We start from the raw sequence: 57,671 nt of genomic DNA, 5'->3' as shown, positions 1-57,671 counted from the left end.
CAAAGCAGCATCTGGTCACTGGTATTTTTCGTTGAAGGACGACAACGCACAAATTCGTTGTGCCATGTTCCGGTTTAAAACTCAGAATATGAAGTTTTCTCCCAATGAAGGCGACAAAGTGGTCGTCAAAGGTAAAGTCAGTCTTTACGAGCCACGGGGTGACTATCAGCTTATAGCAGACTACATGGAACCTGCCGGGTTGGGAGACTTACAGCAACAACTGAATGAACTCATGCAGAAACTGAAGGCACAAGGTCTATTTGCAGAGGAAAGGAAACGCCGCCTGCCCTTTTTACCCACTCGAATTGGCGTAATTACCTCTCCAACCGGTGCCGCGATTCACGACGTTCTCAACGTGCTCGAAAGGCGTTGTCCAATGGTTCCGGTCATTATCTACCCGACTCAGGTGCAAGGCGCGTCAGCCGTAAACGATATTATTGCCGCGCTGGAATTAGCGGAAAAACGCCACGAATGCGACGTGCTACTGCTTACTCGCGGTGGTGGTTCACTTGAAGATCTCTGGTGTTTTAATAGCGAAAAACTGGCGCATAAAATCGCTGCGACGAAAATTCCAATTGTCGCGGCCATCGGCCATGAAGTTGATACTACCATATCGGAGCTGGTAGCGGATCTAAGGGCGCCGACCCCTTCTGCAGCTGCGGAACAACTTGTACCAGAGCAAAGTGCATTACAACAAAAGCTGGATTTTGCAAACATGTCGATGATTGACATACTTTCAAGTTCACTGCAGGAGCTTCAAGTCAGGCTTAACATCGCACGACTAAAACTTGCCGACCCAGCCAACGCGATTGCCAGCAATCAACACGCTTTAGACTCTTTAAAACACAGGCTAAATTTTCAAGCTGCTCAACTGCAACATAAGTTCCAACAGCCGCTAGACAAAATTTCGCTAAAACTAAACCGGCTCAACCCTTCGGCTCAGCTTCAAAACAATCAACAAAAATTAAGTGAATTAAAAATAAGGTTAGCTTCGGGCTGGCAAAAAAATGTCGATCAAAAAATCAATCAATTACAAGTTAAAGCAAACGCGTTAGAAACTTTAAGTCCGCTGTCGACGCTTAATCGCGGTTATTCAATTACTCGAGACCAGGAAACGTCGAATGTGATTTCTTCAGTCAAGCAACTGGTGAAAAAACAGAAAGTCACTTTGTTGATGGCTGACGGGAAAGCGGACGCAATTATTCAAGGAATTGAGCCTGACTAGGGCGTGCTACTTTTCCGTTCTTTGAGATTGTTGCGGCTAAAAGTTTGCTAATCAAGGCGTGCGGAGCGCAGTTTAGTCATTCTAAATAAGCGACAAACAACGTAGAGTGGCGAAGTTTTAGCCGCAACCCGAAGGGCCGAGCCATTTTTTCGCCCAGCCGCGTTAAAAGCTGAACCTGTAGAATGACTACATAGTTCATCTTTCGCCTTGCTGGACAAAAAAATGACTTCGGCAATCTCAAAGAACGGAAGAGTAGCACGCCCTAAAGTCAGGCCTTAATTTTCCCAATCACCTCAGTCAATTTGGCACCGATATTCATAACTGAAGTACGCTTTTTCTCATCAACCAAATTGCCATCGTCGCCGAACGCGTTAAACGCCTGGCCTAATGCGTGCTGCTCAGGAATGACTGTTATGCCCAGATTATTTAAAAGCATTCTCACAAACACCAAACCACGTAATCCACCTAATCCACCAGGCGATGCAGCCATGATGCCCGCATATTTACCGCGGTAAGCTAATAAGCCTGGTTCGTCGTCTGATTCTACTCTCGAAGCCCAATCAATCGAGTTTTTCAAGAGCGGACTAAAAGCACTATTGTACTCAGGTGACGCGATCAAAAAACCATCATGCTCAATCAACAACTTTTTGAACTCACGTGCTTTTTCAGGCAGGCCCTCTGCCGCTTCCAAATCCTGATTAAATAATGGCATAGGAAAATCAACCAGATCGATAACAGTTACTTCAGCACCTTTTTCAGAAGCGCCTTGTGCAGCAACTTTAACCAGTTTTTTGTTAAACGAATCTTTTCTTGCGCTGCCGGCAAAAGCTAAAATTTTAACCATGGATATCTATCCCCTTCTCAAATTCTTTATTTTAAACAATGTTGATTTTAAAATCGTATGAGATTCAAAAATGCCAGTATGATTGTGGAAAAAATCCATTTGAAAGACTGGAGAATTTTCTGCTATCCCTGTAACAAGAATCTCACCGAAGATAAGAACAAATATTATTACACGAAATATAAATGATTATGAAAGCCAGACAAAATTTAATGGGCGTTTTCGGTCGACTCTTCCGCTTCCTCTGATTCGGTCAGGTTTTCACTGACTTTTTCAAACTCAAAGCTAAATTCATTCGCCTTACAACGGGCGTGATAGACATTAATAAAAGGTCCAAGCCTGGCCAGGTGATTTTTTAATTGCTCAACCGTTTTGTCAGGCACCAGTGCGCCGATATAGACACTTTGAATTAAATTAATTGGAAACTCCAACCATTGCTCATCGTGCTCATCTGCATCCACTAAAAGTCGCCATTCTTTAAACTGGCGGTGCGCGTAATTTTGGGTTAGCAAAGTTTTTTCGGGGTTGAATTCGATTTCAGGAATAGAGCCGACCATATGTTCAACATAGTCTTGCTGATTAACCGTCACCGCAGGCCACCTTTGATAATTAACCGGGTGACAATATTTAAATATTGAATCTTCGCTACATTTAAATTTAATCGCCGCGCCACGATATCCGGCACCGGCTAACTCCCATAGGGCAAGATCCTGAAATTTTTCACAGAAGCGGATAACTCTCTTGGAACTCACATAATCCACCCATGCCTGATGGCATTCTTTGGCTTCATTAAATGCTTTTTCTACCATTGCAGGTAACAATCCTTGCAACGCCTCCTTGATTTCAGACTCATCATTAAAGCGATTCTCCATTCGCCAACGCATAATTGCTTTTTGTAACGGGTGATTTGGCTGCCCTTTTGGCGGGCTTTTGCCGAGAATTGCGTGTGCAATGAACTTTACCGAAGCATCAAACATATCCTGACTGGTAAAAGCTAAAGACGTGTACCTGTCGGGCAAAAAAGGATCCCTTAGTTGATGCGCCTCTTGAACAGGCAGTGCCAGTTTATTAATCACCTGGCCAATATTCTGTAAGTTGCCAAAATAAGTTAGTGTGGCAGGTAAGTCGCTCATTGAGTTCCTTTTAATTCGATTTTGATGGGTAACATAAGTCTATGATAATACCAGCGATTGTGATACGAGACTTAATATTATCTAGTTTAGTCGGAAATATAGAATACCGCAGAGTGAAAGCACAACTTTTACTAAAAAATTTATTCAAATCAACAGTCCCTGATTGATCAGCCTAAAAAAAAGACACCTTTCGGTGTCTTTTAAGGGTTTACAGGTTAATAAACCAATACTTCTATTTTTATTAATCAGTTATACCGGCTTTTGCAGATCTTCAATAATCGCAGCCAGGAATCTCGCTGCTTCACCACCGGTGGCAGCACGATGATCAAAAGTCAACGACAGCGGCAACATCTTGTGCTTAGCTATCCCTTTATCCGTTAACTTCAACTCATCTCTAAACCTTCCCGTGCCAAGAATGGCAACTTGCGGCGGAGAAACAACCGGCGTTCCGTAACGTCCTGCAATGGAACCAAAGTTAGACAGAGTAACGGTCGCCCCTTGTTGATCGTCTTGCTTGAGTGATTTAGTTTCGATTTTTTGCCTCAATTCCTGAACTCTGGCACGAATTTGACCGGCATCTTTCTTATCAGCATCGTGAACAACGGGCACATAGAGTCCGTCAGGCGAATCAATCGCGATACCCACATGAACATTCGGATGAACCAGCCGCTCATATTTTTCTCCATCAAACCAACAATTTAATGCCGGCTCAATTTTCGATGCATAAACTAACGCTCGCACATAACGCGCCAGAAAATCTTGTTTTGGCCAAGCTGTAATGTCCGCATCTTCCACCAAAGTTGTGGGTACAACTGTCGCGTGTGATTTCGCCATGCCCATTGCCATTGCGCGGCGAACACCACGAACGCTTTGTGGCTCGACACTCACTTGAACCGTTGGTAAACCACCGCCAGCAGGTTTAGCAACCGGTGCGGTCGCGGTTGCAGAAGCGGCACCAACCGCAGCTTCAACATCTGCTTTTGTTATCGAACCTTTTTTACCGCTGGTTTTACAACTTGATAACGCAACTCCTAATCGACGCGCGTGTGCACGTACCGCTGGAGAAGCTTTAAAATCGAGGGGATTTTCATTATCTGCCGTACTACCAGTATTCGAAGGCGCGGCGACTGGTGCTGGAGCCGCAGCTTTACTACCAATCAGCTTCCCATCTTTTTTGGCTTGTTTAACGTCAGCTTGTGTTATTTTTCCACCTGCCCCTGAACCGGTAACGAGTGACAAATCGACTTTTAATTTTTTCGCAAGCGCTTTAACGACCGCATCCGCAGATTCAGCAACAACTTTATTACCAACTTGCACGGCACCAACAACGGTACCAGCATCATCAGAATCAGCGTCGGCACTGTCGTCGGCTTCTGCCTGAACTGAACCACTAGAATCACCGTCTCCGAATGAAACAAGCGGCGCACCGACTTCAATCACATCACCGGCCTGACCGTGTAGTTTGGCAACTTTCGCGGCAAATGGAGAAGGTACTTCAACGACGGCTTTAGCAGTTTCCATTTCAACCATTGGTTGATCAACACTCAACTCATCGCCTTCGTTGACTAACCATCTGACAATTTCTGCGTCAGGTAGACCTTCGCCCAGATCAGGCAAGTTAAAGACCGGTCCACTTGCGGCACTCGGCGCGTTATTACTGGCAGGTTTGGCCTGAGCCTGCTCAGGCTTTGCTACCGGAGCTGATTCAGTCTTTGCGCTACTTGAACCGTCGCCGTCAAACTCTACCAATACTGCGCCCACTTCAATGACATCGCCGGCCTGGCCAAGAAGCTTGGTGACAGTTCCGTCAAAAGGCGATGGTACTTCAACCACCGCTTTGGCAGTTTCCATTTCAACCATTGGTTGATCAAGAGAAACCGTATCGCCTTCTTTAACTAACCAACGGACAATTTCTGCGTCCGGTAAGCCCTCTCCCAAATCGGGTAAGTTAAATATTTTCATCGGTACTCCACTAGTCTTTTTGCTTCTTCGACAATATGCTCAACCTTCGGCATATATTGTTTTTCCAGTCGATAATAAGGCATCATTGTATCGTAACCAGAAACACGGCCAATCGGCGCCAACAAATGCATCACACCTTTTTCAGCAATTTCCGCCGCAATGTCAGAACCAACAGCGCCCGCTTTCGGTGCTTCTTGAACAATACAGGCACGACCGGTTTTTGCCACAGACTCTAAAATGGTATCAATGTCTAAAGGATTAACGGTTGCCACATCAATCACTTCGGCGCTAATTCCCTCTGCTGCGAGTTTTTCAGCCGCTTGTTTGGTTTCATGAAGCATAGCACCCCAGCTAATTAATGTGATATCAGTTCCTTCTCGGTCAACAAAACAAACGCCCAGTGGGTACTCTTCGCCGTTATCTTCAATTTCGTGCTTTTCAATTCGGTAAACCCGTTTAGGCTCCAGGAAAATAACCGGATCAGGGTCACGAATAGCGGCCAGCATCAAACCATAAGCACGAGAAGGGTTAGATGGTATGACAACTTTTAAACCTGGAATGTGGGCAAATACTGCTTCCGTACTTTCTGAATGATTTTCCGGTGCGTGGATACCGCCACCATAGGGTGCGCGAATTACCAGTGGCAGAGTCAAACGGCCGCGAGTTCTATTTCGCATACGGGCACAGTGAGAAATAATATGGTCCGCTGCCGGGAAAATGAATCCCATAAATTGAATTTCGGCGACCGGTTTCATGCCTTGTGCGGCCATACCAATCGCAATACCGGCGATCATGGCTTCAGCTAACGGCGTGTCGATGACTCGCTCCTCGCCGAAACGCTGTTGCAACCCGTCTGTAGCACGGAATACACCACCGTTCAGACCAACGTCTTCACCAAATACAACGACTTCATTATCCGCTTCCATTTCATGCGCCATTGCCATGTTTACTGCTTCAATCAAGGTAATTGCGGCCATTATTTCGCTCCTCTTGCAATCGCTAATTCACGCTGTGCAAGCGTTCTTTCCGGAAGTTCATCGTAAAGGTAATCAAACATTGCTTCAGGCTTGTCTGTTGGTGTATTGAGGTAGGTGTCAACGCTCTGCTGAACCGTCGCAACCACTTCTTCTTGCAGTGCAGATTCTTCAGCTTCAGACCATTGCCCGTTAGCTTCGAGATATTTTCTGAGACGGATGAGCGGCTCTTTTTTCCAACCCTCATCGAGTTCACCATCTGGTCGATAACGACTAGCATCATCAGCAGTTGTGTGATCACAAAGTCTTAAACTGATACACTCAATAACCGTTGATCCGCCACCCTCTCGAGCCTTTTCTGCGGCTTTTTGTGACTCGTCAAAAACAGCAATAATATCATTACCGTCAACCTGAACACTGTCGATGCCGGCGGCAATCGCTTTTTGTGCGTAGGTCTCACAGGCCGTTTGAATTTCACTAGGAACCGAAATCGCCCACTGGTTGTTGTTGATCACAAAAACCACGCCAAGACTCCAGATACCGGCAACATTCAGCGCTTCGTAAAAATCCCCCTGGGAAGTTCCGCCTTCACCAATTTCAGTGAATACACAGCGCTTCTCGCCACGTATCTGCATCGCTTTTGCTACGCCAGTTGCGTGTAAGGACTGAGTTGCGATCGGCACCGCAATTGGGAAGTCTTGTCTGGCGGTTTCATTCTGAAAATCGGAGCCTCTTTCATCGCCTCCCCAATAAAGCAGGATTTCTTCCATACGAACGCCGTGTTGTACCATGGCCGCCTGACCGCGGTAATAAGGAACAAGAACATCTTCAGGGTTCATAGCCGCACCAAAGCCGACACCAATAGCCTCCTGGCCGGTTGCCGCTGCATAGGTTCCCATTTTACCGGTTCTTTGCAAAGCGTAGGCTTTAGAATCCATTTGACGAATTAACGCCATGTCACGGTAGAGTTTTTTAAGGGCAGTGAAATCTTTCGCGATGGCAGGAACGTCATCGGTAGTTAGTTGACCATGCTCATCGAGATATTGAACATATTTGACTTCAAATTTCGCAATTGTTGTCAAAGTGGCTTCTCCTTATAGATGGATCGCTTGCAGGAGTTTCGTGCCGAGCAAATCAAAGACTCGGTACGCCCTGTGCAGACTCAAGCGTTTCGACTGGAACGAACAACTCATTTTTGCTTAATCAGCAAATTACTCAACAAAACTAGCATAAAATCAATCAACTCTATCGAATTAATTAACCGTTCAAAACGAACGAATCCTGCTGAGCAAAATGAGTCTATTTCGGTTACTTTTTGCTGGGGGTGGATAATACGGGTTCAACGCCGTCTTGTATAGCAAAATTAACGCAATTACCCATAAATTCAGGTTAATTAGATGCAGTTGAATGCATTTCGTGCATTTTCAATAAAATTCTGGTCGTACCACTAGATTAAATGCGTCGTTGTACTCTTTACTATTCGTTTATCGCGCTGCTAAACTCCCCCCAACACGTATATTTGCAGCTTTCAGCCAAATAATCAGTTTAATTCGCTTGTTCAAGTGATGCTATCAAGGTACCCGCTATAATGAAGAATTCTTCAAAAAATCCGACAGTAAAATACCGCAAAGATTACCGACCCAGCCAATACTTAATTAAACATACCGACTTAAAATTTCAGCTTTTTGACTCTCATACATTAGTTAATAGCGAACTAAAAATTGAGAAAAACCCACTTGATAAAAGTGATGTGCTGGAACCGCTGGTATTAGACGGATTAGAGTTAGAACTACAGCAAGTTTCTGTAGATGGAAATGAACTCAGCAAGGATGAATACGAAGCGACTGACAATCATCTGACAATTAACAACGTCAGTGAAAAATTTACCCTCAATCTTCAGGTAAAAATTTATCCTCAGAAAAATAAATCACTGGAAGGTCTTTATACTTCTGGTGGAAAGTTCTGCACACAATGTGAAGCAGAAGGCTTCAGAAAAATTACCTACTACCTTGATCGTCCGGAAATTATGTCTGAGTTTAAGGTACGAATAGAAGGCGATAAAGCAGCCTATCCTCTCTTATTATCAAACGGGAATCCACTAACACGTGGCGATATGAGTGACGGACGCCATTTTGTTGAATGGCATGACCCCTTCCCCAAACCCAGTTACTTGTTTGCCCTGGTTGCCGGTGATCTGGATTGCCTAACTGACAGTTTTACCACAATGAGCGGACGAGAAGTTAAACTGGAGCTCTATGTCGACAAGGGAAAACTCGATCAATGTCGATTTGCGATGGACAGTTTAATCGAATCAATGCGCTGGGATGAAGAAAAGTTTGGTCGCGAATATGACCTGGATCTCTACATGATAGTCGCGGTGAGCGATTTCAATATGGGCGCAATGGAAAATAAAGGCTTAAATGTTTTTAACACTAAGTACGTTTTAGCTAATAAGAAAACCGCAACCGACGCTGATTTCGAAGGTGTTGAAAGAGTCATTGCTCACGAATATTTTCATAACTGGACAGGTAACCGAGTCACCTGTCGCGACTGGTTCCAGTTGAGCCTCAAAGAAGGTCTTACTGTTTTTAGAGATCAAAAATTCAGTGAAGATATGCAATCAAAAGCGGTGCAGCGAATAGACCAGGTAAAGATCATTCGCTCATCGCAATTTGCCGAAGACTCCGGCCCAATGGCTCACTCTATTCGCCCGGACTCTTATATTGAAATGAATAATTTTTACACGGTAACCGTTTATAACAAAGGCGCCGAAGTGATCCGAATGATGCACACGCTTTTGGGCGAACAAGGTTTCCGTGCAGGTATGGATCTTTATTTCGAACGACACGATGGTCAAGCTGTTACTTGTGAAGACTTTATTTGTGCCATGGAAGATGCCAATCAAAAAGATTGGGCGCTTTTCCGCAACTGGTATCGTCAAGCCGGTACACCGGAAGTGAAGGTTCAACTTGAGTCTCTGGGTAACGGAAAGTTTGAGCTTCAATTCGCACAATCTTGTCCGGCGACACCAGGTCAGGAAACAAAAAAACCTTTCATGATCCCGGTCAAAATAGGTTTTATTAATGCGCAAGGTGATGTGGCGAAGTTCCGCTTATCAGACTCAGACGATGTCTGCGGCGAAACACTTTTTGTTATGACTGAAGAAAATCAAACTTTAACCATTCACTCTGACAATGAGGTTTTAATCCCTTCTCTACTAAGAGACTTTTCAGCGCCGGTAAAACTGAAATTTGAATATGACCAGAGTCAATTAGCCACCCTCTTTGCTTCTGATCCTAACTCGTTTAATCGTTGGGACGCAGGTCAAAGTTTGATGACAAAAATTCTCTTGAATAACGAAGATGAAATTAGTGAACCAGATCTAGAGATCCTTAAAAATTCCTTTGCACAACTACTTGGCGATGAGCAATTGGATAACTCACTTAAAGCGCTTGCCGTTATATTACCCGAAATAAGTAGTCTTATTGGACGCTCTGAAAAAATTAATGTTGATCGTTTGTTTAACAAACATCGCCAATTGAAAAAGCACATTGGGCAATCACTTGAACACACCTGGTTTTCGATTTACAACACAACCAGCGGTGACCAACCGAGTGACCGTAAACTGCGCAATGTCGCTCTCGATTACATGATGGTTGCCAATGACGAGCAACACTTTGAGCTGGCTGCCACACAGCAAACGCGCGCTGACAACATGACCGACGAACTGTCTGCTTTGCAAACAATTGCCAATTCTACAGAAGGATATAAATCGGATTACATTAATCAGTTTTATCAAAAGTGGAAAGATGAAGAGCTCGTGATGGATAAATGGTTTAGTGCCCAGGTTATCAATGACGATGAAAGTATCATAGAACATGTTAACGCGTTGCTTAACCATGAAAAGTTTTCCATCGAAAACCCTAACAAAGTTCGAGCGGTAATCACCGCATTTATTTCCGGCAATTTACCTCAATTTCACAATGCCACCGGTGCCGGTTATGAACTACTCGCTGATACGATTATTCGCCTCAACGCGATCAATCCACAAATTGCCGCGGGTTTATCCAAACAATTTAACCAGTGGAAAAAACTGGATGGCAAGCGACAAGCTTTAATCAAAGAACAACTTGAGAGAATTAAAGCTGTTGATAATCTTTCTAATGATGTTTATGAAGTGGTTGAGAAATCTTTGAACATGTAGTTTAAAGTTCGGGATATCTAGTGTTAATTAATGCAACTTTGTTCAATGCTATTTTAGCGCTGTCATTCAAATAAAAACCCCCTCAATAGAGGGGGTTTTTTACGGCTTAGTATAAAACCATTTGGCTGAACTTACTGCCAGGTTCCATTCAAGTTAACACCTGAATAAGTGCTGTATGCTCGAATACCAATATACCAGGTGCCTGCTGCTGGATTATTGAAACTACAACTTTCAGTATTGCCCCAACGATAAGGACGGCAATCATAGTTAGATGTTGTAGTTTGTGATCCATGCTTCACATACAAATCAGCATCACCACTACCACCCGAAATATTCAGTTCTAGAGAAGCTGTACCTGGGTCAACTTCAATAGTGAAGTAATTCCAGTTACCTCGGCTGGCAGAAAGATTACTTTCATTGATGCTACCACCACTGCCAGGCTCACTATAGGAAGCCGTTAAGCTGGTGCCAGAGAACGCGGAATAACCACGGATCATCACATAGTAACGACCTGTGCTTGGAGAAGCAAAATCACAGTTCTCATTGTTACCTGCAGTGTACGGACGGCAATCATAAGTGCCAGTTGTTGGTGCACTACCAAATCGGACATAAAGATCGGCGTCACCAGAGCCACCGCTCATCGCAAACGATAAGTTAGTTGCACCGGCTGGAACATCGATGTAGTACTCAAGCTCATCGCCCTGAGATCCGCTCAGATTTGACACAGTCTGACCATTGGTCAATTCGCCCGGGCCACCGGTTCCATCAGAAACGGTCACTGATTTAGACGTTGTATTCGACGCACCATCGTTATCAGTTACTGTGAGTTGAACTGTGTAGGTTCCGGCAGAAGCATAGGTATGATTTGCGGATGCGCTCGTACCAGTTGCTCCGTCACCGAAGTCCCACGCATAGGAAGCGATGGTACCATCTGGGTCAGAACTAGCTGAACCATCAAACGAGCATGCTAACGCAGTACAAGAATCGGTAAAGGACGCAGTTGGAGATTGATTACCGCCACCACAACTATTTGCTGCCAGGTAATCGTAAGCAGCTTTCGCTCTTACTAATCCATACCCATACGCCTGATCGCGACCGGATGAACCGAGATCCTCTGCTGAATTGTTCAGAGCAGAACGAATTTGAGTCGCACTACAGTTGGTATAGTGACTCCAGACTAAAGCAGCGACACCAGATACGTGAGGTGTTGCCATTGAAGTTCCATTCCAGGAAGCGTATTGATTGTTCGGCAAAGTGGACAGTACGCTCACTCCAGGCGCAGCAAGTTCAACCTGGCTGTTTTTCTGCGAGAAGTTAGCAATTTGCTTACTACTGTCTAATGCACCAACTGACATTACCGCATCATAAGACGCTGGGTAAGAGAAGGCATCATTGCCACTTGCGCTACCGCTATTACCTGAAGCAGCAATAGATAGTACGCCATTGTTCAATGCATTCTGGAAAGCATTAGCTTCGGCATTACTAGAGCCGCTGCCACCTAAACTCATGCTAATAACTTGAGCACCGGCATTAACACACTGATTAACCGCTGCCACTAAATCAGAACCATAAGCCCAGTTACCAGAATCGTTAAAAACCTTAACGATATGCAGGCCAACTAAATCACTCGGGTTAACACCGACAACACCAACGCCATTGCCCCCAATTCCTGCAACGGTTCCGGCGACATGTGTACCATGCCCGTGTCCGTCATTGTGCCAATCTCCGGTATCGTTGCCATTACCATCATTGTCGTCACCGCTAATGTTACTCGCAGTGTATGGACGTAAGTCCTCATGGTTTGGCGCGAAACCTGTGTCAGTAATACAAACTTTGCGATTGGCAGTATTTGCGTCACTCACCTGCCCAGCTTGAACCATGGTAATTCCATAGGGGGTTTGTTCTGCCAAAGGTACAATATCGTCAGCAGCCATAGGCGCAATCAGCCGACGAATCGGATCTATCTCGTAATACTCGATAACCCCACTCGCTTCCAGCTGAGCCAACTGACTTTCACTCATTTCTGCTGCAATAATATTGTCACTGACCAACCTGCGTTTAACAATCCCTCCCAGTTGTTGAATACGCTGGCTGTTTCGTTGTGCTCTTGTCGTTTGTGCAGAAAGCGTCGTAGGATTACCGTCTAAGCTATCTTTGAATTTAATCATGTATCGTTGTTCGGCTGTTACTGCCCCAGCAGCGCACGCGCTGATCACCAAAGATGCAGCTACCGATTTTTTGAAAAATGATTGTGTGTTGTTTATTTTCAAAGGTCTTCTCCTTATTTGTTATTGTAAGGTGCTTTGAGAATTCAAGAGAAGCGAACCACTTATCAACTTAACCAGTCTTTAAGTAGAAAAAAATCCCAATTAAAGTTAATAGTGATTTCTTGTGTATATTTTGTTCAAAGCAGATTGAGCTTAGAGACAGAATGAAAGTCATTCCATAAACTATTGCGATATTTGACACATTTTTTAAGGTAATATTCACACTTATCTCAGAACAATTAATTAGTCTGGTGTTAGAAAATCTAGATTTGGAAAACACTTAATAAATGGCGTTTTTTGCTGCTTTCTGGTTAAGAAAAAACTACGGATTAATCAAACAGACTAAAATAATTATTCATAGATTTTCTCGATTTAACCAACCTCGTTAGATTATTCAATTAAGCCAAGCCGGTGTTTTAGTCATCAAACATTGAGCGACGAGATAGAGTGTTTTATAATCGAAAAAACTCATAAACTATTGCTAATTCAACTATGTCGATAATCAGCTGTCCATCTTGCAAAAAAAGAATTTCCAGCAAAGCCAAAGTTTGCAGCCATTGCAACTATAGCCTGGTAGAAGGCGCTACTGAGGATGGGGTTACAGAAGAACAATTAGCATCGCGAGCAAAACTCGCTCGAATGAAACAGCGCTACTCCCTGCAAATGCAAGCCATGGGCGGCATTATTTTATTCTTGACGGGTATATTATTGTGGTATTTTCTGGGTAATCGAGGCCTAAGCCAGGTATCTCACTTCATTGAGCTTGGCATTGCTGTTATTGGTGGCGCCTGGTATCTGGTTACCAGAATCCGCCTGCTTATGTTCAAAAAGACAGATTTATCTTAGCATAGTTACGCCACAAGCCAAACAGGATTAGCCAGGTGAAATTTAATTTGGTATCAAATATCGCCTGGTAACCATTTGTTTAAACTCTTGCTGGCTGATTTTTTCGCGGCTGTGACAATCGATATCGGGAAAACAATCAAATGTCTGGCACTGCTCCCAATACTTATCCATGTTTTCAGGGTCCCAGCTCATAATCTTTTCATCTTTTGGTAAATAAGTTTTCATTGCGCCTCTCCGTTAAGTTACCTGTTACTTCACAGTTTTTCGACCTGGTCCTTATAAACTACCGTCCAATTAGAATTTTCATCGGTTCAATGAATGGCGCAAATATGCTCAATTGTGTCCTAATTATGTCAATTGGTAGAAAACCCCACCTGTGAGTTATAATGAAGCATCTGGCTGCCAACAAAGATGCTTACTTAACGATGAAATCACTCAAAATTGCCACGGCTTTCTTAGGTTTAGTTTTACTAATTGGCTTCAACCAATTGCATGCAAAGGTTTACAAGTGGGTTGATGAAAACGGGAAAGTTCACTACTCCGATAAGCCCTTTAACAAAGGCGAAAAGCAGCTGGAAATTAAAGATAACCTGACCCCCGAACAACAACAAGCTGCAAAGAGAAAAGCGAAGCAATTTGTCAATATGCAAAAAAGACGAGTCCACGATCAGCTCGATACAGAATATAAATCCAAAAAACAAAAATCCGAAAAAGAGAAAGCAGAAAAAGATTTAAAGAAAAACTGTGACTATGCAAGAAGTCAACTTGAAACGCTCAAGATGCCAACTAGAATTTACCGCGAAAATGAAAAGGGACAGCAAGAATACCTGACAGACGAAACACGACAACAGGAAATAAAAAAGCTGGAAAAAGATATCGCTCAACATTGTAGCGGAGTGTGAATTAATTTTCGAAATTGCCAGTTTGGATATGAACCATTACATCTGAGCAGCACAATTCAGGTTATTACAGATTTATTCAACTAAAAGCCCGGCAAGCCGGGCTTTTAGTTTTACTAGAACCAATTGGCTACGACTTCTTAATCGTTCCCAAATCTTCCTCACGAGCAATGGCAGCCGCTCTTACACTACTTTGAACTAAAATGAGTAGCTCGCGTAACGCGACAGAGAACTTCGCAAACTCATGGCGCTTACTGGCACGAAAATCTGCAAGCATTTGTTGCCAACGTGAAAGCAAGCTTGAATTTTCAATTATCCAGCTGATAATCCTTTCTTCTGCGCTCGTTTCCTTATGAGACATATGTAATACAGCAACGGTCAAACTTCTCTGTTGCCAATCGAGATCTTCGCGAAATGAAGCTCGCGCGAAAGCTTGCCAGTGATTATCCACAGCTTGCAAATTAATTTGCTCCAGAAACCAGTGGAGTTCTAATTTAGCGCCAAGCTTGAAGTAGACTTCCGCAACCATTGAAATATTCAGGCCGGTTAATTTTGACATTTCAACAATATCAAGGGCTGAAAACATTGTGCTTAAATAGCAAATTCTCTCAGCTAACTTCTTCGGAACCCCGTGATCCACCCAGCTATTAATATCCTCTTTGATGCCATCGTTTTCAACTTTATCTAATGCTTTATGGATCGTCTTTTGCAACTCCACCACGCCATCTTTAAAATACTCAATGCCTTCCTGGATCGCCAAATTTTTACGTCGGTGACGCAGGAACCAACGAGTACACCGTCTAACCATGCGTTGAGTCTGGTAAATCATATTATGCTTTATGGACGCAGGAATAGAGTGATCAAGCGCTTCTATCTGCTTCCACATCGCCGGCATGTCATAGATTTCTTTGGCCAAAGTAAAACAGGTTGCCACATCTGCCGGGGTCGCGCCGGTTTCATCCATTGCGCGGAAAGCAAAGTTACTCCCGAGGTAATCAACCATTTCATTCGCCAGACACATAGCGATGATTTCATCTTTCAATGGATGCTCTTGAGTTTCGCCAGCATACTTACGACGAATCGGTTTTGGAAAATAGTTAACCAGAACATCTTTGTAAAAAGGTTCATTCGCCACTTCAGGTGAACACAATTCTTCCTTTAACACCATCTTACCGTATGCTGTTAACACCGCAATTTCGGCTCGGGTTAAACCTTCACCTTGCGCCAATCGTTCGATTAGCTCTTCATCGCTGGGCAAAAATTCAAGTTCTCGATCTAGTCGCTCTTCTCTCTCAAGCCAATGGATAAAACGCATTAACTCCTTAACCATTTTTTCTGAGCGTTCTTCACTAACGCTAATCGATTGAGCCTGTAAGAAATTTTCTCTAAGAACAATCTCTCCAACTTCATCAGTCATGCTCAACAATAATTTATTGCGCTGTTTTTCAGTCATGTCGCCGGTAGCAACAATTTGATTCAGTAAAATTTTGATATTCACTTCGTTGTCAGAACAATTAACACCGCCAGCATTATCAATAAAATCGGAATTGCCACGGCCGCCTCTACGCATATATTCGATACGCGCTAACTGGGTGACACCAAGATTTCCGCCCTCCCCAATAATGCCACAACGCAGCTCAGATGCATTAATCCGCAAACCATCATTAGCTCTGTCACCTACATCAGAGTGAGTTTCTGATCCCGCTTTAATGTAGGTACCAATACCACCATTCCACAATAGATCGACTTCTGCTTTTAAGATCGCGCTTATCAACTGATTAGGAGTCAGGCTTTGTTCTTCAATCCCTAATAGTTTCTGGATTTCTTCACTGAGTGGAATCGCTTTAGAAGAGCGAGAGAAAATGCCACCACCAGCAGAAATTAATTTGGTGTTATAGTCTTCCCAGCTAGAACGAGGCAACTTAAAGAGTCGTTCTCGCTCCACATAACTTTTTTCGCTGTCTGGATTAGGATCGATAAAAATGTGCATATGGTTAAATGCTGCCACTAATTTAATATGGCGCGAGCACAACATCCCATTTCCAAAAACATCGCCGGACATATCACCGATACCAACCGCGGTGAAATCTTCGTTTTGACTGTCAATACCCATTTCCATGAAATGACGTTTCACTGACTCCCATGCGCCTTTCGCGGTAATGCCCATTTTCTTATGGTCATAACCGATGCTGCCACCGGAAGCAAACGCATCGCCCAACCAGAAACCATATTTTTCAGAAATACCGTTAGCAATATCGGAAAAAGTCGCAGTGCCTTTGTCTGCCGCAACAACCAGATAAGGGTCGTCCTCATCATGCCGGACAACACGATCAGGTGGAACCAATTTGCCATCAATCAGGTTATCGGTGATATCGAGTAGTGCACTAATGAAAGTTTCGTAGCAAGCGATACCTTCAGCCATAAACTCTTCTCTGGATAATCCCGCTAAACTCCGTTTACAAACAAAGCCACCTTTGGCACCGACCGGAACGATAACCGAGTTTTTAACCTGTTGTGCTTTCACCAGGCCGAGTATTTCAGTTCTGAAATCTTCACGTCGGTCAGACCAGCGAAGCCCACCTCTGGCAACTTTTCCACCACGAAGATGTACACCTTCTACTCTGGGTGAGTACACGAATATTTCAAACATTGGTGCAGGCTTGGGAATGTCACTGATTTGAGAAGGCTTTAATTTCAGTGAGATATAATTTTTGGATTCCCCGTTTTCATCCAATTGGAAAAAGTTAGTGCGAATTGTTGCATCAATCATTTCTAGATAACGGTGTAAAATTCTATCCTGATCGAGATTGGCAACCTCATCTAACTCGCCGATAATTCTGTCTCGTAATTCTTTTTCTACTCTTTCACTTTGTTTACTAACCGGATCAAATTTCTGGAAAAAGTAAACCACCAGTAATTTTGCAATTTCGGGATATGCTGCGAGCGTTTCTTCAACGTAACTTTGAGAAAAAGACGAACCAATTTGCCACATGTACTTCGCATACGCTCTTAACATGGCAGTCTCTCGCCAATTGAGCGAGGCTGAAAGCACCAGCCGATTGAACCCATCATTCTCGGCATCATCAAACCAGATCCGTGAGAAGGCTTCCTGGAATTTATCTTTTACCAATTCAAGATCAAGATCAATTCCCGCTGGGTGCTGCATTTCAAAATCACTGATCCATCGAACTGAACCCGCCGCGGGTTTCACGCGATAAGGCGTTTCTCCAATGATATTTAACCCCATATTTTCAAGCATCGGCATAACATCAGACAATGGCTTAGGTTGATCGCGATAAAATAGCTTAAAACGGATATTTCCATGGCCATCTTCTTGCGAGCGATACAACAACATACTCAGCGCTTTCTCGTCAGTCAGCGCTTCCATGTGTTTAATATCAAGCACCGCCGTTTGAATGATTGACTCATCTTGATAGCCAGCAGGAAAACGGTCGCTGTATCTCTGAAACAATCTTTTTCCTTCAGCTTCTCCAAACTCGCTTAACAACACTTCATTCAAGTTATCTTCCCAGCTGCGAGTTGCCTGGTAGAGATCCTTCTCGATTTCTTTGACGTCATACTTAATTGCTTCCGCATTTTCCACTGGGATAATAAAGTGCAACCTTGCCAGTATTGACTCAGAAAATGTGGTTGTGAATTGTGGTTCAGAAATTGCCCCAAATGCGGATTTGAGAATCTCGGTAATCTTTATTCTAATTCGAGTGGTATAAATTTCCCGAGGAACATAAACCAGACAAGCGAAAAAACGACCATAAGGATCTCTTCTGGCGAACAGGCGGATTATTGGTCTCTCTTGAATTTGTAAAATACCAATTGTCGTTTCATAAAGTTTATCAACGTTAGTCTGAAACAGCTCATCTCTCGGGTAGGTCTCAAGAATATTTTTAAGAACCTTCAAGTCATGTTCTTGTTTGGTAAAACCAGAGCGCTCCTGTACCGCATGAATTTTTTGGCGTAGTACCGGAATACTCATTGGGTTGAGATTGTACGCCGCTGAAGTGTATAAACCGATAAAGCGATCTTCACCAATGATCTCACCCTTTTCGTTCACTCTTTTCACACCAATGTAGTCAATATGCGCAGGTCTGTGGACACGACTTATGGCACTGAGCTTAGTGAGAACCAGTAGATTTTCGGTGTTTAAAATAAGGTTTCTCGCTCCCGCCGGCAAATCACTTAGCTTATACGCTTTTGGGCTCCAATGTTGTTTGGTTTTTAATCCTAAGCTAGCTCTCTTTTGCGGCACTAATCTTAAATCGTTCTTGTCGTTATTGAGTTCATAATAGGTATAACCCAGCAAGGTGAAATGATTACCGCTAATCCACTCCAGAAAATCACGACATTCTTTGTTTTTAGCGTTTTGCAATTTTTTCGGTAACTTGTCTAATCTTCCAATCACCTGGTTCAGTTTCTTCTTCATTTTTTCCCAATCAGAAACAGTCACCCTCACATCTGACAAAATTTCTTCCAGATTACTTTTAATCAGTTCTAATTCGGATTTGTCGAGTTGTCGATCAATCTCCAGGTACATCGGCGTCACATCATCATCGTCTTTTTCCGGATCAGGCCTTGCAATGGCAGAAATGTTAGAATCCTTATCGCGAGTAATCGTCATTGGCATATGGATGTGAAGATGGATATTAATTCCCAGGCGGTTAAGCTCCATTCTCACCGAATCGACTAAAAATGGCATATCTTTATGCACAAGCTCAATAATGGTATGGCGAGACTGCCAGCCGTGAGTTTCCAACTCTGGCGTATAAACTCTGACATCACATTCTTCGGAGCATGCCTGCATGTAATTCCATAAACTGACAATGGGCGCATAAAGTTCATTAGCGTTCTTATATTCAAAGTCAATACTTGAAATACCAGCACAAAAATAATGAGCAAATTGTGAAACGAGTTCAGCCTGTTTTTTCGAAAATTTCGACTGAATTAATTTGACGACATTCTTAAACAAAATCGTGTCATGCGTTTTTTGTTCAATAGACATAAGAATTCCTTGCCTGGGTAAAAGAGTAAAGTTAATTAGTTATCTGCCAGAACACTCTGAGTTGTTCCGAAATGACTTTATGTGGAGATCGCCATATGGATTTTTCAGTTCTGGATTTATCTGTTATGAGTAGGTCAATTCCGAAATTTAGAGAATTAATTGAAGCAAATAAAATGCTGTGCCGCGCAATTGGCAGGCATTGAGAAAATCGCTCTTTTTTTGTTTCCGTCTGCGTCATTGGAAAAACGATTAAGCAGCGACTAAAGCAGCACTGTTCTATATTTATAAGTTGGTGTAATTGTAGGATAAAGACGGCGCTTTAGCACGAAATAAATCAGATTTTTTACAGAATAGCACAGTAAGCCTCAACGCTTTTATCGCATTGAGACTTAATCGTGGGATTGTTAGTTATCGTCGGTAAAATACAGTCGCCAGAGCAGGCAACAAAATAACCGCACCAAGCATGTTAAACAGGAACATAAATGTCAGCAAAATACCCATTTCTGCCTGAAATTGAAGGACAGACATCAACCAGGTACTGACACCAATAGCCAGTGTTAATCCGGTAAAGAACACCGCATTTCCAGTTAAATTAAGGGTTTTCAGAAATGCTTCGGAAATACTCTCGCCAGCCCTGATAAAGACGATCATTCGTGAAAAGATATAAATACCATAATCCACTCCAATCCCAACGCCGAGTGCAACCACCGGTAAAGTCGCTACCGTCAAACCGATATCTAGAATACTCATTAATGCCTGCGCCATCAGCGAGACGATTGCCAGCGGAATAACAATACATAAAGTCGAGCGAATTGATCGAAAACTAATCAAGCAAAGCAAAATGACAGCCAGATAAACCCATATCAACATTGGGATCTGAGCATTACTTACCGCCTCATTCGTCGCAGCCATTACGCCGACCGGACCGGTAGCCAATCGATAGGTAACATTTTCAGTTTTGTGCTCGGCAGCGTAAGCCTTGGCGGCATCGACAACTTGCTGGATAGTTTCTGCTTTATGATCTTTGGTAAATACTAAAACAGGAATAACGCTACAATCAGAATTAAACAGCCCACTGCTGGTTTCCAGGTAACGAATCGACTGAACCAGGGTTGCCTGTTCACGCGGTAAAATCCGCCACTGTAACGCCCCTTCGTAAAACCCTGCATTCAGAATTTTAGACACTGTCGGTAAACTGATTGCTGATTGAACGCCGGACAAATTTTCCAGATTCCACTGAAACTTATCGATAGCGTTCATGATTTCAAAGCTGGTACACCCGTCTGGAATGGTTTCAACAATTATTGATATCATGTCTGTGCCAATCGAAAAATTTTCGGTGACAAACTTGGTATCCAGGTTGTAGACAGAGTCCTGGCGAAGCGCCGGCGCACCAGCATGAAGATCGCCGACTTTCATATCACGTGCAAAGAAAATAGAGACAATAACGATTAAAACGGCAACGACGATTGTTTTAGTGGCCGTTCTACCCTGGGCAAACCCAGAGAAAAATTTCCACAGTACCGCTTGTTTTTTACTCGACTGTTCAACTTTCTCAGCAAAGTTGGCAGGAAATTTTGCATAACTAAGTAATACGGGTAGCAAGATCAAATTGGTCAGGATTATGACTGCGACCCCAAGACTTGCGGTAATCGCGAGTTCTTTGATGATATCAATTTTAATAAACAATAACGTCAGAAAACCGATAGTGTCGCTCATAAGCGCAATCATACCGGGGACAAACAATCTGCAACATGCGCCATAAGCAGCTTCCGATGAATTGGTGCCTGCTGCGACATTTTTACCAACCGCATTGATCATTTGCACGCCATGGCTGACTCCGATAGCAAAAACCAGGAACGGCACCAGAATCGACATAGGGTCCAGACCAAAGCCTAACGCGGTCAATAATCCAAGCTGCCAAATAACTGCCACCACTGAGCACAATAATGGCAATACAGTCAGACTTACCGAATGAGAATAAAGAAAAACCAGGATCGCGGTAATCACAAAAGCGATAGCAAAAAACATCACCACTTGTTTTGCACCGTTACTGACATCGCCAATCATCTTAGAAAAACCGATAATATGAACTTCAATATTGTCGTATTTGTTTTCCATGTCGGTGCGGATTTGTTCGAGATGGTCGGCCACCCCTACCAAATCTGTTTTTTGTTTAGTTTTAGGATCAATTGAAAGCAGTTGGGCACTCACCATCGCTGAACCAAAATTATTGGCTACCAGACGGCCCACTAAACCCGCTTTTAGTGCATTACTTCTAACCAACTGTAATTGTTGTGGTGAGCCATCAAAACTAGCAGGGATAACCGGTCCACCGACCATGCCATCTTCAACTGCCTCAACAAATCGAGTATTGGGTGTGAAAAGAGAATTCATCAATGGCTCTGAAACACTGCTGATAGCGGCTACGCGATGAGTCGCATCTTGTAATGCTTCAAAAAATTGCTGATTAAAAATATCGCCTGATTTATCTTCTAAAACCACTAAAACCCTGTTAGCCCCACCAAAGTGTTCCTGATGTTTGATATAGGTTTTCATGTATTCGTGCTCGAGCGGAATATTCTTCTCGAAGCTAGCATCGACTTTGAGTTGCGACGCAAAATACAACATGGCAGCGGTAATCAGGCCAAAAATCCATAGAATGGTTTTACATCGACGAAAAATCCACTTTTTTATCAGGTCATCTAAATTTATACGACTCATATTTTTGTTTTTTCCAACGAATTACTTTTTAAAAAGGCTATTTAATAAACAGTAAAAATAAGTTATTAAGTCATGCTCACTAAGCAAGTTCACCTTTGATCTCAACAGAACAACACCTTCAATCAGCTCAAACTAGTTAAGCTGTGCTTTTAAAACACCCTTGATACCAACAATTAATATTTCGTGATTAGGAAGCGCTACCGCTCCCGCTAAATGTGCACGATCATCCCTTTGAAACAGCTTGACTGATTTTCCAAAATCATTACTTATCAATTGCGTTCCGTCTGAACCGACGATCAGCACTTTATTCGTAGGTAATACTAATGCTTTCTGTAGCCCAGAAACCGTTCCAGTAGTAATTTCCTCCCACGACTCACCTAAATCCTTCGAACGAAATAGATGTCCTCTCAACCCAAGTGTTAATAAATAACCATTAGGTAACTCGATAATGTCGAAAAATGACCCCTCGTAAGGGCTATCCATCTTTTTCCAGGATTGACCAAGGTCATCAGATACCGCTAAAAAGCCAAGCTCGCCGGCCATAAATAGTTTTTTCGAATCTGGTTCATACGCAACAGCATAAAAATGGGAAAATCCGATTTCTTCGTCTTCGAGATTTTCCAGGTAGACATCTTCCCAGGTTTTACCGCCATCATTGGTAGTTAAATAAAGTCCGTAAGAACCTATCGCAATTCCATTGTTAGCATTCTTGAACCAGATATCAAACAACGCAGGTTGATCCAGGCTATCGTTAGAGTATTGAACGACCCACGACTCTCCTGCATCTTCTGTCTTCAGAATGACTTGTTGATGCCCAACAGCCCAACCAACTTTGCCATCGATAAAAAATAACCTTGTTAGTAAAGCTTCAGTAGGAATTAATACTTGTCTCCAGGACTCTCCTTGATCGTCGGACAATAAAATATGGCCTCTTTCTCCCACTGCTACCAAACGATTATTTTCAATTGATTGAACATCCATCAACAATCTTTGTGAAGCCTTGATCGCCGGCGTATTCAACTTAAGCGCTTCACCACTTTCTTGCGCTCCCACTGTACCTGTTGAAATCAACAGTGATATTAATACGAGAGTTCGCATAAATTTCTTTATCGTCAACATCGAATTATCCAGATTAATATTTTTCTAAGCGATCACAAATTACACATGCCAAAATAGCATAACACTTATTCGGGCACAAAAAAGGCCGGCAGAAACCGGCCTCTTAACTGACTTTACACGTTAAATTAATTTTAAACGCAAAGCCCGATAATAATCGAACGGCTTCGTCTAACGTCTGCCGGCTCTGCGAAGGGCTGCAGGCGTAAAATCTTTTTTGGTTCGCTTTGCATTGAAGTCATACATCGCATCTTCATTATCAAGGCCAATCGCGAGGTAGCGGCCAGACTTGAGATCATGAAAAACTTCCAGGGTAGACCATAGAGTCGGCACATCGTAGTAGTTAATCGCATGGGCAAAACCGACACGCCATAACTCATCTTGTGTGTCATAAATATCGGTTACAGCAATTTGCCAACTATCTTCATCAATGTAGAAAACGCGTTTTTTGTACTGGTGTCTGGTGTCAGATTTAAGATTTGCTTCCACCACCCACACACGATGTAATTCATAACGCACCAAATCCTGATTGATGTGGCCGGCCTGAATAATCTCATCGTAAGTCACCGAGTTAGAATGCAGTTTATAAGTGTTGTAAGGGATATACATTTCTTTTTTCCCTATCAACTTCCAGTCATACCGGTTAGGTGCACCATTGTACATATCGAAATCATCAGTCGTTCTCAAACCATCAGCAGCGGTTCCCGGCGCGTCATATGCCACATTAGGTGCACGACGAACACGACGTTGACCAGTATTGTAAGTCCATGCTTGGCGTGGCTTTTTAATCTGATCAAGTGTTTCATGAACCAGAAGTGCGGTTCCAGCTAAGCGCGCTGGCGAGATAACCCACTGCTTGAAGTAAAACAACATATTGTTTTTCTCAAGATCTTCTGGCTTAGTACCTTTTTTGTTGTAGAGCTGGTCTAATTCATCACGGAACTTAACCATTGTGTAGCTACCGTCACGTTGCGGCGCAGCCTGTCCTGTGTCTCGGGTAACCGTTTCACCACGATAACGCACAATATGGTTCCAAATTACTTCAAGACCATTCTGTGGAATTGGAAATGGAAACCCTACCGCAGCCTGCTTTAATCCATTACCACCTTCAACCAGTTCCGAGCGAGCAGCATTTGCTCTTGTCGCTTCATAGACATGCTCAGGATAAGAAGCGCTACGGTGAGTTGGATAAATGTTCATCTTAAAAGTTTGCGGGTAAGCAGCGAATAACGCTAGCTGGCCCGGCGTTAGCTTATCTTTATACTCCTGTGCATTAGAAGCAGTAATGGTGAAAAGTGGTTTTTCATCAGCATAGGGATCCGGATGAAAATCTCCAGATTTAAAACCAGATGGTAGTTCTTTAATTCCACCATCCCACGCTGGAATACTACCATCAGCATTAGCTGACATTTCTGAGCCCATCGGCGTTAAAGAGGTCCCTAGTTTCGCGACATCTTCTGCTGGAACTTTTGCCATTGTGGCGCTTGATGCAAACCCGAAGCAAACCACACTGGCGATTAATGTTTTTGTTAGTTTCATACCCATGTTTGCTTGCCCTTATTAAAATGAATAACTGATATTAGCAGCGACAAAATCTTTATCACCCATTACATTTGCAGTACCAGCGCCAGTGAACATGGAATAACCAATATCAGCTTTCCATTGCGAGCGATAGTCTAATCCTAAACCGAGTGTTACTGCTTTTCTATCTTCTACGAAATTTGAAATAGGTCCAGGGGTTGTCCCCTCAACATCGTGTTGAAAAACAATTCGCGGAGACATATTCCATCCACCAACAACATCGGTGTAATCCCACTTACTAACCAATCGATAGCCCCATGAAAAATCATCGGCAAATGGATTAGTTTCAACGCCTTCAGCTGTCACACGAGCAGGGTTACCACTTCGATTGGTTCCTGGTGCATTAAACCGAAGCTCATCTTGATCCAGGAAATCGAGAATTTTATTCGCACCAAACTCGACTAACATAGTCCACTGATCAGCGCCCCAGGTCGGTCCCCAGAATTTAGTAATTGTTGCTTGATATTGAACCGTATCGAATAATCGATAGCCTGATATTTCACCACCGGGCGGCGTACCGCCTGGAATTTGAGAGGTTCCGCTTGGAACACTTCCGACAGGTTCCAAAGTTGCAAATAATAATTCAACATCATCAATTTGTAGTGGCTCGTCCTGACGGTAGGTTAATTCACCCGCAATCGAGTAGCCGCTATCGGTGGAAGTATTAAAGCTGAAACCGTACATTTGAATATCTTCAAGATACTCGAAAAATCCGGTAACTTCCGTTCCATTGTGAGCGAACGCGGAAATGATCGGTCGTTTGTTGTGGTAGTTAACATAGTAAAAACCAAACTCAGTATAGTTCCAGTCTTCCGCTAACCACGCTAATTTTACCCCGAATTGCCCATCGTCTTTGGCGTCTCTATCGTTTAACCTTCTTGCAACTGTGCCTGGCGTATTTTCAGGAATAACGGCAAACCCAAGATGGATACTGGTACCAGTTTCACCAGTAAAATCTTGTGAAGCGAAGTATGTGCCGGGTTCATCCGTTCTAAAATGCTCCCATTCGAACTGCGCATAAGCTTCTAAACTGAGTGTTTCAGTCAAATCTAATGAGGCCCAAAGGGTATTCACAGGAATCAGACCTTCTTTAATTTCCGAACCAGGGACTCTCAATTTGGTAACGTCAACGGCGTTAATTTCAGAAAGACCATGTTGAATAAATGTACTTTCCCCCCAGCTGATTACCTGTCGACCAAGCCGCGCTTGCATACTGGTCTCTTCGAAGTCCCATGTTTTATATATATAGGCATCTAATAATCGGTAATCTTCACCCTGCTCATCTAGCGCAGCATCTGTAATCGGCTTTCTGCGGGTTTCAGGACTATCGTTAAGTTCAAAATCATAAAAGCCGGTGCCGCGCACAAAAAAACCAAAACCGCTAGTATGCTCCAAACCTAATTCAGTCGTGAATTTAATCACGGTTGAAAAAGGATCATTTTTATCAAAATTCAAGTTGCCGTCGTCACCATTGTGAGACCATGAGCCTTGGGTCAAATCAATGGCTGGCAAATTTAAAAGTTCAGCCAGGTTGCCATGACCGATTCTATCATTATCGCGTTCTTCAACTCGGATACTGGTACCTAATGATACGGTAGTGTCCCAACTGCCGTTCCAGTTTTCCGAATTAATCTCGACGGCTTGTGCCGTTTGTCCAACAGAGAGTGCTAATGCGACAGCCGCTGCAACTACTGCAACTTTTGGTTTATGCATTTGGTATAGCCCTTTTTTTATCATTTTATTACCTTCCCCGTGTGAGAGCGGATTGTATAATTAGTCGAAAATCGTTTTTTTGACTGGAGTTACAAAAAAGACCTTTCTGGCAGCTCTTTACAAACTCCGGGTGTAAGATGTCCTAACTATAGGCTTAAGCCTAGTCCAAATCTATTATGGAAAATCATCCGACCAGTTTAAAGTTTTTTTTAAAGTTTTTTTATTCTATATATATCAACATGTTATGTTGCGCCACTGATGACGCAGCGCATCAAATCTAGCGAATTTTACGTAAAGATACCGCTTTTCCTCCCGCTAGATATTCCAATACAAATCTTCCATTAATACCGTTATGTGACACATGGGGATAAAGCAGGTTGGCAGGAAATCTTACTTTCAGTCCGTTAATAGCACGAACTTGCACCCACTTTATCTCACCACGGTAATAACGGATGTATTCATCAGCTGGTATCGTCAGGTTAAATTCAACCTTTAATACTTGGGTTTGATTTTGGGTCTGATTATTGGTTGAGCCGCTCATATTGGTCTTCTAGTTCAAATAACCTTCTTTCAAGCTGCGGAAGCTCGTGCTCAATATCATCCTGCTCATGACGAAGTTCCTCAATTTCATTGAGAAGCCTGCGCCGGCTTTCAACCGAGGTATTCCCAGCAATAATAGTATCTTCATGGCGTTGAATTTTAGTGGATATGTGATGCAGCCGATCGTGGTGTGACGCTATTGATGACTTGAGTTGTCCTATTTCTGAGCGAAGCCCATAGAACTGGTATCCTCGGTCAAACCCACGTCGGAACTCACCGGCCAGCTCTTGCGGACAAACATTGCTAAAACTGCGTCCCTGATTACCCAGATTAAAGCCATTTTGGTAGGTGCAAAATTGACGCAACCCTTTTTTGTGACCCAAAAGATACTTGTCGAGATCTGGAACAATGCCATATTCGGCACAAGCGCTGCGGTGTTGGCCGACATAGGAGCTTGGTCTACCTGCTGAACCATCTTCAAGTCCAATGATTTCCCAATTCGCTACTTGACACTCAGACTGATTAAGCGTTGCGCACCCAGTAAGAAAGGCTAGCAAACAAACAAAAATTAAAGTAATCAGTACACCAAAACTTCGATACATACATTCTCCGGCTAGTTAGCGCTATTTTTAATATCACAATAATAGCAGTAGTTGATTGATTAGAGTAACAATATCAAAAACTTACATCACAAAATATAATAAATGGAGACCATCTATTATTCAGCAAATCAACACTAGTCTAGACGAAACATTCTGAACTTGAGTTAAATGGCGAAGATTTAAATTATTGGGGTATTTGCAGAAGAGTTAACGCACATAAACTGAGGCATAAAAAAACGGGGCTTTTAGTTAAACTAAAAGCCCCGTTACATATGGCGCGCATGGAAGGAGTCGAACCTCCGACCGCCTGGTTCGTAGCCAGGTACTCTATCCAGCTGAGCTACATGCGCGTTATGAATCTTTGGCGCGATGCGTCAAAGGGAGCGGTATTATCCTTATGGGACTTTCTGTTGTCAACGAAATTCTTTAAAAATTTCGGTTAAATCAAAAGGTTCCAAAACCGCTTAATATTTGCTTAACAGTTTCAAGTTAAGTAATGGCGGAGAGAGAGGGATTCGAACCCTCGATGGGCTATAAAACCCATACTCCCTTAGCAGGGGAGCGCCTTCAGCCGCTCGGCCATCTCTCCATTTTCACTTTAAATTCGCTGTTTTTTGCGGGGGAGAATACTACCTGATTAAAAGTAAAAATCAATCACTTTTTTACAATTAATCAGATTCCTTGTGTGGATGGTTAAATAGTGATCACTATTCACCAGATGCCATTTCTTTTTCGCGCTGTATGCGCATATATATTTCTTCACGATGAACAGAAACTTCTTTGGGGGCATTCACACCAATACGAACCTGGTTACCTTTCACACCCAACACAGTTACCGTTACTTCATCACCGATCATCAAGGTTTCGCCAACACGGCGAGTCAAAATCAACATTGCCAATCTCCTCAAATTTTGGCTATCTAAATTGGTTAATGCGTCCTTAACTCTTATAGGTCCCTATAAAAAAGGTGCGCAATTATAACAATAGACTATTTCCTAGTCACTGTATTATTTTATTTGTATACAAAAAACCGCGTTTATATCTATTTTTGTGCACTTACCCAGTCTTTGACCCACGCCAGCGCGGAATCTAATGCAGCCAAATCACTGCCTCCTCCTTGTGCCATATCCGGTCGACCTCCTCCACGACCACCAATTTTTTCAGATAATGCCTTCATCAAGTTGCCGGCATGATACTTAGGAGTCAGGTCTTTGGTAACACCAGTAATCAAACTAATTTTACCATCAACTTCTGCTGCTAATGCAATTACTCCACTTCCAAGCTTATTTTTAACCTGATCGCTCAAAGCACGCAAGGTTTTTGTGTCAACTCCATCAACTTTCGTTGCTAACACCGACACATCGCCCACTTTAATCTGTAAACTGAGTAAATCACTTCCCTGCGATGATGAAATTTTGCTCTTTAGTTTTTCTATTTCACGATCTTGTGATTTAGATTTCACAATTAACTGTTCAACTTTTTCACTCAACGATAAGCGATCAGTTTTTAACGAAGAAGCAAGCTGATTAATTAACCAACCTTGCTTCTGTGTATATTCAATAGCACTATCGCCAGTAATGGCTTCAATTCTTCTCACGCCGGAAGCGATACCTTGCTCACTGATAATTTTAAATGCACCGATATCGCCGGTACGTTCTACGTGAGTTCCACCACATAGTTCAACGGAAAAATTCGACATGGTTAACACCCGTACGGTTTCTCCATACTTTTCACCAAACAACATCATGGCACCGAGCTTCTTAGCATCATCAATAGAACTAAGTTTAGTTTCAACGGGATGATTTAATCGAATATGCTTGTTAACCAGTTTTTCGATTTTAAATAATTCTTCTTCAGTAACCGCAACTGGATGAGAAAAATCAAATCTTAATCTTTGACTATCCACCAAAGACCCTTTTTGTTGAACATGCTCTCCTAAAATTTCTCGTAGCGCAGCGTGCATTAAATGCGTAGCGGAATGATTTAACGCTGTTTCATGTCTTTCTTGTTGATTAATGGTTGCCTCTAACGACTCGGAAATTTGAATGGTTCCCTGACGCACAACGCCTTTGTGTAAAAAGGCATCTTGAACTTTCACTGTGTCTTGCACTTCAAATTCAAATCCTTCTCCGAGTAAGATGCCTTTATCGCCAACCTGACCACCTGCTTCGGCATAAAACGGTGTTTTATCAAGAATGATAGCGGCTTCTGTTCCAGAGGTAACGGCGTCAACCTGACCACCTTCCACCAGGATCCCTAATACCTTAGCCTCACAATTTAGCCGCTCATACCCAAGAAACTCGGTTTCTGACTCAACTTCAACAGTATCATTATAATCGGTTTTAAAACCGCCCTGCTCTCTGCCTGAAGCTTGTTGATTGGCTAGTAACTCGTCGAACTTATTTTTGTCAATCGTCAGGCCTTTTTCTCGCGCAATATCAGCGGTTAAATCATCAGGAAATCCGTAGGTATCTTTTAGTTTAAAAACCATTTCGCCATCAATAACGGTTCCGTTCATCTGCTCGATATAGCTCTGTAGGATCTTCATTCCGTTGTTTAAAGTTCGAGCAAATTGCTCTTCTTCAATGGATAAGGTCTTCTCAATAAAAGCTTGTTTAGCCTTGAGTTCGGGATAAGCCTCGCCCATTTCCTGAACTAACGCGCTGACAAGTTTGTGAAAAAAACTACCGGTCGCGCCGAGCTTGTTGCCATGTCTTATCGCGCGACGAATTATCCGGCGCAAAACATAACTTCTCTCTTCATTTCCCGGTAACACGCCGTCAACAATCATGAAGGAACAAGAACGGATGTGATCAGCAATGACTCGCAAAGACTGATTGCTGTGGTCGCTAACATTGAGTGTCTTAGCGATAAAGTCGATCAAATTGGCAAACAAATCAATCTGGTAATTGTTGTGGACATGCTGCATAACTGCGGCGATTCGCTCCAATCCCATTCCAGTATCAACAGAAGGTTTTGGTAATGGTTTCATTTCACCATTCTTACTGCGATTAAATTGCATGAAAACCAGATTCCAGATTTCGATATAGCGATCGCCATCTTCTTCTGGAGTGCCTGGCGGTCCACCGGCAACGTCTTCACCATGATCATAAAAAATTTCACTGCACGGACCACAAGGACCAGTATCACCCATTGACCAAAAATTATCTTTATCACCTAGTCTGGAAAATCGGTTTTGGTCGATGCCTATTTCATTAAACCAGATATCTTCTGATTCCTTGTCATCTCGATGAACAGTCACCCACAACTTTTCTTTGGGTAACTTTAATGTTTCCGTTAAAAACTCCCAGGCAAAGCGGATAGCTTCATGTTTAAAATAATCGCCGAAACTAAAATTTCCGAGCATTTCAAAAAAGGTATGGTGTCTCGCGGTATAACCAACATTTTCCAGGTCATTGTGTTTTCCACCTGCTCTGACACAACGCTGAGAACTAGTCGCACGAACATAACTTCTTTTTTCGGTGCCTAAAAAGCACTCCTTAAACTGCACCATTCCCGCATTGGTAAACAACAATGTCGGATCGTTGCCGGGAACAAGCGGACTTGAATCAACACGCTGGTGTCCGTTTTTCTCAAAAAACGCCAAGAAAGCTTCTCGAATTTCACTACTGGTCATACTCACCAGACATCACTCCCACATTATTTATACACTTATTAATCGAGTGAACAATTTGTTCACTACTAAATCCACGATACCGAAGAAATCTTTCAAGTTTAGCTCGACTGCGAGGCTCATTACTTATCCCTACAACAACCGCTTTCTTTGCCGCAGTTTCATCGCATAGCTGTTGCCAGCAAATATCTTGTAGCTCTACCACTTCATCGATCAGCGACTGTTCGATACCGTGCTGATACAATTCAGCCCTGATTCGAGTTAATCCCTGACCGCGAGCCGCCTTTGATCTCACGAAAGATTCACAAAAACGCTCGTCACTAATCCAGTTGTGCTGAACTAAATAGGCCATGACCTCATCAGCCTCTTCCTCAGTATATCCCTTAGTTAACAATTTCTGATTCAAAGTCCTTCGCGCATATTCTCTCACCCCAAGCAGGCGAGCAGCATAAGCAATGGCTTTGTTGACACGTTTAGGATCAGGCACAGTTTGCGGTTCGTTCATGTCGCTATTCTAATCGAAGCAATTTTAATCATCTAGTGCTGATTAACCTGAATTCGGGATTAGAACAGCCAAAAAGCGCTTAGACTTTAAGACGTTATTAGCATTTCGCTAAAGACTGGTTGTCAAAGACGAAGTAGAAACTCGGCCAGTATAAGTATTTTAGTGGATATCAAGGCGAGTTTACATGGTAATAGCCAGCTATTAGTAGCAAATTCAACGCAGAGAGCCGCTAAAAGACTTGTGCTGGATGGTTGTTCTTATCCCGAATTCAGGTTGATTAGACCAACAAAGCGATAATCTGGCTTAATAACGAGTTAACGGGACCAAATCCGCTAAACGACCAAAATGCTAAAAATTGGAGGTTTAGTGAACATTAACTCGCTTCAAATGAATGAAATGATTAGAAGAGTATAAAAAAGGCGCTATAAAATAGCGCCTGGGTACTTGGTATTAACTAATGCTCGCCTAGAGTGTCGATGAAACACCAGGTGGAAAACTATTCAACATATGTTCTGCATTAGATAGGGCAATAGTTGCTCGCTCTTCGGGAGAACGATTTTTGTAAATGCCCAAAGGCTTGGCAACGGTACCTCTCCACACTACCTGCTTCTTCTTGCGGTCAACAATATCAAGAACCAGTGTCCCTATTCGATATTCTCTGACAATAGTCGTTCCATTGTGTGGTCCACCGTAAAAATGCGGATAAAAAACATTCGGATGGTAATAAGGATGATAACCCCAAGTTCGATAAAAATGGTCAACATCGGTCTTCTTGTCTGTAACGGTGTGAGTTTTCAGTAGAAAATCAGCTTCTTCATTGTTGGCAACTTCACGAAAGCCTTTTCTATTTAAAATTGTCTCAATCGCGTTTGCCTGTCTTTTGTTATCCAATGTAGAAACTTTATCTTCAGCTCCTTTAATCCAGGCATAGGTTTTCAGCTGACCAAAATCATAGCTAGTATCATAATCGCTGGTTACCGGTGGCTTAACCGCACATGCCGATATCAAAATACCTAATAATGAAACAAACACCCACTTTATCTGAACAAACCGCATTGTTTTCTCCAATTACCTTAAACGATGTACAAATTCGAATACTGATTAAATAAGAATAGCTATTAAACATGACTAATTTTGCTAAAAATAAGCGCTGAATTCACGCGAGTTCTCCCTGAAATAGCTTCCGATAATGTCGTAGTTTAGTAGGCAATATGTCACTTTCGACAATAGATCGAACTTTTAGTTTAACTTATCACATTCTTTTGACTTAATTTAGACTATTAATCTACTGCAGAACCCGGACCCTAGCAATAATCATCTGAATACAAGCTGAATACAGATGCTATTTATCCTAATACGATCTAAAACGACAACTTCAATAAAATTGGGCTTTATAAAAGGTAACGGCAGAAAAAATGATGGGGTTAAAATCCAGGCAAAAAAAAAGCCGCTCAAAGAGCGGCCAACACATGGTCAAAGCTACAACCTTTCAACCAACCAATGAAGAAACTAAAATTCGAATGTTGCTGTCGCGTAAACACTTCGTCCTTGAGGACTATAGATATTTGAATCCCATGTCGTCGTTTGAGTTCCTAACACAACTTGAAACTCTGGATCTTCATCTGTGAGATTTCTAACACCTAAAGTAAAACGCGCATCCCAGGGAGAGTCATAGGTATAACTCAAGTTATGCTCCATATGAGAACCAACTGAAGAAACGACTTCACCGTTAGTCTCATTTTCCTGGCTTCCAATCCAATATGAGTAATAATCAATAGAGTGATTACCAGTGCGGTAATTGATACCCAGATTCGCACGGTCTGATGGCGAGCCAATTCGTCCAATTCGGTCAAAGCTACCATTTTCATCGATTGACTCAAATTCAAAGATATGGGAGATGCCCAAAGTTGTTCTAAACTGACCGTAATCGGTCGATAGTTTGTAAACAATTTGAAGATCCGCACCACTTTCTTTTTCCGTACCAAAGTTCGCCGTTGGCGTATCAATGTAGTCAATACGTCCTGGAACCGTCGGATCATTAGAAGGTAATCTGACAATCGCTGCGCCTGGGATAAGCGTACTAATATCAACGCCAGGATTTGCCGCTTGAATGGCTAAAACAGTACCACCACTTAACTCATCAATTTTGTTTTCAATTTCTAATCCCCAGTAATCGATTCGGAAATTAAAATCCTCGGTAACATCCCATACAAAACCAATATTCCACGATTCAGAATCTTCTGCTTTAAGCAAAGAGTTTCCACCAATATGGTGTTCTGTTTCTCTGGCTCCACAAGAATTCGCATCACAATAAGCGTCTAATGTCATACCTGCATTTGCTGCGACAGCTTGATAGTATGGAAGATCGACAACACGGTAAAAGGACTGAGAACCTGTTCTAAATAAGTCGGACAATGTTGGTGCAAAGAAACCTTTACCAAACGAAGCACGAAGCAGCATGTCGTCGTGTGGTCGATAGGTCATTCTTAACATCGGCGCGGTGTTATCTCCAAAATCACTGTAATCATCGTAACGAACAGCCGCAGATACCTCTAACTCGTCGGTCACAGGAACTAATACTTCCGTAAACACAGCATAAGCATCACGCTCTAAATTTTCGCCTGAAGAACCACCATTACCACCCGCGGTATTACCTGCTTCGGCTTGAGCGTCAACCAGAGAAGTTAATGACTCTCGCTTTGCCGATGCACCGATATGCGCCGAAATTGCGCCTGCATCTAATTCAGCAAGATCAAAAGTTGCGCCTAGAGTGACCTCTTCAAAAACAAACTCATCTTTTTTATCAAAGTTGGCTCGAATTTCAGCTGGTATTTGTGAATTAGGGTCACGTGGATCCCAACCGTCAACGCGTCCTGTAGCAGCATCCCAGGTACCAACCAAATCAGGTATAGCGCCTGTCATCGCGTAACCGGTTCCCCAAACATTGCGACGATTTCGTGAATATTGATAAGTCGCCTGCCAGTCAAATGCATCTTCAGTTCCATCCAGCGTTAGTAAAACATCACTTAAAATATCCAGATGTTCTGCAACACGATTTCCATTTGTGTTTAGACGATAAGACGCACTATCACCGGCAAAAATAGGTGTTAGCTCAATGCCTTCATCAGTGGTATAGCCCGGAAGATCTTCATTAAAATACCAAAATGCGGTGGACGGTGCGGACACGTCTTTAGTTTCGGTAGAAGTCCATGAAGTACGGAAACCAAACTCTAGTTTATCGTTAATTTCGTACTTAGAGTTCATCATAAATGTGTCACGTGCCATTCCAGACCAGAGACCAGACTCATTGGTGTAGTTATACCCACATACTCTGTCGTCAGGATAATCGGCGTCGATATACTGGCCATGAAATCCAGATTCACCGTTAATGTTGTACTGAGTACAGTCGCCGTTTGCAACCATTGGAACGCCCAACCAGGAACCGTCAGAAGAACGCCAGATGTTTCTCGAATTGGTACTGAGAGTGCTATAACTTTGAAGCACTGCCGGATCAGTTCCAGGGAACTGAGTTAACGCGTTATATTCGCGGTCTCGATCAAAAATGCCATCTCTCTCATCATGTTCGAAGAAGAATGTCATGCTGCCTTTTTGGCCGCTGATTCCACCGCCAACACTCACCTTGCTATAATCACCACCTTCCTGACTAGGAGAGTCTGCGCTCAGCTCTAATTGCAATCCTTCGTAGTCTCTCTTGAGAATAATGTTAATAACACCAGCCATTGCATCAGTACCGTAAATCGCTGAAGCGCCGTCAGTTAATATTTCAATTCTTTCAACAGCAGCGGTAGGAATAGTATTAAGGTTTGCAGCGCCACCACCTAAAACAGCAGATTTTGCCATTCTGTGGCCATCGATTAATACTAATGTGTATCGAATGCCGGCTCCCTTAAGACTAACCGTTGATTGAGAAGACCAACCATTATTTGCTCCCCCACCCCATGAACCAAATGAGTTCAAATTACTGGTACGCAATACATCTGCCACAGTTTGTAAACCTGTCGCTTTGATATCTTCTGCAGAAATAACAGTTACCGGTGTGGCTCCTTCTGCATCCACTCGTTTGATACGAGAACCAGTAATGGTAATTTTTTGCGAATCGTCTTCGTTTTCTTCCGCAATGGCGACTGATCCACCAATTAACGAAGTCGACACAAAACTCAAGCCAATCACCTTGGCGAGTGTATTAAATTTCATTTTTATTTCCTTTATTTTCGTTATTAATTAAATAAGCCAACAACCCAACCAAGGTAATTGGTAAACCCCTAAGATTTTTTGAATATAGTGTGAAATATCACGCAGACAGATACTATCCGTTATTTTTATTGTGTGCAATATTTTTTATTTTGAATACAATTTATAGTTATATAAGTAAAACAAAATAAAAATAGATAGGTGGAATTCTGTTAGAAACTGATAATTAATCCACTACGGTTGATTGGATTAATTGGAGGTAAAGTTTCTTAATCAACCCAGCCAATGTGAAGCATTGGGATTAAAAAAATTTACTATTGTTAAAATAAAGATCGGCGGAATATTAATAAGCTAAAAAAGCAATCAGCAACGTGCTAGCAATACGATAAGCTATTTTTCGATAACATCTCAGATCGAGAGATAATTTTAATAACAAGTGAAATTAAAAATAAAATTCAGTTTGTTTTTTGGCAACTTAACCCTGCGATTGGTCGACTGCAAACGAGAATTCAAAACTTAGATACGTGACGCGATAAATACCTCTGCCAGCTTTGTTAAATTTTAAAATAACGCAGTGCAATAAATATCGACGAACCGAATAGTTTTATATTATTTTAGATATGAAACAATTAGCAACCCAAATATTTTACTTTGCTTTTCGAAAACAAACTGAAGCGTAAGCCAAGGCGTTATCACTCCCTAAAATAACGCCTTAGACAGAACCGCTACCCCATCCCCTTAAGTTTTTTAAATTTCTTGTACTGCCTAAAATACTTTAACTACCTAAGCGGCTGATGTCGAACAAACCAACGAAAGCGGCTCATTCGGCTCTCCTAAAATTTCAGGAAAATATTCTCTTGGATCCCAGTCGTCATAATGTTTTTCCCGTGTGCCATCATCATAAACAATTGCTCGAGGATGTGATGGCTCAAGAAATGGTGCGTGTAGTGCGTGAGCCAACAATGCTTCGTCATCGACACCAATAAAAGTATGCAGGGTTTCTTTAGGAAACATGACTTGCACGCCAGGTTTTAGTTCGATATCAACCCATTGACCATCTCGCATTACCTGAAACAAACCAACGCCAGCAACTATGGTTATAACACGACCACCACCGTGTGTGTGAGGAACTAACTCAGCGGGACTTCCACCGGGCGGAAAAGCTAACACCAATTCGCCAACATCTCCCGGCTTACAATAGATTTTACTTAAGATCATACACTCCCACTTTGACAGCTCAATACCAGTTGGAATATTTGGGATTTCTTCTGTAGATAGTTGCTTGACAAAATTACCACTCGTCCATGCTTCATCAATTTGCTTTTCAATTTTTGTTAAATCAAATTTCATATTAACTCTCCTTTGGTCCAAATAATTTTTTTGTGATAAAGGGGATTTAATTAGAATAGATGGCTACAATTATCCTGTCTACACAATGCAAATCGATTCAATATTTTCGGCGTTTTTTTAAAAAATTAAATATAAAATAACGTAACAAAAATCAACATCATAATTTTTAAAACATTATTCTCTAAAAATAAATCTCATAGACAAATAAACACTCACATTGACTGGCAGAGATGATTCAAATATCAAATAGGGTAATGCTAGAAATTGCTTCAGATTCTGCGCGAAGTCGTAAAAACTTGAGTTAAAACAGCTCACGTTCTTTAATCAGCGCCCCCTTAGTCGAACTTTGGATTGGCGACTCAAACTCACTAAAGCAGATATTTTAGTGATTCAATTGGCAATGATGATTAATAGTTCGTCAAGTCTCATCAGAGCAATACTTACTAGACCTGTTCTACGCTTTCTTTTTTCACAATATTAAGCAAAACTAAGCTCGTAATCAGTAGATAAACAATCGTCGCAACATGCTTGGCAACAACACTGGTATCAGCCCCAGCCTGGTATGCCAGCCACCCATCAGTGATTGGCATCACTGTACCAATGATCGCGGCAAATAAGAGAGTTTTATAATTTCGAAGATAAAGCAAAACACCAATAGTTAACGAAATAAATAGAGTACGTGAAGCATAAATTTGCACCCAATCTAAATCGTCAGTTGAGTACAAAGTTGTTCCGCGAACAGTGGCAAAAGACATTGGGTCTAGAAATGCAAATAATGCATAAAACCCTTGAAGCAGAGCCATGAATAGTACTAATGTAAAACCTATTTTCTTTATCATATTTTTGATTCGCTATGTCTATTAATAGTATTGATTTAACTCAGACTAAACAGTCAGCTTACGGGTATTTATCGTAGATGTTATTAGACTCTTAGGCTATTTATAATATTCTGCGCACATTCAGAGGAATTACCAGCTGACGTGTTAATCGACAAGTCGTAAATTACACCACTGTGGACACTGTCTAGCTGCGATTCTGCTAGTCCAGGCTTTCGATCTCCTCTTGCCAACTCACGTTTAATTAGCTCTTCTAAAGGGCAATAAATTTTAATCAGACTCACATTAAATCCTTTTAATTCTTGCTTGAACTCATTATATGTTTTTAGGCCACAAAAAATTATATCTACTATTACATTGTGTCCAGTTTCTGCTAGCGCTTTAACTGATCGAGCAAGTGCTAATTTCATGTTTGGAAAATTAACAGACCCGGCAGGTATTCCATGCGGAGTCATATCCCAAAATGCATCTAAAGAACAAAGTAAATATATTTCAGAGCTATTCGATTGAATCTCCCTGGCAACTGTCGTTTTTCCAGAGCTAGATGTCCCATTCAGTACAATTATTTTACCGGTTTTATTCATTCTTATAAAAAATTGATTAGCAACCTTGTTTCGGGTGAGCGAGATAAAAGCTCTTCCTTATTCGGCCAAAAGCAGACATTGGAGAATAGGCAGAATCAAATACTCTGAACTCATTGATTAATTTCTCTGTTCTCATTCACAATCAAGATGAGCAGCTATAGTGCGACACACCACCAGCGTTAAAATATTCTTTGGGTTTTAGACGATAGTATTTGTCTTCTATTTCTTTTGATTGCTCATCATAAGGATAGCTCAACACTTCTTGAAGCTCGTTGATCAATGTGTAATCACCCTGCGCGGCTTGTTGGTAGGCAGGGACTACTAACCACTCACGCCATGTGTATTTAGGGTTAGTTTGTTTCATTTTTGTGGAAACAGTCGACGAGTCATAACCGTTGCTAACTAGATCACGCCAACTATTTAGCCATGATTGCCATTGCTCGTCGAGCTCCTGAGAAGTGTTAACATAAAAGCTCTTTTTCAACGCTGAAATATCGTCGGGTATATGGGATAATTCGCGAAAGAAAATGGTGTAATCCACTTCTGAGCGTTCCATTAGTCCCAGTAATTTTGTAAATAGCTTTGAGTTAAATTCAGCCAAGCCAAGTTTGGTCGCCCACATTTCTTGAATTTGTTTTTGCATTTCTTTTGCGAAGCCTCGGCGTACTTGGTCAAACTGCTCTAAAGCTTCTGTATCTTCAGCAAGAAGTGGTCGTACCGCTGTCCAAAACATATGATAATTTGCTTCCGCCGCAGCGGGCTGATTGAAAAATGAAAAGTGTTTGCCGCCTCCGGTCCATGGTTGAAAATCAGTATCAAAAATTTCACAAAAACCAAATGGGCCATAATCAAGTGTAAGGCCGCCAGCAGCACAGTTGTCACTGTTAAAATTACCTTGGCAGTACCCCACACGAATCCAATTGGCCACCAATGAAGTCAAACGCTGCCGAAATAACATCGCCAACTCAACTAATTGCTCAGCAAAAGCAAAGCTTTGATCTATTTCGTTTTTGTATTCTCTTTCAATCAAATGTGCGACTATCATGTGCAACTCTTCAAACGCTTTTATGTGAGCATTACTGCGAGCACGTCGGGCAAATAACTCTAACTGACCAACCCGTAAGAAAGAGGGAGCCACACGGGTAGAAATAGCCACCGGGTTGTCTACCAGAATATCAGGGTCGGTGGAGCGAGAGTTTTGAGAATACCAAGGTCGGGTAACTGTCTCAGATTTGGAAACATAAAGTGTTAAAGAACGCGATGTAGGCACTCTTAAAGCCTGCATAAATTCTTGAGCTAAAAACTCACGTACACTTGAACGAAGTACTGCGCGACCGTCGGCACCACGACAATAAGGCGTTTGGCCGCCGCCTTTTAATTGCATTTCCCATCGCTGGTCATTAATCACTGTTTCAAATACGGATATTGCTCTGCCATCGCCATAACCATTGCCAGTGCCAAATGGGCATTGTTGAGTGTATTCGGTCCCATAAATCGATAGTGCATAGCCGGTTGCCCAGCCAACTTGGCGCATAGGTGCGCACGCTACCGAAAGATCGGCTGAAAATACCCGGCGAAAATCTTCATCTTGCGCCAGTTCATCGCTTAGTCCAAGCTCATTAAAAAAAGTGCTGCTATGGGTTATATATTCTGGTTCTGCAAGCGGTGTTGGTGTCACTGGTACGAAATGGCCAGAAAACACTTGGCGAGCGCGGTGATCATCACCGTCACACCTGGCATTAGGGTCGGCATTTAAATTATCCATCAAAGAATAGTCAGCCAACTGTACAAACTCATCAAAGTTAGTCACGTAAGTTTTGCTCGGTAGTTTAAATGGGTGTGCCATTTTTCTAAAACCTAAGTTTGATTACTGATATCGATGTGCCGTAACGGTGCGCACACGGCCATTCTTCATCATTAACACAACAGCTTTGATGAGTTTTTCATTCTAAGCTGCTCTGTCGGCAAAGGCCACAAAAGTTGTAAAGTTTATTGCAACTGAGGTCGTTTATGATTGTAGTGCCAGAGCCCGAGACCAAGCTTATGCTAGCCCCGTAACAATTGAATCAAAGGAGTCAAACTGATTTTATGAAATCTTGAAACTTACTAGTAAAAATTTCAAATACTCTGACCCCATCAATACTCCCATCAATAGTACTCCGATAATCTGGTATGGAGTTCGCTGTGCTTTACACTAAACAGCCATTTAATATTTCGTTGATCGTCAGATTTACTTTGAATTAATTTGGGGAATGTAAACCAATTCTATTCCCTTCAGTATCAATGAAAATTGCAAAATACCCACTTTCATCAGCATGGAGTGTTTTCGGCACAACGATTGTACCACCTTTCGATTCTACTTTATCTAGAATGACTTGAAGATTATCTCCACCGTCGAAATAGATAGTCACGCCATTGGCTGAAGGTTTATAGTCCTTTTCTTGAACAATAACGCCGTATGTCAGTTGCCCTTGAGTTGGAAATAATCCCATTTGCATATCTGAAAAGTCCATTTTCTCGATTTTTATGTCCAAAATAGATTGATAAAAATCAACGGCTCTTGAAATTTCTGTGGCTGGAATTTCAAAAATGGAAACAAAACTTTTCATATCATCGACACCCTTCTTAAGAATTCATTTCATTTGGGTTCGATAATGCGCTATCAAAAAGGCGGGAAATTGTAAAAATGCGACACTTTCAAACTATTTGTAGAAGAGAGATGAAAGAGCCATGTTTTTATTCCCTAAAAACTCTTTAGGACTAACGCCAGTGAACTCCTTAAAGTCTCTAATAAAATGAGCTTGATCATAGTATTCACTTTTATAAGCAACACTAGTTAAGCTTTCTACTTTTTCATTAAGTAATATTTTTAAAGCTGTTTGCAATCGGATTACCTTACCTAACTGCTTAGGACTTATGCCAATCTGTTTTACAAACTTTCTTTCAAGCTGCCTCCTTTTAGATAAATCTTGTTTAAGAATATCGTTAATTGATGCTCCCCCCTTTGTCGACAAGAGCATATCAACAGTAGACTTTACTATGTTATCGATAGTTATTTTGTCGTTTAACCTATCCAAAAGAAATTCTTCTATGATTTTGATTCGTTCCTCGGTGTTGGCTGCTGCTACAATTTTCCGTTCTAATTCCGTCGCGAGGCTCTCTCCAAAAAGAAGCTCAATTGGTGTTTCTTTGTTCACTAAATTTCTTATAGGTTCCGCAGCAATATTTGCGAAACCATACGGATAAAAACTTACTGCAAAGGTGTTTACATATCCTGACGGCTCAATATAAAAAGGGTCTACTGTTTGTCCAAGTACCATAGCACGCGGTTGGAAAATAAACTCATTTTCTGAAGTATACCGCTTTATATCGTCACCAAGAATAAAAGCCATTTCAATACACCCATCGGGTATAATTCGCTGTTTTTGAGGCTCATCACTCGCAGGAACTTCCAATGTCCAATAGCGATTAATCAAAGGCGCTAAGTCTTGGTGAGGTGGAAATGTTCGGTAATCCATTAATAATTCATTCTCTATTCAGTAAATTTCAACTGTATTCAAACGCGTATTTAATAAATTAGACAAGCCGTTGACTATTACTCGAATGGTTTCTTCACGGGCTGAGTATTTATCGCCGATCTAGCAACAATCCTTATAGCTTCTTCTTTTGAAAATCCGGCATCAAGCAACATCTTATGATATTTTTTAAGAAGTTTTACTTTTACTTTCATTATTTCATCTGAATTTGCAACTTCTAAAGACTTTTTAAGAATGTATACTCCTTGTGCCTCCAGTCTCTTTTCCATCTCACTAGCATGACGTTCCTGCTGAGCATAAACATTCGCACTTAGAATTAATCCAAATGGCAGGATTATTTTAGTCAAACTTCTCATTCTATTTCCTTTTTGAAGTGATTTGTTTTTTATATTATGCATTACACTAAGAAACGAAGATACTCTTATCTCTTTCGATGGGATTGCTTGATGTAACAAAAATTTAAATAGCTTTTCTTGCAAGTGGTTCGGCTCAAAAGTGCCATTGATTACCATTCATGGCATCAATTTTGAGAGGCTCTGATGTCCGATTTACTGACCTTTGGCCTGTCATGCAATTACAAGCTTAAAGCCTCCATTTGTTTTTAAATGATGGCTCCATTGCGGCCATTCCGCCAGTCCATTTTGGGTACACTTTACGTGGACCAAGTGAATTATTGTTAGTTAAGCCGAACTGATTAGCATTAGCGGCATCATTGTATTTGCTGTTTTCGAGTCTTTATAGGGCTTCATATTTCCATCACTACAATAAAACGAAATACGTTTAATGGCTGTTCACTTTAATCGACAAATGGATTTGTTTTCTGATTGACGCGCAGTTATTACCCAATTCCAAAATTTGAGTTGTTTAGATTTGGTGTTCGAATGTGATGCATAGCAAGTAAGTTTACCGCCCACCAATCGCATATATCGGGCATTTCAACTGAAAGAGCAGGTGCAATCCACACACATACAATAGACTGAGATAGGATGTTCGGCTATATTTCGCGTGCATTGCGCTCTCTTTGTGAACTCGTAGGCGAACAACAAACGCGAAAGAAGGAGAATTCTTTATGCATGTCATGAAAAGTTTCAAGCCTGTTCAGACCTGTTTCCTGGTCGCACTAACAATTGTCTCGGTTAACCAGGTTGCCAGCGCTAGGCCGTCCGACGAACAAATATTCAAGGCGTTTACAGCAACAAATGGTTGCTTAATCGAGCAGCTAACAAATGAAAACTATGATGAGTTTCAACACCAAGGGGCTAGTAAGGATGGTCAATGGCTTTCTGTTGGCTGGAACAAAGGCAAAGACGCCGACGGTAATCCCATACGAGGTTCATATAGATTAAACCTTGTCACGGGAAAGAAGAGCGAATTGGCAGACCCCATAAACCATAACTCTAGCTTTTCAGGCGATGGTTTGTGGCTCGTCGGCGCGCACTATACTCCGGATGGAAAGACTGATATTTTCGAGTATAACGTGAAAACTGGCCGGCCAAACGTCATTGCACAAAGCTCAGCGTGGGAATTCCTGCCGAGTTATTCGCCCGATGGTCAATATATCCTGTTCAATTCTTATCGCTCCGGTAATTCGGAGATCTACCTCTATGACCGTTCCGCGAAAACTATGAAACAATTAACTAATTACGACGGCTATGACGCACATGGTGAGTTTTCGCCCGACGGTAGCAAGATTTCGTTTCATCGACAGGTGAAAAAACGAGCCGATGGCGGCTATGATTTTGATCTTTACAGCTATGATTTGGCGAGTGGTAAGGAAACTCGATTAACCTCTACTTCCTTCGAAGAAAGCTATGCCTCGTGGGCGCCCGATGGACAAACACTGGTGATGTCTTTGGAAGTTGAAGGGCAGCCTACGCGAAGAAACCTTTATGTGATGGCTTCAGATGGTACTTTTTCTCAGCTAACCTTTGGTGATTGGAAAGACAGCTATGCTTACTGGATGCGGGATGGGAGTTATATCTATTTTAATTCAGATCGTAGCGGAAAAGCGGCAATCTATCGAATAAAGATGAAAGGTTTTGTTTGTGCGAAAGCCAATATAAATAGAAAACACGAATAACCGCAACTCAATTTTTAAAACCTTTTCAAACCCATTTCTTGACCAACAATTTCCGGTCTGCTTGCTCCAATCTACCCTTGCTAACTAGTGAACATATTAGATAAAACTTCTGGCAATCAATCGGTTAATATGATTTTTTGAACTGGCTACTACGAACCTATCTCTAATCACTATAGTATTAGAGATAGGATCTACTAACCTTTATTTACAGCCTCCATATTATTCAGAAATAGCTCCTTTGAGGCTGCAAAAAATTACTCTTCTTTTTCAGCTTCAACATTTCCTGGTTGAGGCAATAACGCAGCTCGAATCTGCGTTTCAATTTCTTCAGAAACTTCTGGGTGTTCTTTTAAAAATTCCATTACTTTGGCTTTTCCCTGGCCAATACGATCACCTTTATAACTATACCAGGCACCCGCTTTGTCAACTAATCCTTGCTTAACGCCGATATCAATAATCTCGCCAAATTTAGAAGTTCCCTGTCCATAAAGAATTTGGAATTCGGTTTGTTTAAATGGAGGCGCGACTTTATTTTTGACCACTTTAACGCGAGTTTCATTACCTACTACTTCATCGCCCTGCTTAACAGCACCAATTCTACGGATATCTAACCTGACCGATGCATAAAACTTCAGCGCATTACCACCAGTTGTTGTTTCAGGGTTACCAAACATCACACCGATCTTCATGCGGATCTGGTTGATGAAAATAACGGTACAATTGGTTCGTTTAATATTTCCGGTTAACTTTCTTAGTGCTTGTGACATTAACCTTGCTTGAAGCCCCATATGAGAATCTCCCATATCACCTTCAATTTCCGCTTTCGGTGTTAATGCCGCCACCGAGTCAATAACAACCAGGTCTACCGCACCGGAACGAACAAGCATGTCACAAATTTCTAACGCCTGTTCACCAGTATCTGGCTGAGAAACTAACAGACTATCTAAATTAACTCCTAAAGCTTCTGCATAAACAGGATCGAGCGCATGTTCAGCATCGACAAAAGCAGCGGTGCCGCCTTGTTTCTGACACTCAGCAATCGCTTGAAGTGTTAATGTTGTTTTACCGGAAGATTCAGGCCCGTATATTTCAATCACACGGCCTTTTGGTAAACCACCAACGCCAAGTGCAACATCCAATCCGATAGAGCCAGTTGAAATAGTATCAATTCGTTGTGCTTGCGCTTCTCCTAAACGCATAACAGAACCTTTACCAAACTGTCTTTCAATTTGACTTAACGCGGCGGTTAACGCCTGTTTACGGTTATCGTCCATTTTTTTCTCCACAATTGTTATCTTAAAATTCGTCTGTACCAAATTTCATTCCGTGAAATCGGTCTTACTAAAAGCGTTGTATTAAACCACATTGGCTGCGAGAGATCTGTAAGACATTAACCAGTATCCTCCATGTCAATTACCGAAATGTCCTTCCATTGCTCCCAAATCCATTTTCCCACGATCCCCCTTACTTCGACTTCCTTGTTCTTATCTACCCTGCTCTTACCTCCCTGTTGCAGACTTCCTTGTTGCAGACTTCCTTGTTGCAGACTTCCTTGTTGCCGACCTCCTTGTTGCCGACCTCCTTGTTGCCGACTTCCTTGTTGCCGACTTCCTTGTTGCCGACCTCCTTGTTGCCGACCTCCTTGTTGCCGACTTCCTTGTTGCCGACTTCCTTGTTGCCGACCTCCTTGTTGCCGACTTCCTTGTTGCCGACTTCCTTGTGATTAGTTCCCCTACTCAAATTCCATAACAATTTTCCTTCAACGACTTTCCTTAACTATGACGTCCCTGTTTCTAATCTCTCGCTGTTTCTCTCAATCCTAACGCTACTCATACTACACCTACTTATACTAGTAGGCAAGTAACAATTATTGGATATCGATAAACACCAACGCTTACAACACTTGACCCAGGTTCCGAGAAGTTGCTCTTAACTGAGTACAGGTGTATTATATGTAGCTATTGACGACATGTCTATAGCGGTTACATAGGTGTGTCGCCTTTTCAAACACATCCAATTTAATGGGCGTTTGAGACAAATAAATTGCGGTTTATCGCTCACTTTAATAGAGAAACCACCAACATGACTCAACAAACTCAATGGCCATTTCGCTGGGATTTATTACTCAGATACCGACTCATCGAAATCATCACTTTATGGGAAGGAAGACTGACTACCAAAGCTTTAATACAAGCCTTTGGTATCGGCCGTCAACAAGCCAGCAAAGACATCAACAACTATATTAAAGAAGTCGCACCGAACAATTTGACTTACGATAAAAAGCTCAAGGGATATAAACCAACCAGTCAATTCAGCCCTGTACTCACTCGGGGTGAAATAAGCGAATACTTACAACTGCTGAACAGTCGTCAGGATTTGCTCAATCAGTTTGAGTCTTTAAATATTAATCAGGCAAATACACAAGTTCTCTCACCACCGGCGAGAGCTATCGAACCAGAGGTAATTAGCCCGATTATTTTGGCGGCGAGGGAAAACAAACGTGTAGACATTCGCTATGTTTCCTTATCATCACCTCAGGCCAAAGAAAGAATCATTGCACCACACACGATCGTTTTTAACGGGCAAAGATGGCATATCAGAGCTTACTGTGAGGAACAACAGGGATTTCGTGATTTTGTGCTATCAAGAATTGTCGAAGTCTATGATCTCGAAGGCACCAGCAACAACACGATCGAACAAGATGTTGCCTGGAGCACTCAGGTTGCCGTGAGTATTTCTCCTGATCCGCGACTTAACCCACACCAACAGTCAATTATTGCAAGAGACTATTCCATGAAAGACAACCAGCGTGACTTTCAACTACGCGGCGCTCTGGTCACTTATTTTTTACAGTTGCTTAAACTCGATTACCAAACGCCCCATGAAAATCCACTGATTCAACAAATTGTAGTGAACAATATGGAAGAATTGGCTCAGTGGCGTTTTTAGCATCGTGTTATTTGCCAAGTCGCTCTTTAAACCAGTCATTTAGCTGATACCACCAATAGCTCATCTGCGCAGCCACAGGTCCAAAAGGACCGCCGTTCCAGGGAAGTCCCCAGGGCTGAAATTGACGATATTGCTCACTATTGTTAGCAATCGCGTCAGCGAGTATTTCGCCGGCGGTGGTCGTCGGCGCTACACCGTGACCCCCAAACCCAACCCCATACCATACGCCAGGGGCGAGTTGTCCAATTTGTGCCATTTGATGACGGGCGTAGGACATCCAGCCATCCCAGACAAAATCAACATTAACACCAGATAGTTGTGGGAACACTTTGCACAAATCTCGAGTTAGTTGTTTTGCCAGGTTGCGTGGTGTTCGAGTTTTCGCGCTGACCCTTCCTCCCCATAAAATGCGACCATCTTTGAGTGGACGATAATAATCAAACGCAAATCGGGTATCATAAATTGCGGCATGAGATCTAAGACACTCAGTCAGCCGCTCACCAAGCGGCTCTGTAGCCATAACATAGGTGGCGATCGGTAACACCGAGTTTGCAACCGGCGGACAAAGCTTACCCAGATAACCACCACCTGCGAGCACAATATTTTTACAACGAACCTTAGCATTTGCTGTAATTACCAGCTTTTCATCGTCAGCACCTGACGACGAATATTGGACATCAATCACTTCAGTATTTTCGTATATTTGAGCCTGTGTATTATCAATCTGATGAGCCACTCCCCGAGCATAGTTAAGTGGGTGAAAATGCATCGCATTTGGCTCAAAAAGCCCGCCGTGATATCGCTCCGAATTAACAATTGAGGAAAGCTGTTTAGGCGATAAATAACGCCAATCAACGGCAAACTTCTCTTTCATAAAAGCTTGTTCGTTTTTTAACAATGATTGGTCTTTAAACCAGTTTGCCCAGATAACGCCTTCGTCTACAAGATCACAGTCGATATGATATTGATGGACTCTTTTCCTGATGAGTTCAACGGCCGATTGCGTCAATTGATAGAGGTTCTTGGCATTCTCTTCGCCCACTTGTTTAACTAACTTCCTCGGACCCAGTGAATAACCGCCAAAAACAAAACCGCCATTTCTGCCCGAAGCTCCCCAACCGACTTTGTTTCGTTCCAATATCGCAATTTTGGTATATCCCCTTTCAATCAACCCTAAAGCGGTCATCAGGCCAGCATATCCCCCGCCCACGATACAAGTTTCAACTTCAATATCGCGATCTAGATATGGAAAAACGTCGGTATCATTAATTGTTGCAGCGTAATAGCTTGGCGGATAAGCACTTTGCTCGTTGCTCTGTCGAGAAAAGTCTTGTTGTTGCATTATTACTTAACTCAAATCGAAATAAATATTTGATGCAATGCTAACATTAAATCGGAGAATATACCTTGCTGTAATTAGCAATCTGGCACATCAATATTCCTCCATTGGCGATAAACCGGAAAAACCTGTCGAATAAACAAAGGAAAACTCCGCTACCCGGGCGTTAGAAATGTCTCTGTTCCAGGCTAATAAACACTGGTCGCAGATAAGAATAGCGACCCCAGGCACGGGTTAACTATTCCAATTCCAGTTAAATTCAGTAAAATGCGGTATCTAAAGTATTAATCAGAGAAACTGCATGTCCACCGTTATCAAAAGTGCTGAACAAATTGAAAAAATGCGTGTTGCCGGAAAGTTGGCATCCGAGGTTCTTGAAATGATTACGCCTTATGTAAAAAAAGGCGTTACTACCGAAGAACTCAATCAAATCTGTCACAACTACATTGTTAATGAACAGCAAGCAATACCTGCACCTTTGAATTACAACGGATTTCCCAAATCAATTTGCACATCGGTCAATCACGTTATCTGTCATGGTATACCGGCTGACAAAAAGCTGCGCGACGGGGATATTATTAATATTGACGTTACAGTCATTAAAGATGGATTTCACGGTGATACCTCGAAAATGTTTTTCGTTGGTAAACCGTCAATTCTGGCTGAAAAATTAACGCGTGTCGCACAAGAATGTTTGTATATCGGTATTAAGATGGTTAAGCCCGGGGTTCACTTGGGCGATATCGGTCATGCGATAGCCAATCACGCCCATGCTAATCGTTTTTCAGTTGTGCGCGAGTATTGCGGACATGGCATCGGTGAAGTATTCCACGAAGAACCACAAGTTCTGCATTATGGAAAGCCAGGAACCGGCGAAATACTCAAAGAAGGCATGACCTTCACTATCGAACCAATGATTAATGCCGGTAAACGCCACTCGAGATTACTAAAAGACGAATGGACAGTTGTCACCAAAGACAAAAGCCTATCCGCTCAATGGGAGCATACTTTGTTAGTCACTAGCGACGGTGTTGAAGTATTAACCAGACGACCTGACGAAACTATCTAATTTATTCTAATCGAATCCTAACCCTGCGGAATTTTTGATGAAGCAAAGCCAGCCAAGTGCCTCCATAGGTTCTCAGTTATCCGCATTGCTGGCTTTTGAACAAACCGAAAAAACCGTGGAGCAGTCTCTGGCGAATTTAAAAGCCTACCTGGAAACTTCCTCAGCCTACCTTGTTAACGAATTTAAAGCGGGTACTAACGTGCGCAACCTGGTCCGCGCACGTGCACGACACATCGATAAAATGCTTATTGCCTTGTGGCAACGCCTTGGCCTGGACGATCATTTAGCGTTAATAGCAGTGGGCGGATACGGCCGCGGAGAGCTACACCCTCATTCAGATATCGACCTGTTAGTTCTCAGTGAAAACGAACTTCTGCCAGAACAAAAAGCATCCTTGGAAAATCTGATTTCTTTACTTTGGGATTGCCGTCTCAAAGTAGGACACTCAGTTCGGACTCTTGACCAATGCATCGAAATTGCCAGGCAAGATGTCACAATCGCCACCAACATCATGGAGTCTCGTTTGTTGGTCGGCAATCAATTTCTGTTCGACAAACTTAAACGAAAATCTTCGCCAGACAAAATCTGGGACGCGAAAGCATTTTTTGAGGCGAAAACGGCAGAACAAAAAGCTCGTTATAAAAAATTTGATGGTTCATCTTTTGATTTAGAGCCGAACATAAAATCAAGTCCCGGTGGGCTCCGAGATATTCACTTAATTAGTTGGGTTGCACAACGTATTTACTACCCAAAAACGCTGGATCAGCTCATTCGTCAAAACTTGATAACCAAAAAGGAATACTACTCACTCGTTAAGTGCCAATTATTTATCTGGCGGGTTCGCTTTGCACTTCATCTGGTTAGTGGGAAAACTGAAGATCGCCTATTGTTTGACTACCAAAAAAGCACCGCAAAAATGATGGGCTATAAGGATAGTCAACACAGTTTAGCCGTCGAAAAAATGATGAAACGCTACTATCGCGCAGCGCTCGTTATTCGGAATATTTCTGATATTCTACTACAAGTTTTGGAAGAAAATGTTAACCGCGATGATGCACCTGTTTCTATCGTACCGCTTGATCAAGATTTCCAGATTGTTAACCAGCGGGTAGACGCGATCGAACCAAGAATTTTCGTCAAAAAACCCACTCAACTTTTGAGGGTATTTCAACACGTCGCCAAAGACCCCTCAATAAAAGGGATCACTGCCTCAACCTTAAGGGCGATACGGGCAGCAAGGTATAAAATAACGTCGTCTTTTCGTAAGAATGCCGATAACAAACAGTTATTTGTGGAATTCTGGCATATTCTGCATACTTCGTCGCGCGCGATGTTTCTGATGAAAAGAAGCGGCGTTCTTGCTGATTATCTGGAACCTTTTCAGCGGATCACCGGCCAAATGCAATATGATATGTTTCATAATTACACGGTCGATGAGCACACACTTTTTCTACTAAAAAACTTGAGTGATTTTGCCGATCCTGAACAGAGTGACGCATTTCCCCTGTGCAGTGAGATTATGCAGCGCCAAGAGAATCCTGAAATCATTTTTCTAGCCGGTTTGTTTCATGACATCGCGAAAGGCCGCGGCGGAGATCATAGTGAACTCGGCGCACAAGACGCGGGAAATTTTTGTCGACAACACAAACTCAACCCGCAACATGGCGCCATTGTTGAATGGTTGGTGGCTAACCATTTACTGATGTCATTAATCGCACAAAAACGCGACATATCCGATCCAAAAGTGATTAAAAATTTCGCTCAATTGGTTGGTGATCAAAAACGATTAGAACTCCTTTACATTTTAACCGTTGCAGATATCAGAGCGACGAGTAATAGCCTTTGGAATTCGTGGAAAGATTCGCTGCTAAAAGATCTTTATCTGAACACTTTAGCTTACCTGCAACAGAGAGAGTCTGATATCGATCGCGCGTGGAAAGACAATCAATTAATCGCTAAAAATATTTTGTTAGAGCAAGGTATCTCAAGCGAGTCAATTGAAAACTTATGGCAGCATTTAGACGATATTTATTTTTCAAAACGGTCGCCACAAGCAGTCGCCTGGCAAACTCAAAAGATACTTAACAACTCAAGCGAAGGAAACTTTGTTGTGGGTATAAAAACAACGCCACATCGAAGCGGCAGCGAAGTATTCGTTTATGGTGAAGACAAAGAAAATTTGTTCGCCGCGTTGACCGCTACACTAAATCAACGAGGGTTGAGTATTCAGGCGGCAAATATTTACACCGACAAAAATGGTTATTGTTATGACAGTTTTTTCGTCTTAGACGAACAAGGAAATGCGCTGAAGGACAAACAGATTAAACAGCAAATCAAGCAAGCGATAATCCATAATGCGACGCATATCGAGTCAGCCAATTTATCGGTTCAACGACGACTACCAAGGCAATTCAAGTACTTTAATATACCAACCCAGGTAGACTTTGTTGCTGACGAATATAGCGGCTACACACGGCTTGAATTAACTACGCGAGATCAACCAGGACTTTTGGCAATGGTTGGTGAAGCGTTCAAAACAACTCACACTAAATTACACGATGCGCGCATCACAACCTTAGGTGAAAAAGTAGAAGATACTTTTATTATCAGTCATAGAAACAACTCACCTATTACTGATGAAAAACAACACGAAAAAATTCGCCGTGAAATTAAACGGCGTCTTGATAAATAGGAAACTCAAACAATCATGAATCAACTTATTCAAACTATCGAACAAGCATTCGACGCCAGAGCAGAAATTACCCCGACTAACGTATCGCCAGAGGTGGCAGAAGCGGTTCAAACGACTATCAGCCTGCTCGATAAAGGCGAGCTAAGAGTTGCGGAACCGACCGCTGATGGCTGGCACGTTAACGAGTGGGCCAAAAAAGCAGTATTGCTTTCTTTTAGAATTCTTGACAATCAAGTGATTGACGCCGGTCATACTAATTTTTATGACAAGGTTCCGCTCAAATTTGCCAATACTTCTTCACAAGAATTTTCACAAATGGGCGTTCGAGTAGTGCCTCAAGCCGTTGTTAGAAACGGTTGTTACGTAGCCCCTAACGTCGTATTAATGCCAAGCTACACCAATATTGGTGCCTACATTGACGAAGGTACTATGGTTGATACCTGGGCAACGGTTGGCTCTTGCGCGCAAATAGGAAAAAATGTTCACCTATCTGGCGGAGTCGGAATTGGTGGTGTGCTCGAACCATTGCAGGCCAGCCCGACTATTATTGAAGACGATTGCTTTATCGGCGCGCGCAGTGAAGTGGTCGAAGGTGTGATCGTTGAAAAAGGCAGTGTCATTTCAATGGGTGTATTTATTGGTCAAAGCACTCGAATTTATAACCGTGAAACTGGCGAAATCAGTTATGGCAGAGTGCCAGCTGGTTCTGTTGTGGTTCCCGGAAGCTTGCCTTCAGAAGATGGTAGTTATAGTCTGGCTTGTGCAGTGATTGTTAAACAAGTTGACGAAAAAACTCGCTCTAAAACCTCTGTTAACGAGCTACTTCGAACCATCGACTAATCTGGAGCCAATCTATGAGCAACGCACTTCAAGTATACGGTATTAGAAATTGTGATACGGTTAAAAAGGCCTTGAAATGGCTCAATGAAAACCAGCTAGACACCGAGTTTCATGACTTTAAGAAAGAATCTTTGCCTGAAGCTGTCGTCGCAGAATGGTTTTCCCAGATCGATCAGAAAAAATTGATCAATCGCCGTGGACTCACCTGGCGAAAACTGGATGATAGTCAAAAAGCGTTAACCGAACCAAGTGATTTAATCCCGTTGATTATTGAAAACCCGACGCTGGTAAAAAGGCCTGTTGTATTCCATCAGGGCGTTTGGAGTGTTGGTTATGACGAGTCTGACTGGCAATCTCGTTTTTTATAGGTAGGCCTTTAAAGCTGAATTTTAACCACAATCAATGGTCGCCTGCTCTTAACCATACAATTAAGGATCTTCATGTCACACCCATCACTCGATGCTTCAACACTGGAAATCGCGAAAGACTTGATCGCTCGTCAGTCGGTTACACCTGCTGACGCTGGCTGCCAAGCTTTTATGGCTGAATATTTAAACGCCCTTGGGTTTGATACTGAGCATATGGATTTTGCCGATACTCAAAATATCTGGTCAATTCGAACCCCGGAAAAAGCGTCTAACTCTCCCTGCTTTGTGTTTGCGGGACATACCGATGTGGTGCCCCCCGGTCCATCAGAGAACTGGCACACGCCGCCTTTTGAACCCGTCGTTAAAGATGGCGTATTGTATGGACGCGGTGCGGCGGATATGAAAGGCTCGTTAGCAGCAATGCTCACGGCAACCAGGCGATTTGTTGCAGAACATCCGGAACACAAAGGGTCAATTGCCTTTTTGATTACCAGCGATGAAGAAGGGCCTTTTATTAATGGCACTGTTAAGGTGGTGGAAGAACTGCAAAAACGCGGTCAGGCGATTGATTATTCAATCGTGGGTGAACCATCATCTACTGCGCAATTAGGCGATGTCATCAAAATCGGCAGACGAGGCTCTCTAACGGGATGGCTCAAGATTGAAGGCATTCAGGGACACGTTGCCTACCCTCACCTTGCCGATAATGCGGTCCACCGATCTGCTCACTTTCTCGACGAGCTGATTAACATCAAATGGGATGAAGGCAACGAGCATTTTCCACCAACCAGTCTCCAGGTAACACAGATAAACGCGGGCGAGGCAGTTAATATTGTTCCGGGAGAGGTAAAACTCGAATTTAACCTGCGTTATTCAACCGAACAAAGCCACCAACGAATTAAGCAGCAAGTTGAAACTCTGGTTAAAAAACACTGTGACAACTACCAATTAGACTGGAAACTTAATGGCGAGCCATTCCTGACAGAATCCCATGATCTGATTGACGCCGTCGCTAACGCCATAAAGCAGGTATGTTCAGTTAAAACCAGTCCGCAAACCAGCGGTGGCACTTCTGACGGACGATTTATCGCCAAAACCGGCGCACAAATTGTCGAGCTCGGCCCAATCAATAAAACCATTCACCAGGTGAACGAATGTGTTAAGGTTGATGATCTGGAACTATTGAGTGAAATTTACTACTTAACGCTTAAGCAAATTTTAGTCTGATCTGCGGCTCTGGCTAGTCTAAGCGGTGAAAAACCGAAATAGCTCGATTGCAAAAACAACACTCAATATGTTGAAATTTGTTCATTTTAGCGATGAAATTTTTGGCTCAACGACTTTTAAACAAATTAAAAATTGAATGGCCATGCAACTAACCTGGCAACAATCTATCGGCATTGATGAATCTCACCTGCTTCCAGTAAAGAACGCAGGTGGCCAGCCATTTTTAGTTCACCAAAGTATCTTACAACCGTTAACAGAGTTACTCGCAGAAGCAGCACGGTCAGGTGTTGCTATATCAATAATCAGTAGCTACCGAAGTTTTGACCGACAGCTCGCTATCTGGAATGATAAGTGGCAAGGTTACAAACCGGTTTATTCTCGCCACGGCCGCCCATTAAATATTTCGCAAATGTCGAGTATCGAACGCTATAAAGCCATCTGTCTGTGGTCTGCGATGCCCGGTTTTAGTCGCCACCATTGGGGAACTGACTTGGACATTTTTGCAACAGAAGCGATTGAAAAGGGACATCAGGTTGAACTTGTTCCCGAGGAATTTTCAGCAAAAGGCCCCTGTTATCAACTTGAGCAGTGGTTGTCTGAAAATTTATCTCGCTTTGGTTTCTTCAGACCTTACCGCGAATATCGCCGGGGAGTTGCAGTTGAACCATGGCACATATCTCATCATGATACCGCAAACAAGATTATCGAAAGTTTCGACTATGACGCCTGCAAACAGCATATAGAGTCATCTGTTATTAAAGAGAAGCATTTTATTATTGAAAGACTTGACCATTATCGTCAACAATACTTTTGTAATATTAGCGGAGCAGATTAATGACCACAGCAATGATCGTTATCATACTTGTGTTAGCCTTTATCGTCGGTGGTATGATCACTTTATTGAAAACTGCTAACAAATATAAATTCCCCGACACTTACGATAAGTCGAAAACTGGGTTTGATGACGAAGACGACGATTAGTCGATGATAGCTCAGGTGGTCTGGGCGAGTTTTAGCGCACTCATAAAAGCAGATTTGTTCACGGGTTTGTGTAGCACCATTTGCATGCCAGCTTTACGATACTCTCTTTCAGCTTCTTCCGAAGTATTAGCAGTTAGCGCGACGATAGCGGGTTTAATTTCCTTATTTTTCAGAATTTGTCGGGTGGCTTCTATTCCGTCAACTTCCGGCATTTGAATGTCCATAAAAATAAGGTCGAAATCCTGTTGGTCACAAAGTTCTGTCGCCTCGCGCCCATTTGATGCCGTGTGGATCGACTCAGCAGGAATACCCAGCGCCTTTAGGTAAGCGCAGGCTACTCTTAAATTTATTTCATTGTCATCAGCAACAAGAAGGTGCATGGTTAGTTCTTCAATTTAATTAACTCAATTCATAAAGGAAAACATCCATTAACGTCGAATAAACATTGACAGCCAAGGCTGTTTGTTAGCGGTTATATCATCCATGCATACGTCGTAAGCATAGTTCATAATCTATCTTTTTTCTCTGCAAATAACTTTATTTACGTTGTTTTCACGTATAATCTACGGCAAATTAAATGAAATATCATTGAAATGACAATTTCCCTGCCTGCTGTTGCAAATTTAAAGCTAATTCGATATCCGCGCACCGATGATAAATCTCTTAGAGCCTGGAGCGCCGCTGATGAATATTTAATCGATTTTTTAAGTCAGATCAATTCACAAAGTTGTATTCAATCATTTTTTGATAAAGGGAATTTTAATCAACGTTTTTCACTGAGTTTAGACCGGGTGTCCGGCCGAATATTAATTGTCAATGATCAGTTTGGCGCATTGTCAGTCACATTAAATCACTATGCCCCAGACTATTGGTGCGATTCATTCCTGTCAAATAAAGCGACCAAGATCAATTTGGGGAATAATGTAACTGGTGAAATTTTAGCCAAACCATTTGAGCTTGACTATCACCATCGTCAAATTCAGCTTACCGATACAACGACAAATAAACATCACCCAATTGAAAATAACCCGATCAATTTTTCCGTAACACCCCGTGAAAGTAAGACAATAGATCTGGTAGTACTTCGGATCCCGAAACACTTAAGTTTGCTTGAATTTCAACTCAAACAGTTAAAGCGATGGATAGGCCCAGATACTCAAATTGTCGCCGCAGGAATGACTAAAGATATTCACGTTAGTACCATTAACCTGTTTGAATCAATTATTGGCCCGACGAAAACATCATTAGCGAGAAAAAAAGCGCGTCTGATTATTAGCGAAAATAAGGCACCAATCTCAAGCGAAAGCGACATTGAAACCTATCGACTAGATAAATCAGGTATTACAATATGTGGACTGCCAGGTGTTTTTTCCCGTGATAAACTTGATATTGGCACACAGGTTTTATTGCGACACTTACCCTCTTTCAAGCCACATCAGAAAGTGATTGATCTTGGATGTGGTAGTGGCGTTATCGGTGCTTGTATCGCACGTGATAATCCAGACACTGAGCTTTTACTCACTGACGAATCTGCGCTGGCGGTAGAATCATCTAGACTGACTTTTTTTATCAATGATCTGGCAAACGCGCAATTCATCCAAACCAATGGACTGACCGATGTAGAAAGTAATCAGTATGATCATGTTCTCTGTAACCCCCCTTTTCATCAGCAAAATGTGCAAACTCTGTCGATAGCGAAAAATATGTTTAAAGAAGCGGCGCGTTGTTTGAAATCAAGTGGGGAGCTGCGCGTTGTGGCTAATCGGCATTTAAAGTATGGTCCGATTTTAAAGCGCTATTTTGGCAAAACGAGTATAGTCTCGAA

General features: G+C 42.3%; 44 protein-coding genes and 2 tRNA genes (2 of these 46 cut by a window edge). 14 read left to right on the top strand and 32 right to left on the bottom strand.

Annotated elements, in window-relative coordinates:
• Window positions 1-1,225, top strand: partial view of an exodeoxyribonuclease VII large subunit gene (gene xseA / locus FLL46_RS25590; protein WP_142935082.1) — the 3' portion only. The gene continues 140 nt to the left of window position 1, outside the view; the window shows 1,225 of its 1,365 coding nt (coding positions 141-1,365); its start codon lies off the left edge, out of view; the stop codon is at window positions 1,223-1,225.
• Between the two features lie 268 nt (window positions 1,226-1,493).
• Here xseA and FLL46_RS25585 read toward each other — a convergent pair whose 3' ends face one another.
• From FLL46_RS25585 to pdhA, 5 genes are all read right to left on the bottom strand, one after another.
• Complete coding sequence (locus FLL46_RS25585) at window positions 1,494-2,069, bottom strand: NADPH-dependent FMN reductase (RefSeq protein ID WP_142935080.1); 576 nt, start codon at window positions 2,067-2,069, stop codon at window positions 1,494-1,496.
• 206 nt (window positions 2,070-2,275) lie between these two features.
• On the bottom strand, window positions 2,276-3,199 hold the full coding sequence (locus FLL46_RS25580; RefSeq protein ID WP_142935079.1) for a hypothetical protein: 924 nt from the start codon (window positions 3,197-3,199) through the stop codon (window positions 2,276-2,278).
• Between the two features lie 249 nt (window positions 3,200-3,448).
• A complete protein-coding gene (locus FLL46_RS25575) occupies window positions 3,449-5,161 on the bottom strand; it encodes a 2-oxo acid dehydrogenase subunit E2 (RefSeq protein WP_142935077.1) in 1,713 nt (570 codons plus the stop codon).
• Window positions 5,158-6,138: an alpha-ketoacid dehydrogenase subunit beta gene (locus FLL46_RS25570; RefSeq protein ID WP_142935075.1), complete on the bottom strand. Its 981-nt coding sequence runs from the start codon at window positions 6,136-6,138 to the stop codon at window positions 5,158-5,160. Before FLL46_RS25570 ends, FLL46_RS25575 begins: the two co-directional genes overlap by 4 nt.
• Complete coding sequence (gene pdhA, locus FLL46_RS25565) at window positions 6,138-7,217, bottom strand: pyruvate dehydrogenase (acetyl-transferring) E1 component subunit alpha (protein ID WP_142935074.1); 1,080 nt, start codon at window positions 7,215-7,217, stop codon at window positions 6,138-6,140. The genes FLL46_RS25570 and pdhA overlap by 1 nt, the downstream gene beginning before the upstream one ends.
• A 506-nt stretch (window positions 7,218-7,723) precedes the next feature.
• Here pdhA and pepN point away from each other — a divergent pair.
• On the top strand, window positions 7,724-10,339 hold the full coding sequence (pepN, locus tag FLL46_RS25560) for an aminopeptidase N (protein WP_142935072.1): 2,616 nt from the start codon (window positions 7,724-7,726) through the stop codon (window positions 10,337-10,339).
• Between the two features lie 131 nt (window positions 10,340-10,470).
• Here pepN and FLL46_RS25555 read toward each other — a convergent pair whose 3' ends face one another.
• On the bottom strand, window positions 10,471-12,609 hold the full coding sequence (locus FLL46_RS25555) for a S8 family serine peptidase (RefSeq protein WP_142935070.1): 2,139 nt from the start codon (window positions 12,607-12,609) through the stop codon (window positions 10,471-10,473).
• A gap of 489 nt (window positions 12,610-13,098) precedes the next feature.
• Between FLL46_RS25555 and FLL46_RS25550 the strand changes: the two genes are divergently transcribed.
• A complete protein-coding gene (locus FLL46_RS25550) occupies window positions 13,099-13,452 on the top strand; it encodes a hypothetical protein (protein WP_142935068.1) in 354 nt (117 codons plus the stop codon).
• A 42-nt stretch (window positions 13,453-13,494) separates the two neighbouring features.
• Here the strand turns inward: FLL46_RS25550 and FLL46_RS25545 are convergent, their stop codons facing one another.
• The gene (locus FLL46_RS25545) at window positions 13,495-13,677 is read right to left on the bottom strand and encodes a hypothetical protein (protein ID WP_142935067.1); all 183 of its coding nucleotides are present in this window, start codon (window positions 13,675-13,677) and stop codon (window positions 13,495-13,497) included.
• 161 nt (window positions 13,678-13,838) lie between these two features.
• Here FLL46_RS25545 and FLL46_RS25540 point away from each other — a divergent pair, with 161 nt between their 5' ends.
• Window positions 13,839-14,354: a DUF4124 domain-containing protein gene (locus tag FLL46_RS25540; RefSeq protein WP_142935065.1), complete on the top strand. Its 516-nt coding sequence runs from the start codon at window positions 13,839-13,841 to the stop codon at window positions 14,352-14,354.
• 127 nt (window positions 14,355-14,481) lie between these two features.
• Here FLL46_RS25540 and FLL46_RS25535 read toward each other — a convergent pair whose 3' ends face one another.
• From FLL46_RS25535 to FLL46_RS25435, 21 genes are all read right to left on the bottom strand, one after another.
• Window positions 14,482-19,368 carry an NAD-glutamate dehydrogenase gene (locus FLL46_RS25535; RefSeq protein ID WP_142935064.1) on the bottom strand — a complete coding sequence of 1,629 codons (4,887 nt, stop codon included), beginning with the start codon at window positions 19,366-19,368 and terminating at the stop codon, window positions 14,482-14,484.
• A 408-nt stretch (window positions 19,369-19,776) separates the two neighbouring features.
• Window positions 19,777-22,092: an efflux RND transporter permease subunit gene (locus FLL46_RS25530; protein ID WP_142935062.1), complete on the bottom strand. Its 2,316-nt coding sequence runs from the start codon at window positions 22,090-22,092 to the stop codon at window positions 19,777-19,779.
• 132 nt (window positions 22,093-22,224) lie between these two features.
• Window positions 22,225-23,211 carry a WD40/YVTN/BNR-like repeat-containing protein gene (locus FLL46_RS25525; RefSeq protein WP_142935060.1) on the bottom strand — a complete coding sequence of 329 codons (987 nt, stop codon included), beginning with the start codon at window positions 23,209-23,211 and terminating at the stop codon, window positions 22,225-22,227.
• A gap of 168 nt (window positions 23,212-23,379) precedes the next feature.
• On the bottom strand, window positions 23,380-24,747 hold the full coding sequence (locus FLL46_RS25520; RefSeq protein WP_142935059.1) for a DUF1329 domain-containing protein: 1,368 nt from the start codon (window positions 24,745-24,747) through the stop codon (window positions 23,380-23,382).
• Window positions 24,748-24,768: 21 nt separating this feature from the next.
• A complete protein-coding gene (locus FLL46_RS25515) occupies window positions 24,769-26,502 on the bottom strand; it encodes a DUF1302 domain-containing protein (RefSeq protein WP_246119404.1) in 1,734 nt (577 codons plus the stop codon).
• A gap of 277 nt (window positions 26,503-26,779) precedes the next feature.
• Window positions 26,780-27,043: a DUF2835 family protein gene (locus FLL46_RS25510; protein WP_142935056.1), complete on the bottom strand. Its 264-nt coding sequence runs from the start codon at window positions 27,041-27,043 to the stop codon at window positions 26,780-26,782.
• On the bottom strand, window positions 27,024-27,644 hold the full coding sequence (locus FLL46_RS25505; protein ID WP_142935054.1) for a DUF2799 domain-containing protein: 621 nt from the start codon (window positions 27,642-27,644) through the stop codon (window positions 27,024-27,026). Before FLL46_RS25505 ends, FLL46_RS25510 begins: the two co-directional genes overlap by 20 nt.
• Window positions 27,645-27,917: 273 nt before the next feature.
• Window positions 27,918-27,994: transfer RNA gene (locus tag FLL46_RS25500), tRNA-Arg, on the bottom strand.
• 147 nt (window positions 27,995-28,141) lie between these two features.
• Window positions 28,142-28,233 (bottom strand) — tRNA-Ser (locus FLL46_RS25495).
• Between the two features lie 118 nt (window positions 28,234-28,351).
• Window positions 28,352-28,537, bottom strand: a complete 186-nt coding sequence (gene csrA, locus FLL46_RS25490; protein WP_142935053.1) for a carbon storage regulator CsrA — start codon at window positions 28,535-28,537, stop codon at window positions 28,352-28,354.
• 149 nt (window positions 28,538-28,686) lie between these two features.
• Window positions 28,687-31,281, bottom strand: a complete 2,595-nt coding sequence (gene alaS, locus FLL46_RS25485) for an alanine--tRNA ligase (RefSeq protein ID WP_142935175.1) — start codon at window positions 31,279-31,281, stop codon at window positions 28,687-28,689.
• Window positions 31,271-31,783, bottom strand: coding sequence for a regulatory protein RecX (locus FLL46_RS25480; RefSeq protein WP_142935051.1), 513 nt, complete (start codon window positions 31,781-31,783; stop codon window positions 31,271-31,273). Before FLL46_RS25480 ends, alaS begins: the two co-directional genes overlap by 11 nt.
• A gap of 465 nt (window positions 31,784-32,248) precedes the next feature.
• Window positions 32,249-32,839 carry a DUF4136 domain-containing protein gene (locus FLL46_RS25475; RefSeq protein ID WP_142935050.1) on the bottom strand — a complete coding sequence of 197 codons (591 nt, stop codon included), beginning with the start codon at window positions 32,837-32,839 and terminating at the stop codon, window positions 32,249-32,251.
• A 453-nt stretch (window positions 32,840-33,292) separates the two neighbouring features.
• Window positions 33,293-35,998 (bottom strand): TonB-dependent receptor plug domain-containing protein, encoded by a 2,706-nt coding sequence (locus FLL46_RS25470; protein ID WP_142935048.1) that lies wholly within the window; start codon window positions 35,996-35,998, stop codon window positions 33,293-33,295.
• 780 nt (window positions 35,999-36,778) lie between these two features.
• Complete coding sequence (locus FLL46_RS25465; protein ID WP_142935047.1) at window positions 36,779-37,345, bottom strand: cupin domain-containing protein; 567 nt, start codon at window positions 37,343-37,345, stop codon at window positions 36,779-36,781.
• A gap of 443 nt (window positions 37,346-37,788) precedes the next feature.
• On the bottom strand, window positions 37,789-38,184 hold the full coding sequence (locus FLL46_RS25460; RefSeq protein WP_142935045.1) for a DUF4267 domain-containing protein: 396 nt from the start codon (window positions 38,182-38,184) through the stop codon (window positions 37,789-37,791).
• A gap of 83 nt (window positions 38,185-38,267) precedes the next feature.
• Entirely contained in the window at window positions 38,268-38,765 is a 498-nt protein-coding gene (locus tag FLL46_RS25455) for a chloramphenicol phosphotransferase CPT family protein (RefSeq protein ID WP_142935043.1), read from the bottom strand.
• A gap of 142 nt (window positions 38,766-38,907) precedes the next feature.
• Window positions 38,908-40,611 (bottom strand): protein adenylyltransferase SelO, encoded by a 1,704-nt coding sequence (locus FLL46_RS25450; protein ID WP_142935041.1) that lies wholly within the window; start codon window positions 40,609-40,611, stop codon window positions 38,908-38,910.
• A 394-nt stretch (window positions 40,612-41,005) separates the two neighbouring features.
• Window positions 41,006-41,374, bottom strand: coding sequence for a VOC family protein (locus FLL46_RS25445; protein ID WP_142935039.1), 369 nt, complete (start codon window positions 41,372-41,374; stop codon window positions 41,006-41,008).
• Between the two features lie 93 nt (window positions 41,375-41,467).
• A complete protein-coding gene (locus FLL46_RS25440) occupies window positions 41,468-42,283 on the bottom strand; it encodes an AraC family transcriptional regulator (protein WP_142935038.1) in 816 nt (271 codons plus the stop codon).
• 77 nt (window positions 42,284-42,360) lie between these two features.
• On the bottom strand, window positions 42,361-42,780 hold the full coding sequence (locus FLL46_RS25435) for a hypothetical protein (protein ID WP_142935036.1): 420 nt from the start codon (window positions 42,778-42,780) through the stop codon (window positions 42,361-42,363).
• A gap of 590 nt (window positions 42,781-43,370) precedes the next feature.
• Between FLL46_RS25435 and FLL46_RS25430 the strand changes: the two genes are divergently transcribed.
• Complete coding sequence (locus tag FLL46_RS25430; RefSeq protein ID WP_142935034.1) at window positions 43,371-44,381, top strand: TolB family protein; 1,011 nt, start codon at window positions 43,371-43,373, stop codon at window positions 44,379-44,381.
• A 254-nt stretch (window positions 44,382-44,635) separates the two neighbouring features.
• Here the strand turns inward: FLL46_RS25430 and recA are convergent, their stop codons facing one another.
• Together recA and FLL46_RS25420 are read right to left on the bottom strand one after the other, a co-directional pair.
• A complete protein-coding gene (gene recA / locus FLL46_RS25425) occupies window positions 44,636-45,655 on the bottom strand; it encodes a recombinase RecA (RefSeq protein ID WP_142935032.1) in 1,020 nt (339 codons plus the stop codon).
• Between the two features lie 214 nt (window positions 45,656-45,869).
• Window positions 45,870-46,121, bottom strand: a complete 252-nt coding sequence (locus tag FLL46_RS25420) for a hypothetical protein (protein WP_142935030.1) — start codon at window positions 46,119-46,121, stop codon at window positions 45,870-45,872.
• Window positions 46,122-46,463: 342 nt separating this feature from the next.
• Between FLL46_RS25420 and FLL46_RS25415 the strand changes: the two genes are divergently transcribed.
• Window positions 46,464-47,330 carry a helix-turn-helix transcriptional regulator gene (locus tag FLL46_RS25415; RefSeq protein WP_142935029.1) on the top strand — a complete coding sequence of 289 codons (867 nt, stop codon included), beginning with the start codon at window positions 46,464-46,466 and terminating at the stop codon, window positions 47,328-47,330.
• A 7-nt stretch (window positions 47,331-47,337) separates the two neighbouring features.
• On the opposite strand, the gene FLL46_RS25410 is transcribed toward FLL46_RS25415, so the two are convergent.
• Window positions 47,338-48,672, bottom strand: coding sequence for an NAD(P)/FAD-dependent oxidoreductase (locus tag FLL46_RS25410; protein WP_142935027.1), 1,335 nt, complete (start codon window positions 48,670-48,672; stop codon window positions 47,338-47,340).
• Window positions 48,673-48,970: 298 nt separating this feature from the next.
• Here FLL46_RS25410 and map point away from each other — a divergent pair, with 298 nt between their 5' ends.
• The 7 genes from map to FLL46_RS25375 all read left to right on the top strand — a co-directional run bounded on the left by map (window position 48,971) and on the right by FLL46_RS25375 (window position 55,846).
• Window positions 48,971-49,738, top strand: coding sequence for a type I methionyl aminopeptidase (gene map / locus FLL46_RS25405; RefSeq protein ID WP_142935025.1), 768 nt, complete (start codon window positions 48,971-48,973; stop codon window positions 49,736-49,738).
• 37 nt (window positions 49,739-49,775) lie between these two features.
• Window positions 49,776-52,430: a [protein-PII] uridylyltransferase gene (glnD, locus tag FLL46_RS25400; protein ID WP_142935023.1), complete on the top strand. Its 2,655-nt coding sequence runs from the start codon at window positions 49,776-49,778 to the stop codon at window positions 52,428-52,430.
• 15 nt (window positions 52,431-52,445) lie between these two features.
• On the top strand, window positions 52,446-53,270 hold the full coding sequence (gene dapD / locus FLL46_RS25395; RefSeq protein ID WP_142935021.1) for a 2,3,4,5-tetrahydropyridine-2,6-dicarboxylate N-succinyltransferase: 825 nt from the start codon (window positions 52,446-52,448) through the stop codon (window positions 53,268-53,270).
• A gap of 14 nt (window positions 53,271-53,284) precedes the next feature.
• On the top strand, window positions 53,285-53,638 hold the full coding sequence (locus FLL46_RS25390; RefSeq protein ID WP_142935019.1) for a Spx/MgsR family RNA polymerase-binding regulatory protein: 354 nt from the start codon (window positions 53,285-53,287) through the stop codon (window positions 53,636-53,638).
• Between the two features lie 72 nt (window positions 53,639-53,710).
• The gene (gene dapE, locus FLL46_RS25385; protein WP_142935018.1) at window positions 53,711-54,865 is read left to right on the top strand and encodes a succinyl-diaminopimelate desuccinylase; all 1,155 of its coding nucleotides are present in this window, start codon (window positions 53,711-53,713) and stop codon (window positions 54,863-54,865) included.
• 142 nt (window positions 54,866-55,007) lie between these two features.
• Window positions 55,008-55,700, top strand: a complete 693-nt coding sequence (locus tag FLL46_RS25380; RefSeq protein WP_168204322.1) for a M15 family metallopeptidase — start codon at window positions 55,008-55,010, stop codon at window positions 55,698-55,700.
• Window positions 55,700-55,846 carry a DUF2897 family protein gene (locus FLL46_RS25375; RefSeq protein ID WP_142935014.1) on the top strand — a complete coding sequence of 49 codons (147 nt, stop codon included), beginning with the start codon at window positions 55,700-55,702 and terminating at the stop codon, window positions 55,844-55,846. The genes FLL46_RS25380 and FLL46_RS25375 overlap by 1 nt, the downstream gene beginning before the upstream one ends.
• An 11-nt stretch (window positions 55,847-55,857) precedes the next feature.
• Here FLL46_RS25375 and FLL46_RS25370 read toward each other — a convergent pair whose 3' ends face one another.
• A complete protein-coding gene (locus tag FLL46_RS25370) occupies window positions 55,858-56,226 on the bottom strand; it encodes a response regulator (protein ID WP_142935013.1) in 369 nt (122 codons plus the stop codon).
• Window positions 56,227-56,439: 213 nt separating this feature from the next.
• Between FLL46_RS25370 and FLL46_RS25365 the strand changes: the two genes are divergently transcribed.
• Window positions 56,440-57,671, top strand: the 5' portion of a protein-coding gene (locus FLL46_RS25365; RefSeq protein WP_142935011.1) for a methyltransferase. It continues 43 nt past the right edge of the window; the window shows 1,232 of its 1,275 coding nt (coding positions 1-1,232); it begins with the start codon at window positions 56,440-56,442; the stop codon falls past the right edge of the window.

The organism is Aliikangiella coralliicola (assembly GCF_007004725.1).
In the GTDB taxonomy this organism is placed as follows: domain Bacteria; phylum Pseudomonadota; class Gammaproteobacteria; order Enterobacterales; family Kangiellaceae; genus Aliikangiella; species Aliikangiella coralliicola.
Note: the sequence above shows the minus strand (reverse complement) of the source record. Positions and strands in the feature narration are given on the sequence as shown.

What these genes read in the sequence shown, in the direction of transcription:
- FLL46_RS25585 (WP_142935080.1), bottom strand. Translation starts at nt 2,069, where the DNA reads ATGGTTAAAATTTTAGCTTTTGCCGGCAGCGCAAGAAAAGATTCGTTT.
- FLL46_RS25580 (WP_142935079.1), bottom strand. Translation starts at nt 3,199, where the DNA reads ATGAGCGACTTACCTGCCACACTAACTTATTTTGGCAACTTACAGAAT.
- FLL46_RS25575 (WP_142935077.1), bottom strand. Translation starts at nt 5,161, where the DNA reads ATGAAAATATTTAACTTACCCGATTTGGGAGAGGGCTTACCGGACGCA.
- FLL46_RS25570 (WP_142935075.1), bottom strand. Translation starts at nt 6,138, where the DNA reads ATGGCCGCAATTACCTTGATTGAAGCAGTAAACATGGCAATGGCGCAT.
- pepN (WP_142935072.1), top strand. Translation starts at nt 7,724, where the DNA reads ATGAAGAATTCTTCAAAAAATCCGACAGTAAAATACCGCAAAGATTAC.
- FLL46_RS25550 (WP_142935068.1), top strand. Translation starts at nt 13,099, where the DNA reads ATGTCGATAATCAGCTGTCCATCTTGCAAAAAAAGAATTTCCAGCAAA.
- FLL46_RS25545 (WP_142935067.1), bottom strand. Translation starts at nt 13,677, where the DNA reads ATGAAAACTTATTTACCAAAAGATGAAAAGATTATGAGCTGGGACCCT.
- FLL46_RS25540 (WP_142935065.1), top strand. Translation starts at nt 13,839, where the DNA reads ATGAAGCATCTGGCTGCCAACAAAGATGCTTACTTAACGATGAAATCA.
- FLL46_RS25535 (WP_142935064.1), bottom strand. Translation starts at nt 19,368, where the DNA reads ATGTCTATTGAACAAAAAACGCATGACACGATTTTGTTTAAGAATGTC.
- FLL46_RS25530 (WP_142935062.1), bottom strand. Translation starts at nt 22,092, where the DNA reads ATGAGTCGTATAAATTTAGATGACCTGATAAAAAAGTGGATTTTTCGT.
- FLL46_RS25525 (WP_142935060.1), bottom strand. Translation starts at nt 23,211, where the DNA reads ATGTTGACGATAAAGAAATTTATGCGAACTCTCGTATTAATATCACTG.
- FLL46_RS25520 (WP_142935059.1), bottom strand. Translation starts at nt 24,747, where the DNA reads ATGAAACTAACAAAAACATTAATCGCCAGTGTGGTTTGCTTCGGGTTT.
- FLL46_RS25515 (WP_246119404.1), bottom strand. Translation starts at nt 26,502, where the DNA reads ATGCATAAACCAAAAGTTGCAGTAGTTGCAGCGGCTGTCGCATTAGCA.
- FLL46_RS25510 (WP_142935056.1), bottom strand. Translation starts at nt 27,043, where the DNA reads ATGAGCGGCTCAACCAATAATCAGACCCAAAATCAAACCCAAGTATTA.
- FLL46_RS25505 (WP_142935054.1), bottom strand. Translation starts at nt 27,644, where the DNA reads ATGTATCGAAGTTTTGGTGTACTGATTACTTTAATTTTTGTTTGTTTG.
- csrA (WP_142935053.1), bottom strand. Translation starts at nt 28,537, where the DNA reads ATGTTGATTTTGACTCGCCGTGTTGGCGAAACCTTGATGATCGGTGAT.
- alaS (WP_142935175.1), bottom strand. Translation starts at nt 31,281, where the DNA reads ATGACCAGTAGTGAAATTCGAGAAGCTTTCTTGGCGTTTTTTGAGAAA.
- FLL46_RS25480 (WP_142935051.1), bottom strand. Translation starts at nt 31,783, where the DNA reads ATGAACGAACCGCAAACTGTGCCTGATCCTAAACGTGTCAACAAAGCC.
- FLL46_RS25475 (WP_142935050.1), bottom strand. Translation starts at nt 32,839, where the DNA reads ATGCGGTTTGTTCAGATAAAGTGGGTGTTTGTTTCATTATTAGGTATT.
- FLL46_RS25470 (WP_142935048.1), bottom strand. Translation starts at nt 35,998, where the DNA reads ATGAAATTTAATACACTCGCCAAGGTGATTGGCTTGAGTTTTGTGTCG.
- FLL46_RS25465 (WP_142935047.1), bottom strand. Translation starts at nt 37,345, where the DNA reads ATGAAATTTGATTTAACAAAAATTGAAAAGCAAATTGATGAAGCATGG.
- FLL46_RS25460 (WP_142935045.1), bottom strand. Translation starts at nt 38,184, where the DNA reads ATGATAAAGAAAATAGGTTTTACATTAGTACTATTCATGGCTCTGCTT.
- FLL46_RS25455 (WP_142935043.1), bottom strand. Translation starts at nt 38,765, where the DNA reads ATGAATAAAACCGGTAAAATAATTGTACTGAATGGGACATCTAGCTCT.
- FLL46_RS25450 (WP_142935041.1), bottom strand. Translation starts at nt 40,611, where the DNA reads ATGGCACACCCATTTAAACTACCGAGCAAAACTTACGTGACTAACTTT.
- FLL46_RS25445 (WP_142935039.1), bottom strand. Translation starts at nt 41,374, where the DNA reads ATGAAAAGTTTTGTTTCCATTTTTGAAATTCCAGCCACAGAAATTTCA.
- FLL46_RS25440 (WP_142935038.1), bottom strand. Translation starts at nt 42,283, where the DNA reads ATGGATTACCGAACATTTCCACCTCACCAAGACTTAGCGCCTTTGATT.
- FLL46_RS25430 (WP_142935034.1), top strand. Translation starts at nt 43,371, where the DNA reads ATGCATGTCATGAAAAGTTTCAAGCCTGTTCAGACCTGTTTCCTGGTC.
- recA (WP_142935032.1), bottom strand. Translation starts at nt 45,655, where the DNA reads ATGGACGATAACCGTAAACAGGCGTTAACCGCCGCGTTAAGTCAAATT.
- FLL46_RS25415 (WP_142935029.1), top strand. Translation starts at nt 46,464, where the DNA reads ATGACTCAACAAACTCAATGGCCATTTCGCTGGGATTTATTACTCAGA.
- FLL46_RS25410 (WP_142935027.1), bottom strand. Translation starts at nt 48,672, where the DNA reads ATGCAACAACAAGACTTTTCTCGACAGAGCAACGAGCAAAGTGCTTAT.
- map (WP_142935025.1), top strand. Translation starts at nt 48,971, where the DNA reads ATGTCCACCGTTATCAAAAGTGCTGAACAAATTGAAAAAATGCGTGTT.
- glnD (WP_142935023.1), top strand. Translation starts at nt 49,776, where the DNA reads ATGAAGCAAAGCCAGCCAAGTGCCTCCATAGGTTCTCAGTTATCCGCA.
- dapD (WP_142935021.1), top strand. Translation starts at nt 52,446, where the DNA reads ATGAATCAACTTATTCAAACTATCGAACAAGCATTCGACGCCAGAGCA.
- FLL46_RS25390 (WP_142935019.1), top strand. Translation starts at nt 53,285, where the DNA reads ATGAGCAACGCACTTCAAGTATACGGTATTAGAAATTGTGATACGGTT.
- dapE (WP_142935018.1), top strand. Translation starts at nt 53,711, where the DNA reads ATGTCACACCCATCACTCGATGCTTCAACACTGGAAATCGCGAAAGAC.
- FLL46_RS25380 (WP_168204322.1), top strand. Translation starts at nt 55,008, where the DNA reads ATGCAACTAACCTGGCAACAATCTATCGGCATTGATGAATCTCACCTG.
- FLL46_RS25375 (WP_142935014.1), top strand. Translation starts at nt 55,700, where the DNA reads ATGACCACAGCAATGATCGTTATCATACTTGTGTTAGCCTTTATCGTC.
- FLL46_RS25370 (WP_142935013.1), bottom strand. Translation starts at nt 56,226, where the DNA reads ATGCACCTTCTTGTTGCTGATGACAATGAAATAAATTTAAGAGTAGCC.